The following is a 57,671-nucleotide window of genomic DNA, read 5'->3' on the forward strand; positions in this document are numbered from 1 at the left end:
ATCACCTCGTACGCCCAAGCATACGGACTCGGCGCAACTTCTCTGCGCTACTTCAACGTTGCGGGAGCCTACGGTAGCATCGGCGAAAACCGAGAGATCGAAACCCATCTGATCCCCATCGTTTTGCAGGTAGCCCTGGGCCACCGCGATAAGATCATGATGTTCGGCGACGATTGGGATACCCCGGACGGCACCCCAGTTCGTGACTACATCCATATCCGCGACTTGGCCGATGCCCACGTTTTGGCGCTCAAGAGCAATCAACCAGGCACCCACCGCATCTACAACCTGGGTTCCGGCGATGGATACTCCGTTAAGCAGGTTGTAGATATGTGCCGGAAAGTCACGGGTCACGAGATCCCGGCGGAGGTGGCTCCGCGCCGCGCGGGCGATCCAGCCACGCTCATCGCATCCTCTGCGAAGATCAAGCGCGAGCTTGGATGGGAACCGTCCCGCACCGATCTTGAGACCATCGTTAGGGATGCATGGGCATTCACCAGCGAACTCGGGGACCGTGCGCACTCCGCCCGGCGAAGTGGTTAGCGCCCACGGTTTTCCTAGGACGCCCTCGCTTTAAGCAGCGTTTGCGCCAGAGCGGCCGTCCCGGCTTTCACCGGCCCTTGGCGAGCCTGTCTCCCCCTCTTTCACGGCGACGCTTCCTAGCATCGACCTTTTCCGCTCTATATCGCCGAGAATCATTTCCTGCGCCGCGTGGGAGCCCTCCGTCGCGCAATCTACGATGTTGTGCAATTGGCCGGCGCTGTAGAGCTTGTAGAACAAGGAGCTAAGGCGGTGTTCAGGATACTCCTGCAGGACGCAGGTCAGGGCCAGCCCGGCGCGGTGTGATTGCCGCAGGACCACTTGGGCAGCCGCGTAAATGGATAGGGCGTTAGCCCTGATTTCTCCGCTAAAGGTTTGCGCCACCTCTAGCAGCACCGTTGCGCCGGCCGCGGGCTGTGCTAGAAACTCCGCCAGGACCAAGTCCCGCGTTGCCGTTGTAGCCAGCCATGTAGCCACAGTCAATAAGAGGTGGTCATTACTGTCCCAGGCCTCATAGGCGGAATACTCTTCTAGGAGGAGGCGGGCGTCCTGGGCAATGTCTTCGATCCCGTACGGATTGGCAGCTGAACCGAACCGCTCACCATCGGCAAGGGCGGTGGATAGTGTGCGAGCAGTAGCGGCTAGGCGCGCGGCCTCTTGGCTGCTAAACGCATTATTGCGAGTGATGTACGGGCGCACGGCTTCTTTGCGGTTTAGCTCTGGCAGTTCGCCGCGATCCACAAATTCCTCCATGGACGGCGTGGCGGTGATGGAAGGGATTGTTCCGTACTGCCAGGTATTACCGGAGGTGGCGCCAGAGGTTAAATCCCTGCCGAACCATAACTCATAGGGCTCCCCCGTCTTGATCTCGGGCGTATACCAGCACGCATCAATCGTCATGCCGTGCGAGGTTCCACTGTTAAACAGCTTGTGGGTAACCCCATCAAGGAGGCGTTCCGGGCGTTGGGAGATGATAAAGGCAAAGACCACCGTGGGTTCGAGTGGCGCGAGAGCACGCACTATATCATTCTGTAGCTTTTCAAAGTCGTCGATGTCGATGCGCAGGGTAGGCCCCAGGGTCACGTTTACGGGGTTCCCCGTGGCACGGTTATCTGTCTGAGTCTGGTTCTCCCCTTCCTCGGCGGTGGCGTTAAAGCCCATGAGGATGAGCGATTCCGTGGGATAAAATCCCAAGGAACCCGGGACGTTAGCAAGCAATTGGCCTGGAGTTAAGATGTGATGTGCTGTCATGGGATACACAGTGCGCGTTCCATGACGGGGGCGCAATGGTTCCGCACGGTTATCCACAGGCGGGATTATTGCGGCTCACTCAATGGGATTTATCCTCGAGTTATCCACAGTTTCTACCGTCCTGCACCAGCTCTGGGAACCGCACGCGGTCCAAAGTGACGCTCGTGACAGCTGAGGCCTCGGTCCAGCCATCGGTAATATTCACTCCCTTGGCAGTTCTACCCTGTTGCTTTTAATTGGGGCGGGAATAGTCGTTGCCCAATGCGCGTTGGATGCTGTAGATATCATCCAGCCCGCAACTTGGTGGGCAACGATGATGCATACAGATGATGCACACAGGCTGGCGGGGTGAAGGGCACCCCGCCACTTTGTCCCTGACACACAAGTGGGTAGACATCTTATAAAATCAACCCTCTCTGAACTTTCACGTGAACAGGTAACGCTGTAACTGCCACGTGAAGGCCCAACACGCTACGGTGGGTGGAAACGCAATCTAAGGAGGTTCACCATGCAGGACAGCAACCGCCGCATGTATGAATTGGAGTACCCAGCTCCCATCGCCAGCTCGGCTAACGCCAACGAGCCTGGCCCTACCATGATTGTAGCCCTGCACGGATACGCCGACGCGGGAAATGCCGTTGAGGCCAGCTCCGATCATCTTAAAGCGGCGCTGGAAAACACGCCGGTTGCGAGTTTCAACAACGATGAACTCATCGACTACCGCGCCCGCCGCCCTGCCGTGACCATTGAGCACAATGCTGGCGTAGACATCGAGCCAATTGAATTAGGCATCCGCGCGTTACGCGATACGTCCGGAAAGTCCTTCCTCCTCCTGTCTGGTCCCGAACCGGACATGCGTTGGGAAGCTTTTACCGGGGCGGTCGCGGATATCGCGGAAAAGTTCAACGTAAAGGACACCATCTGCCTGTACGCCGCACCGATGCCGGTGCCGCACACTCGCCCGATGGTGGTCACCGCGCACGGTACCTCAAAGGCCCTCACCGAGCGCATGGTGCGCATGGATTCAACGATGCTGGTACCGGGTTCCGCATCGCTGTTTTTGGAACGTGAGTTGGCCAAGCGCGGGCGCAACGTGGCTGGATATACCGCGCATGTTCCCCACTACCTAGCCGCGTCTTCCTACCCGCTGGCCACCTTCCAGCTGCTCGAGTCCGTTTCCACAACCGCTGAGCTACAACTGCCGCTCGGCAGCCTGCGCCACGATATCGAACGTATCAAGGAGCAACTCAACGAACAGGTCAATGAATCCGGGGAAATCATGCAGGTGGTTACCGCCTTGGAAGAACAGTATGACGCATTCCTAGAGCGCTACCGCTCGGAGCATCCACAGGCCATCATGCCGGGCGAGGAAAATAGCCCGACCGGCGAAGAACTTGGTGAGGAATTCCAAAAATTCCTCCAGGAACTGAGCGAGCCCGGTCTTGGGGCTGAGGAGTTCCTATCCATGGATATTGATGACCGCGAAGATAATTTTGGCGAGAATAACTCAGGCCCCGCTGGCTCCGCAGAGTCTTCCGCGCCGGGTAAGTCCGCTAATGGTCCAACCAACGGTGGCTCGGAACCGTTCAATGGGAAGAAGGACCTAGAGGGCAAAGAAAACGCAGAGGACCGTGACTCCAAGGAAAACCCCCGTGGCCCCGGTGATTCCACGGGCCACGATGAACCAGGGGAAGACCTCTAGAAAATCGCATAGCGGAAGCGGTGCGGCCCCGCCTATCCGTGACTTGTTTCACCCTCACCATCTTTGACTAAGGTGGTGAGGGTGAACCTTTCCCAGATGTTGCCAGACCTTGCCGAAGTCCCAGAGTCCGTGGTTGATGAAGCCATATGGGACACGTTTACCTCGTGGACAAAGCAGCGCGGTATAACGCTCTACCCCGCCCAGGAGGAAGCTTCCTTGGGGATTTTGGCCGGAGACAACGTCATCCTCGCCACCCCCACCGGTTCCGGCAAATCAATGGTGGCTAACGCGGCCCACTTCATCGCCCTGGCGCGTGGCCAGCGGTCCTTTTATACGGCCCCGATTAAGGCGTTGGTCTCTGAAAAATTCTTTGCCTTATGCGAAATCTTCGGTCCTGAAAATGTGGGCATGATGACCGGCGATGCCACGGTCAACGGAGGGGCACCCATCATCGCCGCGACCGCCGAGATCGTGGCCAATATCGCGCTGCGCGACGGGGCCGAGGCGGATATCGACCAGGTGGTAATGGATGAATTCCACTACTACTCTGAGCCGGACCGCGGCTGGGCCTGGCAGGTACCGTTACTGGAATTGCCTAAGGCGCAATTCTTACTCATGTCCGCCACTCTTGGGGATACGTCGTGGCTGGAGGAAGACCTAACCCAGCGCACGGGACGCACCACCAGCTTGGTGGCGGGATCTACCCGTCCGGTACCGCTGAGCTTTTCCTATGTCTTCTCCGCCGTGCATGAGACCATCGAGGAGCTCCTAGCCAACAACAAAGCGCCCATCTACGTTGTCCACTTCTCTCAGCGGGAAGCGTCCGAGCGGGCCCAGGCGCTTACGTCTATCTCCAAGATCATCACCGATGAGGAAAAAGCGCAGATTGCGCAGGAAATGCAGGGTTTCCGTTTCTCGACTACCTTTGGCAAGGATCTCTCAAAGCTACTGCGCCGGGGAATCGGCGTTCACCATGCGGGCATGTTGCCGAAGTACCGTCGCCTCGTGGAAAAGCTGGCGCAAAAGGGGTTGCTCAAGATTATCTGCGGCACGGACACCCTGGGAGTGGGCATCAACGTACCTATCCGCACGGTGCTCATGACCGGGTTGGCGAAGTTTGACGGCCGGCGCCAGCGCATCCTCAAATCCCGCGAGTTTCACCAAATCGCCGGGCGCGCGGGCCGCGCGGGCTTCGACACTGAGGGCACCGTGGTGGTTGAGGCCCCAGAACACGAAATTGAAAATGCCAAAGCACGGCGCCGCATTGGCGATGACCCCAAGCGGTTGAAGAAGCTTAAGAAGAAATCCGCGCGTGAAGGTGACGTGTCCTGGTCAGAGAAGACCTTCCAACGCCTAACTGAGGCGGAACCCGAACAGCTCACCAGCCAGTTCCGAGTTTCTAACTCGATGCTGCTCAACGTTTTGGCTCGCCATGGCGATGGCTACGAGCACTTAAAGCACCTGCTGCGCACTAATCACGACACGCGCTCGCAGCAAAACCAACATATCCTGACCGCGCTCGACTTATTCAAGGGGTTAGTGAATTCCGGTGTTGTGCAAAAGTCCACCAAGGGTCTGGACATTTACGGCCGCCCGTACCATTTGGTGCGTGAATTGCCACGTGACTTTGCCCTCAACCAGCCCCTTTCCCCCTTCGCCCTGGCAGCCCTGTCCCTCCTGGACCCTGAGTCGGAAACCTACACCCTCGATGTGATCTCGGTCTTTGAGTCGATCCTGGATGACCCTCGTCAGGTGCTCGTTGCGCAGCAGAAGGCGCGGCGCGGTGATGAGATTGCCGCGCTGAAGGCGGACGGCGTGGACTACGTGGAACGCATGGCGATTGTTGAGGACATCACGTGGCCCAAACCCCTGGAGGAGTTGCTGGAGCAGGCCTACGAGACCTTCGCTGAAACGAACGCGTGGGTCAAGGAGTTTGAGCTCTCCCCGAAATCCGTCGTGCGCGACATGTTGGAAAACGCGATGACGTTCTCCGATCTCGTGGCCACGTATGGCCTGGCGCGGTCCGAGGGAGTCATCCTGCGTTACCTCACGGACGCATGGCGCACGCTGAAGCAGTCAGTGCCGGAGGAGTACAAGACGGAAGAATTGGAAGACATCATCGTCTGGCTCGGCGAATTGATCCGCCAGGTGGATTCCTCACTGGTGGATGAGTGGGCAGAGATGGCCGGAGAAGATTCGCCCATTTCTCAGGAGGACCTGGAGCGTGAGCTGGCCTTCGGTGTAGAGGATCCCACCGCGCTGACGTCCAATCGCCGGGCCTTTACCATCATGGTGCGCAATTACATGTTCCGTTTGGTTCAGCTTTTCGCACTGGAAAAGGAAGAGCGTTTGGAGCAGTTGCTGGATTACCTCGATGAGCTTCCGGATTTTGGCGCCGCTCTGGACGATTACTTCGATGAGTACGACGACATGGAGACTGGGCCTGAGGCTCGCGGCAAGGAGTATTTCCGATTGGATACCTCCGAAGCGCGTGAGTGGCGGGTGCGCCAGGTTATCAAGGATCCGGCCGGGGACAACTCTTACGCGTTCGTTGCCACGGTGGATCTCGATGCGTCCGACGCCGCCGGCGAGGTCCGCTTGTCCTCACTCGCGATCGACCAGTCCTAGACCCCACCGTATTTCATAAAGTGAGATTTGGATCCCAAAAATTCGGTTGCGGGTTAAGGACACGGCATTGCGCCCTACCATGCCACCCATGGACAACAACATAAACTCGCAGGGCAACGATGCCCTCTACGACAACCCGATTACAAAAGCGGAGAAAGCTCCCAATACCGCCGCGCCGGAGGCCCCCGAAAAGCTTACGCCGGGCGGGTTCACGATGAACGTGCTCAACGGCATCTCGATTGCCGTTGTAGTATCCCTGGTTCCACAGGCGTTATTGGGCGAATTAGCTAAGGCCCTGCTCCCGGTGTGGGCAGGCGCGACCACAGTCCTCAACCTCACCTCCCTAGCCTCTTCCCTGCTACCGGCCATGATTGGCGTGCTCGTGGCGATGCAGTTCAAGCTCACCCCAATCCAGACAGCGGCGGTGGGCATCGCCGCGGTATGCGGTTCCGGCGTCGCGCAGCCTAACCCGGAAGGCGGATTCCACCTGCAGGGCACAGGCTTGGTCATCAATACCGGGTTGACCGCGGCCCTAGCCGTGGGGCTTATCCTGCTCATCGGCGCGCGATTGAAGAATTACACCATCTTGCTGCTGTCCACCATCGTCACCCTGGTGGCCGGCGGCATAGGCTGGGGGATTACCTACCCAATAGTCAATAAGCTCACCATCTGGTTGGGCGATTTGGTCAACGGCGCCACAAGCCTGCAGCCGGTCCTCATGGGGGTTATCCTCGCCGTCCTCTTCGCCTTCCTGATTGTCTCCCCTGTCTCTACCGTGGGTATCGCAACGGCTATCTTCATGGAAGGTATAGCCTCTGGAACCGCGAACCTGGGAGTGGTGGCCACCGGTTTTGGCTTGCTCGTCGCCGGGTGGCGCGTCAACGGCTTCGCCACCTCCATCCTGCATGTCCTGGGCTCCCCCAAGGTGCAGATGGCAAACATGTTCTCCAAGCCCGTGACCTTCCTACCGATTTTGTCCAGCGCGGCGATTCTGGGCGGCGTCGGCGGCGCATTGGGCATATCGGGCACCCCAATTTCTGCCGGCTTCGGCATTTCCGGGCTAGTCGGGCCGCTTGCGGCCCTCAACTACGAGGGCTGGGGGTGGAGCACGGGCAACCTCATCACCATCGGTTTCGTGTTCGTGGCGCTGCCGCTGCTGCTCGCTTTGGCCACTCGCTTCATCTTTGAAAAGCTCCTCGGCTGGACCAAGGCTGAATACTACAAGCTCGAGTTCGAATAAACTCCGTTGCCTGAATTGCTTCCGCAACCGGAATCTCGCCAGTTAACTTCTTATGCCCCCTCGTAGCCCTAAGGGACCAGGGCAGAGAAAAGGCCACAACGCCGGAAATGGCATTGTGGCCTTAATGCTGAAACAGCAGCTAATTACTTAGCGGGCAGCCTCGATCTCTACCACCTGGGAGATTGCCTGAACAACGCCGGCAATCTTCACTGCCTCCCAGACCTGTTCCTTGGTGAGACCCTCTTCAGTGACGGTCTTCGCGTGCGCAACAGCGCAGTGCTCACAGCCATTGATGGCGGATACGGCCAGTGACCACAGCTCAAAGTCAGCCTTCTCCACACCGGGCTTGGAGATGATATTCATGCGAAGTCCGAACTTCACCTGGGAGTACTCAGAGCCCAGCCAGCCCTTCGCGCGGTAAGCGACGTTGTTCATCGCCATAACGGTAGCGGCACCGAACGCGGCATCGATTGCTTCCTCGGAGAGGTGCTCCTTAGCCTCTTCCACGATCTCAGAGATGACGGTGGCGTTGCGGGTAGCCGCAGCGGAGGCCACGAGGGTGCCCCACAGCTGCTGCTCGGAGAGCTCGGTAGAGCGGGTCAGGGTGCCGATGTTGAGCTTCTGGTCCTTAGCGTACGCAGGCAGGGAGGACTTCAGGTTATCGATAGACATAACTATTCTCCTTTAAACTTTCAATAAACGCTTTTTAAGCAATCGAGTTTGCAAAGCCCCGCCGAGCGCAACGGCAACTGACGGGGCTGCATAATGTGTGGATCAGGCGATCCCGACCGGGGTTACTTCAGGGAGTCCTTAACAACCTCGAGCTTGTCGATGTTCTTGGTTGGGTCATTTGCCTGCCAGTTACATGCACACACCTCTTCAGACTGGAGGGCATCCAGAACGCGGAGAACCTCATCAACGTTGCGGCCCACGGCATCCGGGGTAACGGATACGAACTGGATGATTCCATCCGGGTCGATGATGAAGGTTGCACGGTCCGCAACGCCATCAGCGTTCTCAACGCCCAGGGCGCGAATCAGGTCGTGGCGAACGTCAGCGAACATTGGGAATGGGATTTCCTTCAGCTCTGGGTGCGTTGCACGCCAGTTGAAGTGGGAGTACTCATTATCGGTGGAACCGCCCAGGACCTGGGTGTCGCGGTCCTGGAATTCCTCATCGAGTTTGCCGAATGCTGCGATCTCGGTTGGGCAAACGAAGGTGAAATCCTTTGGGTAGAAGAATACGATCTTCCACTTGCCCTCATACTTATCCAGGGAGACCTGCTCGAAGTAGTCCTCAGGAGAGTTAGCGTCAACGCTGTGCAGATCGCCGCCCTTCAGCGCAGTGAGCTGGAACTCTGGGAACTTCTCGCCAACGGTCAAGATAGACATAAAATGCTTCTCCTTATCGAAACAATGAATCTGTATGGGACCTAGTTTAACGGTATCAGCAACCGCTTGATAAGCGGTTTCGGTACCTAGTCCGGCCACATTGTGCGGGGAGCGTGTGCAGCCAGCAGTGTCCATTATGCCTAACTGGTACCTATTCCGTCAATAGCTTGTAACTTATTGTCATGATACAATGATAGGCATGCACAATAAAGAATATCGCCCGACCCTGGCACAGCTTCGCACGTTCGTGACGATCGCGGAGAATAAGCATTTCGGCACCGCGGCAAAGAAGCTGCAGATTTCGCAGCCCTCACTATCCCAGGCCCTCGTGGCCCTCGAGCAGGGGTTGGGAATCCAGCTTATCGAGCGCTCCACGCGCAAGGTGATCGTCACCTCCGCCGGCGAAAAGCTCCTCCCCTATGCTAAGTCAACACTGGAGGCTGCGGATTCTTTCTTGTCCCACGCTCGCGGCGCGCACGGGACCCTTTCCGGGCCCCTTACTATTGGCATAATTCCCACCGTCGCACCGTATATCCTTCCAGATCTGCTCAATGAGATCCGTGAACATTACAATGACCTAGAACCCCGCTTCGTTGAGGAGCAGACCTCTCACCTGCTACAGAAGCTGCGCGATGGCCAGCTGGATCTCGCCATCTTGGCGCTGCCGTCTGAGACTTCGGGAATGATTGAGGAGCCGCTCTACACCGAGCGCTTCAGCGCCGTGGTCCACCAAAGCCATGAATTAGCCGGCCGCCGGGACCTAGCACTCGCGGATCTTGACAACCTGAATCTGTTGCTGCTCGATGACGGCCATTGCCTGCGCGATCAGGTAATGGACCTGTGCCGGCAGGCTAACGTGAACCCTACGGAAGCAACGAATACGGTCACCCGCGCTTCATCCCTTACGACGATCATGCAGTTGGTCATCGGCGGCCTGGGCGCCACCTTAGTCCCCGAATCAGCCTTAGCCGCGGAGACGCGGCACCCGGATTTGTCCGTGGCCCACTTCGGGGAGGGCGTTACGGCCGAACGCACCATTGGCTTGGTCTTCCGCGGTTCCGCCGCCCGGGCGGACGAGTTCCGCGAGTTTGGCCACATTGTCACGACTTCGTTCAACAAGGCACTCGAGCGCTCGCGAACGGAGATCAGGGCCTAGCTACGGGCCTCGTTGGTAGAGCATTCCACGTGCCTGGCCTCTGGCCTCCTCGCCGTGCATCGTTGAGGCCAGCCCCTTTTGCTTCCGGATGGACAACGGCAGCCAGAGAATAAACTTAGGCCCAGCGCCATCTCGCGGTGACGCTGGGCCTAAAAGCATTTCTCTCTAGTAACGGCGGGATTCGGCCGGAATCTGACCTCCGGCTACCTGGCGGTAGAAGTGCCCCGCCGCCAGCTGCATGGCGGGTGCGGCCACCAGGAGGCCCAGCCCCAGCGTAACTACCGCGATCGCGGTAATGATGATGCTAGACAGTACGGATAAACCCAAAAGTTTCAGGTAATTATCCCGGCCTATTGCGAATGACGCCTTGAAGGCTTCGCCGACCCCGGCACGCTTGTCAGCCACTAACCAAATCAATGAAAAGAAGAACGGCCCCACCAACAACGCCAACACCATAACGACCGCGAATACCGCGAATATGGTGAGGAAGAAACTCGTCAGGTCTGCATCGCTTACCACCTGCTGCGACAAGAGCTCCCGGTTTTGCAGCACGATCAACACCGATGGGATTGCGACGGCCACCATAGAAATAAGCTGCATAATGACGTAAATTAACAGCGTAGGGCCATAATTCAGGCTTTTGCCTATATGGCCCCAGCCCGTGTCTTGATGATCCAGCTGATGCAGAATTAGGGAATAAACGACCGGCATAAACAGACAGCTGATTACTGCCGTGATTACCTGAACCGCCAGTTCAGCCCCCTCGCCACTCGTTGAAACGAGACCAGTCCCAAAGCCCAGAAGAGCGGCTACGGCGAAAAACGCCAGAGCGCCCAGGATCCACAGTGAGAAATTGCGGAAGGTCGCGGCAAAGCCCCAGCGGATGGACTCGAAAATGTCGGGGGTCGCCGCGGTGCGCGTGGCATCCCCAGGATAGAAGTCATCGATTCCGGAGCCATACCCGCCCGCGTTTCCGTAGCTTGGCAGCTCACTACCCGCGTTGTACTCCCTGTACGGATTGCCGTGTTGGGTACCAGAATATTGAGTATCCGGTGTGCCTTGGGCGCCGCGGTTCCCGTCCCCGTACCCAGGACGGTCTTCCGGATGGTCAGTAGGTTCGTAGGGCGGCCATGGCTCGCCCCGGTCGGCGCTTTCGTCCGAGCCTTGCTTATCATTTCCCCCGTAAGGCGTGCTCATCTTTTATACCTAGTGCCTTTCTACCTCTGAGTCGATACAGCCAAACTCTTTATTTCGGACCTGCAAAGCCGAGCATACTGTGTTGAAACTCATCGTCAAGACCCCTCAGCTATGGGATACTGCCGCGCCCATGCGCAGCGTCCGCGTTCACTTCAACGAAGGGAATGGGTAAACTAGCCGCTTAGTCATGACTAAAGATAATCAGCAATCCCTGGGCCCTATCCGCGCATCGCTCATACGCGAACTGGATGGCGTACCGCTTTCGTCTGTGCGCCCCTTCAAACGCAGGCTTCGCAAGGCTCGTTCTCCCAAGGCCTTATCTGCCATCGGGGCCGATATTAAAGAGGCCAAAGAGCTTGTCCAAGCAATCGACGCTGGCGTGCCGAGTATTTCCTACCCGGATTCCCTGCCGGTTTCTGCTCGTAAGGACGATATTGCAGAGGCAATCGCTAACCATCAGGTAGTGATCATCGCGGGTGAGACCGGGTCGGGCAAGACCACCCAGATTCCAAAAATTTGCCTGGAATTGGGGCGCGGCCGCCGTGGCCTCATTGGTCACACTCAGCCGCGCCGCCTAGCCGCGCGTACCGTTGCGGAACGCATCGCCGATGAACTTGGGCAAAGCATCGGCGATTCCGTGGGCTATGCTATCCGATTCGATGATCAAGTATCCAAGAATACTGCGGTCAAGCTCATGACGGACGGTATCCTGCTTGCGGAAATGCAGCGCGATAGGTTCCTCAATGCCTATGACACCATCATCATCGACGAAGCCCACGAGCGTTCCCTCAACATCGATTTCCTGCTGGGCTATCTCAAGCGCTTGCTGCCCAAGCGCCCAGATTTAAAGGTTATTATCACCTCGGCCACCATTGATCCCCAGCGTTTCGCCCGGCATTTTTCCGACGCCGCCGGCACCCCCGCCCCGGTCATCGAGGTTTCGGGCCGCACCTATCCTGTCGAGATACGGTACCGCCCGTTGGAATTTGAGGTCAACGGCAAGACGGTGGATCAGGACCCCCTGGATGGCGTGTGCGAGGCCATCGAGGAACTGATGGCCGAAGGCGATGGTGACATCCTCTGCTTCTTCGCGGGAGAGCGTGACATCCGCGACGCGATGGAGGCCATCGAGGGGCGCAAGTGGAAGGGCGTGGAGGTCACTCCCCTGTTTGGCCGCCTGTCCAACCAGGAACAGCACCGAGTCTTTAGTCCCCACTCCGGCAGGCGCATCGTCTTGTCTACCAATATCGCCGAAACGTCGCTGACCGTTCCCGGCATTCGTTACGTGGTGGACACGGGTACCGCGCGTATTTCGCGGTATTCCACCCGTACCAAGGTCCAACGGCTGCCCATCGAGCCTATTTCCCAGGCCAGCGCCAATCAGCGCTCCGGCCGTTGCGGCCGTGTGGCCGATGGCATTGCTATCCGCCTCTATTCCGAGGAAGACTTCGCATCCCGCCCCGAATTCACGGATCCGGAAATTCTCCGCACAAATTTGGCGAGCGTTATTTTGCAGATGATCTCCTTGCGCCTGGGGGACATCACGGAATTCCCCTTCGTTCAGCCCCCGGAAAGCAAGGCGATCCGTGATGGACTCCTTCTCCTCAACGAGCTTGGCGCCCTAAAGCACGAGGAAGAAAACGGGCTGCCCGTGCTCACCCGCATCGGTAAGGATATTGCGCGAATCCCGGTCGATCCTCGCATGGCCCGAATGCTGGTCGAGGGAAATTCCTCCGGTTGCCTCGACGACGTGCTCATCATCGTGGCCTCCATGACCATTCAGGATGTGCGCGAACGGCCTTTAGAGTTCCAGGCCCAAGCGGACCAGGCCCACGCCCGGTTCAAGGATAAGTCCTCCGATTTCATCGCCATGCTCAAGTTGTGGGATTACATCAAGGACTCCCGCGATGAGAAGTCCGGCAATGCGTTCCGCAAGCAGATGAAGGCCGAGTACCTCCACTACATGCGCATACGCGAGTGGTTCGATCTGGTTCGTCAGTTGCGCGATGTGGTCAAGCAGCTGGGCTGGGCGGATCGCCACCACGCGGCCAACGAGCGTGACTCGGACGCCATCCACCAGGCCCTGCTCTCCGGGCTCTTATCCAATATTGGTGTGCGAGATGGCAATTCCAAGGAATTCCATGGGGCCCGCAACACTCGCTTTATGGTGTTTCCGGGTTCCGCGCTGTCTAAGAAACCACCGGAATTCATCATGGCGGCCGAATTGGTTGAGACCTCGCGCCTGTGGGCGCGAGACGTCGCCGCGATTGATCCCGCCTGGGTGGAGAAGTTGGCGGCGAACCTGCTCAAGCACAATTATTCAGATCCCATCTGGTCACGTAAGCGTTCCTCCGCCCTGGTGACCCAGAAGTCCACGCTCTACGGCGTGACCGTCGTCGCAGACCGCCAGGTTCCGTACCATCGGGTCGATGCCGTGGCGGCCCGTGACATGTTCATCCGTGAAGCGCTTATCAATGGCGATTGGGATACGCATCATCACTTCTTCCATGACAACAAGGCGAAGCTCGAACACGCCTCCGAGTATGAAGACAAAGCACGCAAACGCGGCCTAGTGGTCGACGAGGACGTCCTCTTCGATTTCTATGATTCACGGATCCCGCAAAAGATCACCACAGGCCGCCATTTCGATTCGTGGTGGAAGAAGGCGCGTAAGCAAACCCCAGATCTGCTTGACTTCGATCCGGATAAGCTCATCAATGATGAGGACGAACAGGTAACGGAATCCGCCTTCCCGGATAGGTGGCTTAAAGGCTCCATCGACTACGACTTGAGCTATCGCTTCGAGCCCGGACACCCGATGGATGGCGTCACCATCATGGTGCCGGTACCGCTCCTGGCGGGGATGGATTCCGAGGGCTTTGATTGGTTGGTTCCCGGCCTGCGCGAGGAGCTGGTGACGGAGCTTATCCGTTCGCTCCCGAAGGCGCTGCGCCGCACGGTAGTCCCCGCCACCAATTTCGCAGAGCGTGCCCTGCCAATGCTCCTGCCGTACGAGGGCAGCATTACCCAGCAGTTGGCGGAAGTTCTCCGCGAGCTCGGCGGCGCAGGGATCAACTCGGGCGATTTTAATCCTTCCAGCCTTCCCCCTCACTTGAAGATGAACTACGCTGCCGTGGACAAACGCGGCAAGGTAATTGATTCCGACCGTGACCTCGCAGCACTGATTGAGCGCCAAGCGGGCCACATCAAGTCTTCCGTCTCCCGCGTCGGCCGCGACAAGGAATCCAAGGCCGTAAAGGAATGGACGGCGGAGAACCTGGGCGCCATCGAAGAGCAGGTGACGACCGTCGTGGATGGCCACGAGGTCGCCGCGTTCCCCGCCCTCGTTGCTACCAAAGACGGTGTTGCGCTCAAGGTCCATCCCACGAAGGCCGCCGCCGACGCCGCAATGGTCACCACCACACTGACCCTGCTGATGCGAGAGGTTTCAGTCAATTCATCGCAGATGGTAAAGGGACTCCCTCTCCAGCAGCGCGTGGCTATCGATTCCTATCCACATGGCGGCGCCGAGGGGTTAGTCAACGATGCCCGCATTGCAGCGATTCGCGATCTCATGATGGAGGCCGGTGGGCCCGTCCGAGACCCCCAGGCTTTCGAGGAACTAAAGCAAAAGGTAAAACCTGGCGTCCCGGGCGCCGTGCGCCGCGCCGTGGTGGGCATCGCCCCCGCTTTGGTGGAGTACGCCAACGTCGCCGCCGAGCTCAAGAAGTGGACCGGCCCTGCGATTGATGATATGCACAAGCAATTAGAATTTTTACTGCCTAAAAACGCCATCACTATGCACGGGATGATTCATTTGCAGCACCTGCCGCGCTACATCAAGGCGATGAATATCCGCCTTGAGGAAATGGGGATAGATCCGGATAGAGACGCTGACCGGCAGGCCGAGGTGGAAGAAGCGGAAGCTTACCTCGCCAACAAGCTGCGCAATTTGCCTGCTGGAAGGGAAAAGACGCGTGAGGTAAAGGAAATCAAATGGATGATTCAGGAACTGCGCGTGTCCCTCTTTGCCCAGCGCCTTGGGACCGCGCGGCCGGTATCCCTGCGCAGGGTACAAAAGGCGGTCGACAAGCTGCGTTGACTGGGTGCCTACGGCTCGTAGGCACCCACAGGTACCACCGTGAGCGCCTTAGAAGTCCTCACGATCCCGGCGGCGCATGAGGCGGATCTCCGATTCGAAGTCATCAGCACTTTCAAAAGACTTATACACCGAAGCGAAGCGCAGATACGCAACCTCGTCGAGGTCGCGAAGCGGTTCCAGAATGGCTAGGCCAACCTCATTCGCATTAACCTGCGAGCTGCCGTGGCTGCGGACGGTTTCCTCGACCTCCTGAGCCAGCCGCTTGAGCGCGTCATCAGGAACGTCGCGCCCCTGGCAGGCCCTGCGCACGCCGCGAATCAACTTGTCACGGCTAAACGGCTCCGCCAAGCCATTGCGCTTGACCACAAGTAACACGGCCTTTTCCACCGTGGTAAAACGCCCCGAACACGAGGTGCACTCTCGTCGACGGCGAATCGCAGTGCCCGCTTCCACCACGCGTGAATCGATAACGCGTGACTGTTCATGGTGACAAAACGGACAAAACACCGGAAACCCCTTTCTCCAGGCCATCCGCCACTGCGGATGCGGAAAGAAACCAAGCCAGTAAGCCACGAAATCAATGGCGCGACCTTTACGGCGAACTCAGTATGATATGGATTTCCAGTGTACTTCTTAACCGCACCTTGGCAGCAATGCGGCAAGGAGCATGATGGGATGCCCAGCTTAGGCGAAGGATTAACGTGCGATGACGGCCTGTACGGTTTCTGGGCTGGAGACCCCGCCGGGCACATCCGTCTCGGGGCTAATGCCACTCAGCCCAGTAAATACGGTGCCTACAAACAGCGCACATCCGAACACAGCTCCGACCAAATAATTAGCGCGATTAGCGCGGCTCTTTTCGTAGCTATCCTCTGTCCGCTCAGGAACAGACGGCGTTTCGCGGGCACCATTTAGTGAATTAAATGTTCGATTCTCAACACTCAGCGTTCGAACATGAGAGGAACGAAAGGCAGAAGGTTCACCGCAAAATTCATTGCGATGAGCATCCCACACGGCCGCAGGCTGCGCCGAGCGCGAGCGCACGCCGGGAATGACAGCGGAGCGAGAATCTACCTTGTAAGGGGTGTTGAGCGCGATAGCCATGCCAATGTCCTTTCGTAAAATCCCGAACGTTTCCGGCGGTTCCGTTCCATCTAAACCGTTGCCTGAGCCATAGTAGGAAACCCACCGGACAGGTTCGAACGTTTCTATCGTTTACTTGTTCGAATTAGTCTCTATGTTCGATTTATAGCACCCGTTCGAAAATATGTCCAGAAAATCGGTGATTTTTCTCGAACATTTGTGTTGGACATGCTAGAAAGGAATAGAGCTTAGATAGCGAAACGATCACTGAGGGGAAAACCATGGCCCGTAAGACAACTCCGAACAACGGAAAACCGGACCTTTCGTCACTATCTGCACGCCAGCGTCGCATTCTGGAGGTAATTAGGGACGCCGTGCTTCTGAGGGGTTACCCGCCTAGTATCCGCGAAATCGGCGACGCTGCGGGCCTTCAATCCACCTCGTCGGTGGCCTACCAACTCAAGCAGCTAGAGGAAAAAGGGTTCCTACGCCGCGACCCTAACAAGCCCCGTGCGGTGGACGTTCGCCACCTTGAACCGGCAGATAAACCAGCCAAGAAGAAGGCTCCACAGTCGGAACCCGAGGTTCCAGCTGAAGCCGGTTCGGTTAATTACATCCCGGTAGTCGGTCGCATCGCCGCGGGTTCCCCTATTACCGCGGAAGAAAATATTGATACCTATTATCCGCTGCCCGATGAAATTGTCGGCGGCGGAGACCTCTACATGCTCCAGGTTGTCGGCGAATCCATGAAAGACGCCGGGATTCTTGACGGGGATTGGGTGATCATCCGTTCGCAATCAGTCGCGGAAGAGGGCGAGTTTGTAGCCGCGCTTCTCGACGGCGAGGAGGCTACCGTGAAGGAGTTTCATCGTGACAGCACCGGCGTGTGGTTACTTCCCCACAACGATGCATTCGATCCAATCAAGGGAGACGATGCGGAAATTATGGGCAAGGTAGTCTCCGTTATCCGCAAGCTTTAGCCTCTAAGGGCTCGGCACGTGTAAACAGACATTGAATGTGGGATCAGGGTTTAACCTTGATCCCCTTTTTTAATCCGCAATGTTTATTTGCTGTGGTTTTCCTCCCCCTGCTAGTGGGTAACTTTACCGAGTTCCCGCACTCGACATAAGGAAAAGTATTTCCTCCTTCAACACTCTTACCTGTACGTTTAAGAATGTAATCCTCCAGATAATAAAGATGCACCGGAATACCTGCGTAGGTAATGCGTGTTTTCTGGAACAATTGAAGCCATTGAACAGTGCCTGAAAAGCAGGCATTTCAAGCAAGTTCGGGCATAAACCGGACAGACAAAGACTGGAGCATCGATGTACGCCGAAGAACGCCGCCGACAGATTGCCTCTTTAACCGCCGTCGAAGGTCGGGTTAATGTCACGGAGCTGTCTGAACGATTCGACGTAACCGCAGAAACCATTCGCCGCGACCTAGCCGTTCTTGACCGCGAGGGGGTTGTCCACCGCGTACATGGTGGCGCGGTAGCCTCACAGTCCTTCCAGACCGCGGAGTTGACTCTGGACACCCGCCTTCGATCCGCCACTAGTGCTAAGTCTGCGATTGCTCGAGCCGCTTTCGATTTCCTGCCACAGGGAAACGGAAGTATCTTCCTGGATGCTGGTTCCACCATCAACGCGCTGGCGGATCTTATCGGCAAGACCCCGTTGTCTGGTCACTTGTCAATCGTTTCTAACAGCCTGCCCATTGCCCTATCCCTAGCGAACAACGGTATCGACGATGTGCAGCTTCTTGGTGGCACGGTGCGCGCAATTACCCAGGCCGTAGTGGGAGATACTGCACTGCGGACCATGGCTTTGATGCGGGCCGACGTTGCCTTCATCGGCACCAATGCGCTGACCCTCGACCACGGCTTATCGACCGCAGACGCGCAGGAGGCGGCGATCAAGTCAGCATTTGTCACTAACGCTCACAAGGTTGTGGTGTTGTGCGACTCGTCAAAGCTTGGCAACGATTACCTGGTCAGCTTCGCCTCCGTCGCCGATATCGATGTAGTCATTACGGACAGCGAAGCCCCCGAAAGTTTCCTCTCTGCCCTCCGTGAGCGTGAGGTGGACGTGGTAGTAGTAGACGGCAAGTAACCGCGCCCCGGATACATCAAAACAGCCGGGCCCAGCTAAGTGCTGCGGCCCGGCTGCAGGTGTCTAATTCCTAAAAGTTTAATACACGTTTAGGCACCACGGTAAGACTCAATGCGTTCGCGAACGGCCTCTCGGGCCTCATCCGCGCTGGCGGATTCATAGGCAACCTTCGCTACCTCCTGGCACTGTTCCAGAGTGAGCTCCGCCAGTTGGGCGCCGACTCCGGCCACGGCCGTCGCCGCGGCGGACAGAGAATTTACACCCATGCCGACCAAAACGCAGGCCAGCAGCGGATCGGCGGCAGCCTCGCCACACACGCCTACCGGTACGTTGTGATCCCGGCTAACCACACAGGTGTGCTGGATCAGGCGCAAAACCGCTGGCTGCCACGGGTCCGTCAGGTAGGCCAGCTGTGGGGAAAGCCTGTCCGCAGCCATGGTGTACTGGGTGAGATCATTCGTGCCAATGGAGACAAAATCCAAGAACGGCATGATGGTGTCAGCCATCAGCGCGGCCGCGGGGACCTCAATCATTGCGCCAGGGGTTAAGCCTCGGGAACGGCACATCTCAGCAAACCATGACGCCTCCGTCGCGGTGGCCACCATAGGGGCCATGACCCAAGTTGCAGCCGCGCCCTCGCGCCCCTCGGAGGCCTGGGCGATAGCGTCGAGCTGGCGGGTCAACAGTTCCTTATTGTTGCGTGCGATACGCAGTCCACGGACTCCTAGCGCAGGATTTTCCTCATCTTCCAGCGTCGCGTAGGAAATAGGCTTATCCGAACCGGCATCGAGCGTGCGGACCACGACCTTAGATTCCGGAAAGGCCTTGAAAACCTTCGAATATACCGCGGCCTGGTCATCTACTGAAGGCTCCTCACTCGCGGAGAGGAAGGATAGTTCCGTGCGGTACAAGCCCACTCCCTCCGCCTGGGAGTCGGCGGCAATCCGGGCCGCATTGCCGTCTGCGACGTTAGCCAGCAGCTGAACACGGTGGCCGTCCTTGGTCTGGGCCGGGCCCTTCCACTGAGCGACAATCTCGGCGCGTTCGCGGTACTGGTCAACGGCAGCACGGGCTTCGGCTTCTTCCACGCCAGTGGTCACAGTTCCCACTGAGCCATCAACGAAAACAACGTCGCCGGCCTGAATATCCTTCAGGCCAGAACCTGCAGCAACGATGCAGGGGATATCTAGCTGACGAGCGATGATGGCGGTGTGGCTCGTCGGTCCGCCAAGCTCCGTTACGAGAGCTTTAATCCTCTTGACGTTCAGTGTCGCGGTGTCAGCGGGCGCGAGATCATCGGCAAAAAGAATCGCTTCGCCTTCTACCTGCGGAAGGCCAGGTTCAGCTTCGCCCCGCAATTCCGCAATAACGCGATCCCGCACGTCCTTCAAGTCTGTGGTGCGCTCAGCCATGACCCCGCCCGCGGACTCAAACATCGCCACGAACTTGTCCGTCGCGGCCACAACGGCGTATTCGGCGGAATGCCCACCACGGATTCCTTTGCGCACCGCCTTATGCCACCCTCGGTCTTTAACCATGCCAGCGGTGGCGGTCAAAACCTCCGCCGCCTGCCCCTCGGCACCGGCGGCACGGAGTTCAAGCCGGTCCGCAACCGTGCCGGCGGCTGCTTCGAAACGCTCAAACTCTGCATCCCGAGCATCTTCGGCTACTACTTCCCCACCCTGCGGTAGTTCGGGGCGCGGACGTACCCACACCGCCTCAGCGAACGCCACACCGGCGACCACACCGGTGCCCTTGACGGTGACCTTAGGCGACTCTGTCATGTTGCCTTTCCTCCTTCATGCATTCCTGCATCATCCATGTGCGCTTCTTTACGGGACTATCATCTCGCACTGCGCCGGTTGTCTGCCAATCCAATGGCTCGGGTCTTCTAGCCAATCTACGCCGTGAACGCGTGTGCATACATCTCATCTGCTTAGGCGGGCGAGAAGGCCATCTACGAGCTTTCGGCTTGCCAGACGGACTCCCGCTGTGGAGCCGCCCGCCCGTGACAATCCGTTAAATCAACAAAATCGGACTAAAACTCACACCAATAGTCTGAATTCTATTGACACTCGGACAAAACCAAACAATAATCATCGCTAACAAGCAGTGATTAAAATCGCTAGGACCGTGCTCTGATTCCAATGTCACACAACGGACCGCGACGCTGCAGCTACAGAAGCTAACCACAAGAGAATCGTAGATAAGCATCGGCAGGATTTACCCGTATGATCATAACCCTTACCCCGAACCCAAGCATTGATGCGACCTTAGAGCTGGAGGAACCTTTAGGGATAGGCGCCGTCAACCGCGCCAGCACGGTGTCCCAATTTGCTGGCGGTAAGGGAGTCAACGTGAGCCACGCGCTGCGCCTGGCCGGCGATGAAACCGTGGCGGTTTTTCCCGCAAATAAACATGACGCCTTCATCACCATCACAGCTGCATCCGATATTCCCTTCGAGGCCGTACCAATGGACGCGCACGTCCGCATGAACACCACGATCACCGATGACAGCGGCGTGACCACCAAGGTTAACGGCCCTGGCCCAATGGTCAGCGAGGAGGTCCAAAGCCAGCTTATAGAGTCGGTTATAGCCCTTGCCGCTCGAGCCGAATGGGTCGTTATGGCCGGCTCGCTTCCCCAGGGCATGCCAGCGGACTGGTACTCCCAGGTAATTGCGGAGCTTCGCGCACGGGTGCCGCACGTAAAAATCGCTGTGGATACTTCCGATAAACCAATGAAAGCCCTCGGGGACAATCTCCGTACCGCGGCGCCTGATTTGATAAAGCCCAATAGCCTAGAGCTTGGCCAGCTGACCGGAACTGACGGTTCTGCGCTGGAAACGGCGGCTGAAGCAGGAGACTTTTCCGGCGTAGTTGCGGCCGCGCGCCAGGTTAATGAGCGCGGCGTACCAATGGTCCTGGTTACTTTGGGTTCAGCGGGAGCGGCGCTGGTCACTAAAGATGGCGCCTGGATCGCAAGCCCGCCCCCGGTCGAGGTGCGCTCCACCGTTGGGGCCGGGGACAGCTCATTGGCCGGTTTCATCATGGGAGTCTCGCGCGGTTTAGACCTGCCCGGTTCTTTGGCCAATGCGGTTGCCTACGGAACCGCCGCGGCCGGCCTACCCGGCACCACCATGCCTAACCCCGAAGACGTTGATATCGCTCATACCTCCGTCGCCGCTATCGAAGGAATCCCTCTTCCTTAAATTCTTTTTGAATTCTTTTGCCTCTAGACCTAATTTTTTATCTCTCCCAAAGAAAGGGCCTAAATCATGGCCACGCGAATTATTACCCCACAGCTAGTGGGACTCGACGTTGACTACGGATCGTCTGTAGAAGAAGTCATCCTCAACCTCGCCACGCTTGTCAGCGATGCGGGGCGCGCAAGGGACGCATCGAAGCTTGCAGCCGCTGCCACCGAGCGCGAGCGCAAGGCAGGTACCGGCGTACCCGGCAAGGTCGCCATCCCCCACTGCCGTAGCGGCGAAGTGAGCGAACCAACGCTAGCCTTCGCCCGTCTGGCGAAACCGGTGGATTTCTCCGGCCCAGACGGAGACGCGGAACTGGTATTCCTGATTGCTGCGCCCGAAGGCGGCGGCAAAGCGCACCTGAAGATCCTGTCTAAGCTGGCCCGGTCCCTAGTCAAAGAGGATTTCCTAGAGGCTCTGCGCCAGGCCGGCTCGAAAGAAGAGATTGTATCCCTGGTCGCGGGCGTCGTTGAGGGCGAAAAGAAACCACACAAGGCTGAGCCTGCAGCGCCGCAGGCCGATAACGCCGGTGCCAGCGCCGTCGCCGGCGCGCACGGAAACTCGGCAGCCAGCACCGCGCCGATGCGGATTGTTGCCATCACCGCATGCCCAACCGGAATCGCACACACTTACATGGCGGCCGATGCGCTTAGCCAAGCGGCCGGCAGGCGCGATGACGTGGAGCTTACGGTGGAAACCCAAGGTTCGTCCAACGATGCGCCCATCAAGCAGTCAGTAATCGATAGCGCTGACGCAGTGATCTTTGCCACCGACGTCGGGGTGCGCGACAAGGAACGATTCGCTGGAAAACCGGTCATCGAATCCGGCGTAAAGCGCGCCATCAATGAACCAGATGTGATGCTCGATGAGGCCATTGCTGCTACTCAGAATCCTCGCGCCCGCAAGGTGGCCGGCGTGGCGCCGGGTGAGCATAAAGCGGATGATGAGGGTCAGGGCTTGTCCCTAGGCAAGAAACTGCAACAGGCGATTATGACCGGCGTTTCCTACATGGTCCCGTTCGTCGCCGCGGGCGGCCTCCTGCTGGCTCTGGGTTTCCTGTTCGGTGGTTACGATATGGCCAACGGCTGGCAACACATTGCTACCAATTACTCCTTGACCAACCTGCCGGGCAATACCATGGAAATCGACGGCGCAACCATTACCTTCGATCGCTCCGGCTTGGCCCTGTACATCGGCTCGGTTCTTTTCGCCACCGGCCAAGCGGCGATGGGATTCATCGTCGCCGCACTTTCTGGCTTTATCGCCTACGCGCTCGCCGGGCGCCCCGGCATCGCCCCGGGCTTTGTGGGCGGAGCCGTATCCGTCACCGTCGGCGCGGGCTTTATTGGCGGCCTCATCACAGGTCTCATCGCTGGCTTCATTGCAATGTGGATCGGCTCATGGAAGACCCCTCGTTGGCTATCTTCCCTGATGCCAGTGGTTATCATCCCACTTTTGACTTCCCTTATCGTTGGCCTCCTGATGTTCCTGCTGCTAGGCGCACCTCTAGCGTTGGCGATGACCGGCCTGCAAGACTGGCTGGCATCACTTACGGGTTCCTCGGCCGTTCTACTGGGTATCATTCTGGGCCTCATGATGTGCTTCGATCTGGGCGGTCCGGTCAATAAGGCGGCATACCTGTTTGCAACCGCGGGACTTTCCACCGGAGACGAGGCATCCATGCAAATCATGGCCGCGGTTATGGCGGCCGGCATGGTGCCACCAATCGCCTTGTCCATTGCGACCTTCATGCGCGCCAAGCTGTTCACCCCGGCCGAACAGGAAAATGGCAAATCCGCCTGGTTGCTGGGGCTGTCCTTTGTCTCCGAGGGCGCCATTCCTTTCGCCGCGGCTGACCCATTCCGCGTTATCCCGGCGATGATGGCAGGTGGCGCGGTAACCGGCGCTTTGTCCATGGCCCTCGGCGTGGGTTCGCGCGCTCCGCACGGCGGCATCTTCGTCTTCTTCGCCATCGACCCAGTATGGGGCTACTTCATCGCTATCGCCGCGGGCGTTGTGGTCTCCGCTCTAGTGGTCATCGCGCTCAAGCAGTTCTGGCCTAACGAAACGATTGAGAAGGCGGCCGCCGATAAGGCGGCAGCGGACGCTTCCACGGGCGCTCCGGTTTAGGTTCGCGCGACTGCCAAAGCAACGGCCTGCAGTAGCCGTAGCGCTATGGCAGCGTGAACTAAAGCTTCGTACAATGGATGAGAAAAGCAACACCACAGAAAGGAACTTTCACTATGGCTTCCAAGACCGTCAAGGTTGGCTCCGCAGTAGGCCTACACGCCCGCCCAGCATCAATCATTGCTGACGCAGCTGCAGAATACGATGAGGACATTTTCCTCAACCTCGCGGGTGAGGAAGAAGATGAGGAAACCGATGCGGCATCCTCACTCATGATTATGGCCCTCGGCGCCGAGCAGGGTGACGAGGTTACCGTTACCTCTGACAATGCTGAGGCCGTAGAGAAGATTGCGGCGCTAATCGAACAGGATTTGGACGCTTAATCCTCCGCTCTACCGTAAAAGGCGCGCCCTGTCTGGAGGGGATTCCTACGAATCCTTGGCCCGACAGGGCGCGTCTTTGCTTTCACGAGAATTAAAAGCCCACGGACCAAGCCACTTTGGTTCAGCACCGAGGTACAAGTAAATGCTGAGACTTTAAGGCTAGGTGACTTGGCCCGTGGGATTGACGGCGGCCTGTGGGGGATCCGCCGAGTCTACGATGGGCAGCCCCCGCGCGGCCTTCGCACGGGGCCGCTCCGAGCATCTATGCGCTAAGGAGGCCGGTCTCCACAAGCACATCCCGAATGGCGTCCTGTTCCGCCCCAGTGAGTTGCGGAACCGGCGCCGGCATGGCCGCCGACTCGAAGACGCCCAGGTGTTTCAGCGCGACCTTGAAGCCGCCTACTCCGGCGCCGAATCCGAACACGGATGTAGCGAGGCGTGCCACGGCCATGACGCGGGCAAGGCGATCCTGCTCCTTGCGAACCGTCTCCCAGTCCCCTGCCTTAAACGCGTTCCACTGGCGGACGTAGCCCTCCGGATCCACGTTTCCTAGCCCCGGGACGGAACCGTCCGCGCCGGATAGGTAGGCCCCGTCCACCACTACCTCGTGGCCGGTAAACAGAGCCAGTGGGCTACCGGCCTCACGGTTTGCGATAACAAGGTTGCGGAAGGACACGTCATCACCAGAAGAATCCTTGACTCCGTGAAGAACGCCTTCCAGCCCCAGTTGTACTAGGAGGGCAACCGGCAGCTTCACGTGCACACAGACTGGAATGTCATACGCAAGCACCGGCAACGAAGTGGCGTTGGCAACCTGACGGAAATGCTCTTCTACCTGGTCCAGACCGCCGAGCGCATAGAACGGAGCGGTGACCACCACTCCATCCACGCCGTGAGCCTCGGCCGCCTTGACTTGCTCGATTACCTTGGCGGTCTGGGTTTCGATACACCCGACGAGAACAGGAACCCTGCCTTTCACCGCCTCCATGGTGTCGGCGATTATCTGTTCCCTTTCCGAGGCGGTGCAAAATACGCCCTCACCGGAAGAGCCCAGGATGAAAAGGCCATGGACGCCCGCATCAATCAGGCGGTTGATGTTCCTGACGTATGACACTTGGTCGAGGCTGCCGTCCTCATGTCGAGCCACGACAACGGGTGGTACAACGCCTTCAACAGGAATTGACATAGTGAAAATCCTTTCAACGAATTATTGTTTCTGGCGCTGATTAAAGCGTCGGGTGAAGCAGCGACGGTGCCGCTCCAAGGAGCTTCTTGGTGTACGGGTCCCGCGGATTCTGGAACACCTCGGCGGCCGGGCCGTCTTCCTGGACTACGCCCTTATACATGACGGTGATTCGGTCAGAGATGTAGCGCACCGTCTGAATATCGTGGGAGATAAAGACCATGGACAGGCCGAGTTTGCTCTTCAAATCCGTCAGCAGGTTCAGGATCTGAGCGCGCACGGAAACATCCAACGCTGAGGTTGGTTCATCCGCGATGATGACGTCAGGATTCAAAGACAACGCGCGGGCGATGGCCACGCGCTGGCGCTGACCGCCGGATAGCTGGCCGGGCAATGCATCCAATGCGGAGGACGGAAGGCCAACCAAACCAATGAGTTCTTCAACCCTCTCGTCGCGCTCCTTGGGGGTACCGACCTTGTGCACGTTGAGTGGGTCTCGCAGCTGGTCCCTGATTATCATGCGCGAATTCAGCGCGGTGGAAGGATCCTGGAAGACCACGGACACAACGCGCCCCATAGCCTTGCGGTCCGCAGACGTTCGATTAGTGACGTCGCGACCCTTGAAAAATACCTGGCCAGAGGTTGGGGACTGAAGACCGCACATTACGTTCGCGGTGGTGGATTTGCCACAGCCGGACTCGCCCACCAGGCCGATGGTCTCACCTGGCATGAGTTTAAGGTTCACGCCGTCAACCGCCTTTACCCAATTGGGTTTAAACAGTGGTCCCGTACGGGACTTGAAGTGCACCTTGACGTCACGCAGCTCGATGATGGGCTCAGTGGACTGTGGTGCGGTGGATGGCTGATGCGAACCGGGACGGGGTTCGTAGGAATTAGAGTGTGCAGTAGTCATGGTTAGAGTTCCTTCCCTTCGCCCATGGCTGCGTACTCTGCGTCGGTAAGCTGTGCACCGGTGAGTTCACCGGATGCCTCCTTAGCCGCTGCATACTGCAGTTCGTCCGGCAGGTCCGCATAGACGTGGTACGTGCCAGGAACGGTGCGCATAACTGGGCGGGTCTCAAGACCCACGGATGGGTGAGATGAACGAGGGGCAAAGCGGTCACCATCAGGGAAATCTGCCGGTGACGGCACGGCACCTGGCACCTGATGCAGGCGACCATGCCCGGATTCGATGGACAGTACAGCGCCCAGCAGACCGCGGGTGTATTCATGCTGCGGATCGGTGAGCATTTCGACCGTGGAGCCCTGCTCCACTACCTGGCCGGCGTACATGACCGTAATGGAGTGGGATACCTCTGCAACCAAGGCCAGGTCGTGGGAGACGAAGACCATAGCGAAGCCGAGCTTGTCCTGCAGGTCCTTGATTAGCTCGATAACCTGCTTCTGCACCGTCACGTCCAGCGCGGTGGTTGGCTCGTCGGCGATGATCAGCTGTGGATCGCGGGTCAGAGCCATAGCGATGAGGACTCGCTGGCGCTGACCGCCAGAAAGCTCGTGTGGGTAGGACTCGAGCGTGCGCTTGGGGTCCAAGCCCACGAGCTCCAGCAGTTCCTCAGCGGTGCGGGTGCCGCCGCGCTTGGTCAGCTGCTTCATCTGCGACTTGATCAGCATTGATGGGTTCAGCGCTGACAGTGCATCCTGGTACACCATTGCTATGTCATTTCCCAGCAGCTTATGGCGCTCGGAAGTTGGCATGGCTAGCAGGTCCTTGCCCTGGTAGATGACCTCGCCGGTGATCTTTGATTCCGGATCAAGCAGGCCCATGATAGCCAGGGAGGTAATGGACTTGCCGCAGCCGGACTCACCAACCAGACCCATTGTTTCACCCGCGGCGACGGAGAAGGACACGTGGTCCACGACGTTGACCTCACCGTGGCGAGGGAACTGGATGCACAGGTCCTTAACCTCCAGCAACGGGGTCGAGCCAGGGGCTGGGGCGAAGCGGTCCTTGCGTTGGGTCTCGACGGACCTAAGGTCGCTGAGGCGCTTCTGCAGGGATTCACGCTGAACTTCGTAGGCACGAACCGGGTCTACCAGGAGCTTATCCGCCTCGCGGGCAGCAGCCACGTCATGGTCATCGAGCTTTGGCCCCTTAGGAGCGGCGACCATGGCGTCCGTGATTCCCTCGGAAAGAATATTGAGGCTAAGCACGGTAATCATGATCATCAGGCCCGGGAACAGTGCCTGCCACCATTCGCCGCGCAGGACGCCCTGCTGGGCCGAGGACAGGATGTTACCCCAGGTTGGGATTGGTTCCTGCAGGCCCGCACCAATAAAGGTCAGGGATGCTTCAAGGATGATCGCGTCCGCGACCAGCACGGTGGCGAACACCAGGACGGGTGCCGCGCAGTTGCGAGCGACGTGCTTGATGAGGATCCATGGCGCATGGGCGCCGGAGACCACGACCGCGTTGACGTAATCCTCGCCGTACTCAGATAGCACGTTGGCGCGGACGATACGGGTCAGCTGCGGGATGTAGATGAAGGCAATCGAGCAAATGATCACGCCCAGCATCCACTCCGGATGCTTGGGGTCACGGAATACAACCACGGCGACGGCAACCAGGGCGATGCCCGGAACGGACATGATTACGTCCATGACGCGCATGACGAGCTCGGATACCCACTTGCGGGAAACCGCCGCGATTGAGCCGATGATGGCGCCAAAGAACAGAGCGACGAACGTCGCCAGAAGGCCTACGGCCAATGAGTACCGGCCACCGTAGAGGAGGCGGGAGAATACGTCGCGGCCCAGGTTATCCGTACCGAAGAAGTATTCGGAGCTTGGCGGCTGCGACTTGATGTCAATAAACGCTGGGTCGTAAGGGGCCAGCAGCGGCGCAAACAAAGCGGACAGCGCTACAAGAACCAATACGATGAGGGAGAGCTTGGAGCCTAAGCTCATGCGCTTCCAGGCCTTGAACCTGTAGACCTTATTGGGGTCTGAAAGCTTATGTGCGAGATTGTTACGCATGATTACACCGTCCTAATACGCGGGTTAATCAGAATGTAGAGAAGGTCAACGACGATGTTGACCACGATGAAGGACACCGCAACCATGAGCGTTGCGCCCTGGACCACGGTGACCCAGTTGAACGCGATTCCGTCGATGAGAACGCGGCCCATGCCCGGCAGGGAGAAGATGATCTCAATGACCACCGCACCACCCATGAGGTAGCCAACGCGCAGACCGAGCACGGTCACCGGCGTAATCAGAGCGTTGCGCAGGACGTTTCGCGCAACCACGGTGGTCTTGGGAATACCCGCGCCCAGTGCTGTGCGCACGTAATCGCGGTCAAGCTCCTCCACCATCGAAGTACGCACCACGCGGGTGAGCTGACCGATGACCGGCACGGCCAGCGCGAGGGCCGGCAGGAACATGCGGGCCGCCCAACCGGCAAAATCTTCCGCTGGAGCGGGCAATGGACCCGCAACCGGCAGCTTGCCGAGGAAGACCAGGACCAGCAGGATAGCCAGCCAGAAGGATGGCATAGCGATGCAGACCACGGAGATGACGCGAATAATCTGGTCAACCCACTTGTCACGGTACAGTGCGGCCAGAACACCCAGGGGGAAGGCGAAGAGCACTGCGATGATAAGGCCCATGAATGTCAATTCCATGGTGACTGGGAGCGCGGCGAAGACCTTCTCCGCCACCGACGCATTGTTTTGACCGTAGGTGCCCAGGTCGCCCTGGACCATGCCCAGCAGGTAGTTGCCGAAGCGCACCAACCACGGATCATTCAGTCCATGTTCCACACGGTATGCCTCAAGCTGTTCCGGTGTTGCCGAGTCACCAAGTGCGGAATATGCGGGGTCGATTGGAGATAGGGACATCAGGACAAAGACCATAAATGTCACGCCGACTACCATGGCGGGTAGGGCTACGAGCCTTCGTCCGATGAGTCGAATCAGATTGTTCATCTGGAACGTACTCCTGACATGAATTTTAAAACTGAATTGGTTATATGGAGTTGTGTGCTACTCATCGAGTAGAAATAGGGGCGCCGGGAGGGTAGCGAAGCCACATACCTCCCGGCGCGGTGTGTTAGGGGTTCCGGGGGCTAGTTGGCCTGTGCGGTGACCGCCCACAACCCGGTGGTGCCGATGGACTTGAAGTCAGTCAGCTTGTCCGCGGAGTACGCAGTGATCATGGTGCGGTGGAACAGTGGGTACATTGGAACCTCTTCAGAGATGAGGTCCAGGGCCTCGTTCCACTTCTGCTGCTGCTCCTCGCCTTCCAGCTTGGTTGCGTCCTGGATCAGGGTCTGGAGCTGGTCGTATGCTTCTTTGTCAGATTCCTGCCAGAAGGAGCGCTTCTGGGTCCAGACGTTATCGCCGTACCACCAGTTGATCAGCAGCGCTGGGTCATTACCGAATACGGATGGGTCACCTGGGGCCAGGGCCACGTCAAACTCTGGGGAATCAACGTCGAGGTGGTTGGAGTACAAGGACGCGGATGCCTCGGACTGGAGGTTGGTGGTGATGCCCACTGCCTCAAGGTCATTCTTGATCTGAGGCGCCAGGTTCTCAATCCACGGGTGGTCGGTGTTCAGCAGCGTGATGGACAGGTCGCTCACGCCAGCCTCTTCCAGAAGGGACTTAGCCTTTTCTGGGTCGTAGGTGTAGACGTTGGATGCCTCGTTGAAGTTAGGGTGGGCCTCAGGCAGGAAGGACTTGGCCGCCTTAGCCTTGCCGTCCATGTTGTTGGAAATCAGCTTCTCGGTGTCAATGGCGTAGAAGAAGGCTTGGCGCACCTTGGCGTCATTGAACGGAGCCTTGTTGGTGTTAAAGAGGAGGAACGGGAGGTTGAAACCGTCCACCTCATCGACGGTCATGCCAGCAGCGGTCAGCATGTCTACAGACTCAGAAGGAACCGCTTCCATGATGTCGATGGTGCCGGAGGTAGCCGCGGTGGTTCGGGCGGTATCATCCTTGATCACGTCCCAGGTCAGCTTCGTTGCGCCGGCTGGGTGCGGGCCGTTGTAGTTCTCGTTTGGAACCGCGACGATCTGCGAATCGCTAATGGATTCATACTTGTATGGGCCGGAGCCGATTGGCATGTTCGTAAGGTCGTCCTCGGATGCGTTGGCCGGGATGATCTTGACGATAGCCAGGCGCTGGTTGACCAGTGAGAATGGCTCCTTCAGCGTGATGGTGACGGTCTTGTCATCCTTGGCCGTGATCGAGTCGATGAAGTCCAGCATCGTGGCGTAGAGGTTGCCCTCTGCCATGGCCGCCTCGAAGGAAGCAACCACGTCATTAGCGGTGACATCGGTGCCGTCGGAGAACTTTGCGCCGTCTCGGAGCGCGATTTCGAGTTCAGTGTCGGAAACGGTGGTTGGCTCCCCCGCCGCGAGCGCTGGGTAGGTGCTGTAATCGTTCATGTTGAACTCATACAGACCCTCAACTACGTGCCAGTTGGTTCCCATCGCGAGTGCGGAGGACGTGTTGGTTGGGTTGTAGTTAGTGGTCTCATACGCAACGCCGAGATTAATCTCACCGTTGCCCGATTCGGTGGTGGAACTATCCGAACCACCGGAACATGCAGTAAGGGTGAGCGCCATTGCAACTACGGCCGCTGTAATGCCGCGCTTCTTGCTGAACATAGCTGTACCTCTCTTTTTCTAAAGTCGTGGGACTCTACGCCCCGCGAGTTAGGGATTTATGAAGTTTTGTCCCGGGAGCTTGAGCCGAACGCGTCAACCATCGACTCAAGTTCCCCGAGAAAGTCATCGAGAAATTCCGGCACCATTGCATGCGTGCCGCCCGGAAGCAGGCGGGCCGATACGCACGGGTTGCCTAGTTCCTGCACCGCCCGGACCCCACTGTCCGCAACGATGCAATCCTCACCATCGCTGGTCAGAGCAAGGACGGGAACGGCGATCCGGCGAAGGACGCTAAGCCAGTCCTCGGAAAAGCTGACTATTCCGGTCGAAACTAACTCAAGATCCACGAGGGACTGACCCCACAACCAGCCCACGTGCTCCACCGGCGCCCACTGGGGACGCTTCTCGGCATTTTCTGCAATAGCTTGCGCGGGAGATTGCGACCAGTCCTTGGTACGCTGCCGCGCCTCAGGGGCATTGCGCTTGAAGGTTTGCTTCCATTCGTCATTAAGCCACGCCGGATCGGCCAACAGGGCAGCGCCCACGAGGTCTGGGCGGGATTCAGCAATCTTGGTTGCTACGGCCCCACCCATGGAGTGGCCCACGAGTACCGGCACCTGGTTGGCCGCGTTCGCCACAAATTCAATGGTCGCTATGGCTTCTGCCACCGTCGCTCCGAAGGGATCCTCTAATTCCTGAGGGGTAAACCTCCGGGATTGCCCATGGCCTAGGGCATCGATGGCAACGACTAGATACTCGGCACCTAAACGCTTGGTCAGCGGAGCCCACCACAAGCCGGAGTTACTCACGCCATGAAGCAAAATCACCAACGGTTTACCCGGTTGGCCGCTAACGGAGAAATGCAACATTGCTGTTTCCTCCCTCTTCGCCGTTATTCAGATCACAGCGCCTTATCTCCTGTGACCCATAAACGATTCTATAGGTATGACGTCATACGCAGGGATGGATTCAATTTTTCACCCCCGCCCCGGCCTGCGGCCACTTGCCCGATCCCAAGCCGTGGAAGACCACTCAAGCCGCCGGGCATTTAGGGAGCCCCGTCAACGCGACGACATGTTCGGCGTTCCCCGGCGCGGAGGCAGTGACCCCCACCGCTAGCCGCCTAAGGGCAAACGGCCCTTAACATCAGACATCATATGTGTTACCCAGCCATGTTGCGGTTCACCCCTCATGAGGCGGGCATGGTGCCCCTAAATTTCTTAGACCGAGCGGCCAAGAAGCCCATGCGTAAGGCGTGGTCAGGGCCACATTTTTCAGCGAGTATCCCGCGTGCCCGTTCCCACACAATCAAACAGAAGCGGAAAACTGCGATTTCGCCCCGCCGCTACCCCCGCTTGCTGAAAAACCGTTTAATCGAGCAGTTCATCTCATGCCAGGAGGCAACCGGATATCCCAGCGATCCGTGGAAGGTACCTTCCCACATATGCAGTTGCGCCTCTACTCCGGCATCCACCAAGTCACAGGCGAAGCGAATTCCTTCATCCCGCAGCGGGTCGACGGGATTGACCACTACGAAGGATGCCGGCAGGCACCGGTCCGCGTCGGCCAGCCGTACCGCGGCCGCTTGTACGTCCGGCATCACCTCCGCGGGATTAGCGCCAGCGCAGTACGCCGCCCATGCGTGCCGGGCCGCCTTAAGCGTCCAAATAGGACCATCTGCGCACGTTTGCATGGAGCGTTCCTGCAGCAACGGATCGATGCAGGGTTCGAGGTACACGCAGGCCGAAACCTGCGCACCTCCTTGGAGCAGATATTCCACCACGGCGGAGTATAGAAGCCCCGAGCCCGCGGAGTCCCCGAAACCTAGAAGCGGCGCCGAGGGATAGGCCTGCTGCGCCCACTCAAAAGCCGCAACAACGTCATCGCGGCCGGCCGGAAAAGGATGCTCCGGGGCTAACCGATACTCCGGGGAGACCACTCGAACCCCTAGTTCCCAGGCCAGCATGGCGTTGCGCTCATCGTCGAAGTGGGCGCGTCCGGCCACGTATCCCCCGCCGTGCGGGGCAACCATAATGGGAGTATTAGCCCCGCTCGTTTCAGGGCTTGTGGGAGAAAGCACCCTGAGGGCTAACTCAGCCTCACCGTAAACGCGGGCAATCCGTACCACCTGTATATCGACGGACGGTCCCGGTTCACCGCCGCTTCGGCCCGTGCGGGACGCGTTACCCCGTCTCGCAGCCTGTTGCTGCAGCGCATCTCCACCGGCGCGCATGGCCTTCACGTCCCACGTAGTTTGTTCTGGGGCCGTGACGTTATCACGCAATTCTGGTTGGATAAACACCGAGTACCTACCATCCTTCGATAGACCAGCCTCGCAAGGCGCGCTTTGGCCCAACAACGGGCTCTGGTGTGTTTTTCACGAGGCGCCGGGCGGTTTTTAGCGCTAGAGTTATCCCCAGAATACAGACATATGAAGTATGATGTTTATAGAAATCTAGCCCCTCGGTTCAGGAGAGCATGCCGCGAATGCTGCGTGCGCCGCCGCGCCCCCAAAGCTATACACAACAAGCGCCCGATCCACGGACTCGCGGTGGCTAGACCGCTTACGGGGCGGCGTTAACCCAATCACCACCCCACATCCCTCAGAAGAATTTGGAGCTCAGCACCAATGCCCCGCGGAACTAGCGCTGCAACCCAGGCCCAGGAAGGCATCATCAATTACATCAGGGTTAACCGACTCGGCCCTGGCGATATTCTTCCTAGTGAGACATTTCTGTGCGAGGAGCTTGGTTTCTCCCGCACCTCGGTCCGGGAGGCTATCCGCACGCTCAGTTCTCTCGATATCGTTGAAGTTCGCCACGGGCACGGTACCTACGTGTCCAATATGTCCCTAGCCCCAATGATCCAGGGCATGATCTTACGCGTCGTCCTCGACGCCGATAAGTCACTGGCCACGCTGGATCATATTGTTGACCTCCGGAGCGCCATCGATCATTCCTTGGCGGAAGAGTTGGTAGAGATCTGGAAGGACAGGGACACCGCCCCGCTTTACGCCATCGTGGACGAGATGCGCACACGGCACGCCAACGGGCAACCCTTTATCAACGAGGATCGCGCCTTTCACCGCGCGCTTCTAGGTGAGATCTCCAACCCCCTAATCACGGAGCTTTCCGATGCCTTTTGGGAGATTCACATGGCGCTCATGCCAGAATTGGAGTTGCGCATGCCAAGCGATATTGCGCTGACCATTGAAGCCCACGCTGACATGGTCGGTGCTCTCGAAAAAGCCGATCCGGACCTTTTCAAATCCCTAGTAGATGAGCACTACGCCCCGCTGCGCCGCACCTTAAGCTCTATCGGCGGCGAAAAGTAAGGGCCTATCCCGTGGCCCGCGATGCGCCCGCGTCGGTGGTCCATCCTGAGCCTCGACGGGTCGCGTTATTCGCGGTACCGCGGTGGCCTACTTAAGCAACGAGCTGAAGTAACCAGTAATCCAGCCGGGATCGGTGATTGCGGTACCGGCGATGATTGCGTCGGCCCCGGCTAGCAGGCCGTGGGCAACGTCGGCCGGGGTGTGGAAGCGGCCCTCGCCAATCAGGAACGCGCCGTCACCAATGAGAGCACGCCCCTCGCGCAGGCAATCATAATCCGGCCCCGGGGTCTTTTCGCGGTGTTCCGTGTAGCCCGCCAACGTGGTGGAAATGATGTCCGCGCCGGCCTCGTACGCGGCCTTAATCTCCTCTGGCGTGGCGCAATCCGCCATGATCAGCGCGCCTTCCTCGTGCGCTACCGGAACCAGGTCGGCAAACTCGGACCCGTCCGGGCGCGAGCGGAAAGTTGCGTCCGCGCACACGACGGCCGCCCCGGCCCGGGCTACCGCCGCAACGGATTTCTTGCTCGGGGTGATATAGACGCCGGTGGTTCCCTCCTTCGTGAGGCCAAACACAGGCACGTCGCATGCTTCGGCGATGGAACGAATGTCTTCCAGCCCACCGTAACCGCCGCAGCGAATGGCTGGGGTCCCACCATCCACGCACGCCTTGGCCACATGCGTCAGGGTGTGGGTATCCCGCATCGCGTGGCCGTCCGGCGCCTGGCATGAGACTATGAGCTGCCCGCGAACCAAATCGATGATTTCCTTGCGGCGTTCCTCCAGGTTCGAGGCTTTGAATGCAAATGTCACGATCTTCTCCTTCAGATCACAGATATCCGTTACCAGCCTAGTGGCGCGGCAGCCTAGGCCTGTGCGCGCGCATAAGCCGCGGCCGCCACCAGGGGCGCATTCCCGCGCAGCGCACTGGTCAAGACCGGTATGTCCTTGTTAGGGCGCAATGCCCGTTCGCGGATTCCCCGCTTGATGGGTTCGGTGATGACGGACCCAATCCCGCTCACCCCTCCACCGAGGACGATTCCCGATACGTCAAAAGCAGACGCCAGCGGCCCCAGCATCGCGCCCAGGCCGAAGAGGTTTCCTTCGATGACGGTGCGGGCGAGCTCATCACCGGCCTCGTAGCAAGCGAGCACCTCGCGCAGTTCGATTGCCGCCTCCGATGGGTCGGTCCACGGAATCCTTCCCGCATCCGGGTTGGCTGAGAGCACCTCGTAGTAGCGGGCTAGCGATGGCCCCGATGCAATATTTTCCACCCGGTCCGCCAGCCCCCGGCAATCCGCCGCTACCAAATCAGAGAATTCTCCGGCGCTGCCGGTGGGACCGTCAATTAGCTCGCCATCATCAATCACGGCGCCGCCAATTCCGGTACCCAGGGAAACGTACAAAACCCGCCCCGTCAGCCGCTGACCGGCACCCAGGTGATGCTCGCCCCAGGCCCAAATGCGAACGTCGTTGTGACACGCGACAGGCGCCTTAATATGCCGGTGGACTATCTCCGTGAGGTTAGTGCCTGACCACCCCGGAATTGTTGCGCCGTTATAAACAATCTCCCCTTGCGGGGCTAGGACCACACCCGGGGCTCCGATCCCTACCCGAGTCGGGGGCTCCGAAGCTCGAGCCAAGGCCTCCTTAACCGCAAGCTCACACTGATCCGCGATGGTGGAGCCCGGGGGCTGCGACGGAACCCTGCCTTCCGCCTCAATCTCAAAGGGGTTGTCATCCGGGATTATGCCGTAGGCAATCTTCGTGCCGCCGATATCCAGTGCCAGGGTGGAAGCCACGGTAAGCCCCTCTTTCAGTGCGCAAGCAGTATTTACCTAAACATCATACATCATATGTATGCCGCCGAAGTGCCAAATTGCTCGCGGAAACCCGCTCTCCTAGGCCCCAAACGCAAAGGCCGCGGCACGCCTTTGGGAAGCAAAGCATTCCCGAGGCGGACCGCGGCGGGGCCGCGACGCCAATCCCGGAGTCCACCGGGTTGCGCAGCGTTATCCGTTGCCGCGCACTATCGCCGCGGCACCATGAAACGGCCCTCCCCCAGGCCTTCGTAGAGAGCCTTGAGGATTGGGTACAAGATGATAACCCCAAGAGAGCCCCACGCAATGCCCTCGAGCTGCACGCCAAACACGCTCAGCGTCAGGTTACCGATGCCCGCAACGAGGCCAATGGCGGCGATGGTGAGGTTGACCGGATTGTTGAAATTGACGTTGTTTTCCTGCCAAATGCGGATGCCCAGCATGCCAATCAGTCCGTAGAGCACCAAGCAGGCCCCGCCGAGGACGCCGGTTGGAATAGTGAAGATCAACGCACCAAACTTCGGGATGAAAGCCAGCGCCACCGCGGTCAACGCGGCCACCCAATACGCCGCGGTGGAATACACGCGGGTTGCCGCCATCACGCCGATGTTCTCCGCGTAGGTGGTGGTGCCGGATCCGCCAAAACCACCGGCCAGGGAGGTTGCCAGGCCGTCCGCGATCAACGCGTCGCCGGCCAAATCATCCAGGTTGGTACGGGTCATTTCGGACACGGACTTCACATGTCCCACATTCTCGGCGATCAGCACGACCAGCACCGGAAGCGCCACCAAGATCGCCGAGATATTGAACTCGGGTGCATGGAATTGCGGCAGACCGACCCAGGGGGCGGCGGCGATGGTCTCCGAGGCACCCTCCGCAAGGTTGCCGGTCACGGCCGCAACAACCCAGCCCACCACAACGCCGAGCAGAATGCCCAAGCGTGAGACCATTCCGCGCCCGGCCACGGTGAAGAACAAGATGGAAAGCAGGGTCACCGTCGCGACCATGGGCTGCGATTGGAAATTAGCGGCTGCGGTCGGAGCCAAGTTGAAGCCGATCAACGCCACGATTGCGCCCGTGACCGCCGGCGGCATGACGGCATCAATGACCCTGCGGCCAGCCATTTTGACCACGACGCCTACCGCTACTAAGACCAAACCGGTGACCAGAACGGAACCGGCCTGCGCGCCGATACCGTACTGCTGGGAGGCGGTCAGCGGGGCGATGAATGCAAAAGAAGAGCCCAGATAGGACGGAAGCCTATTCCGGGTCATCAGGAGGAAGAGCATGGTGCCAATGCCGGAGAACAGCAAGGTTGTGTTCACCGGGAAGCCGGTTAGCGTCGGCACCAGCAGGGTTGCGCCGAACATAGCCACCACATGCTGCATGCCGATGCCGACTGTGCGGCCCCAGCTCAAGCGTTCTTTCGGCGCCACTACGGCGCCGGGTTCAATTTTCTTACCGTCGCCGTGGACGGTCCAGCCAAAAGTACTCACGAACAGTCATTATGACCCAATACCTAGGGAAAATGTCAATCCTTTGCTCGCTAATACTCCCCCGTTAAGACTGCTCCCGCGTGCCTAGATTGCCCTTCTAGCAAATATTCGCGGGCCGGCTGGAGGCTCCCAAACTCCTTACCTAGGAAAGTCTAGGAAAGCAGGCGCCCCACATGCAGCGTCACGTAGGCCGTCTCTGATTCGCCCAACCGAAAGCCCGCCTCCCGTTCAAACAGGCCGGCTATCTCTAGGGCGATCTCCCAGGAGCCAGCGAGAGATTCCTTGACCGCATCAATCACCGCGGGAGGGCTAGGCTGCGATTTTACGCCGTCTTCAAGGCGGCGGTAGAGATACCTCATGTGGGTAATGAAGCGTGCCGGCGCCGCACCGCTTAAGTCAATTGTCCTGCCGCTTCGCCGCGCGATGATCTCCAGCGCCGCGTCGATAACCCGGGTCATGGTTACCACCGCCGGCAGGGTTTCCGAGCCGCGGGAGAACTGATCGTTGACCGCGTGGAGCGCTATCGCTCCGGCTTCATCTTTCGGGAGGGCAACCCCGGTACGCGCTCGAACCGCCTCTACAACGGCCCTCCCGAACTCCACCTCGCGGGGATACAGCTGCGCCAGATCGGAAAGGATAGGCAACTCAATGCGGTAGCCCTGCTCCGCCCTGCGCATGGCGCTTGCAAGGTGATCCGCCAAGGCCAATTCAAAACTTATCTTGCCGGACAGGCCCCACTCATCCCGCCCCAGGATGGTCGCGTAGCGCGCAATCACCAGGACCTGATCCGGGATGTCGGCAAGCGTCGCGGAGATGCGCGCAATCTCGGAGGAATTCTCCGGGATGTAGCGCAGTGAGACCTTATCAGCATCGATAGCGTCTCCCTTGTGGAGGCCAAAGCCAATGCCTTTGCCGGAGAGAACCACGTGCCGCCCGGCCCCCTCGGTCGCCTCAACAACGTTGTTATTGAAGTGGCGGACGAGGCGGTAGTCCTTCGACCCCACGGGATCTATCCCCTACTTGCTTTCTAGGGTGAGAACCGGCTGGCCGTAGGCCGCCGCGGTATCTACGTCGCTTGGAGCGTAGTCACCGCCGTTTGTGACCGCGACTATGACGTCCATGGACGCCACCTTTGGATTCTCCGCGACGGAAGGCTCAAACTCAATGATGGGCTGGCCGGCCTTCACGGTGGCGCCCTTTTCCACCAAGGAGGAGAACCCCTCACCCTTGAGACCCACGGTGTCTACACCAATGTGGACCAGGATTTCCGCGCCGTTTGCCGCTCGCACAGCAAATGCGTGCTTGGTTTTGAACAGCATGATGAGCTCACCGTCAATCGGGGACACTACCGTGTTATTAGTCGGCTCAACGGCGAAGCCGTATCCCATGGTGCCCTTCGAGAAGACCGGATCTGGAACCGCGGCCAGTTCAATCACGTTTCCCTCAGCCGGCGCCACTACGGCGACCCGATTCTTCTTTTTCCCGAAACCGAACATAGTACAAACACTCCTTATTGACTATCGCCAAAGGTTTTCACGCCGTGCCGACGCACTCTTTGGCTAAAGATTTTCCAACTTTTAAGGCTAGTCGCGGTTAATCCTCAATGCCCATAATGTCATTGATTGCGTTCTTGTAGAGCACGGCCTTGGCGCCGTAGACCGCTTGAACACCACCGGAAACATCAAGGACATCCGCGGCTCCCAGGGATTTCAACGCGGCGCGGTCAACCTTGCCAGAATCATGAACAGAGACGCGCAGCCTGGTGATGCAGGCATCAACGTCTTCGATATTTGATTCCCCACCCAAGGCGGCCAAAATATCACGGCTTTCGGCATAGAGGGAATCCTGCTTAGTCCCTCCTGATTGGCCGGAATCTTCACCCTCACCTTCCGCCTCGGTATCTGAGAGATGGCCCGGGGTAGCGACTTGGAAATGCTTGATGTACCAGCGAAATACCGCGTAGTACAGGACAAACCACACAATGCCAACCGGAATGACGTACATCCAGTGGGTCCGCTCGTGGCCCTGGAAGACTCCAAAGAGGAGATAATCAATCAAACCACCGGAGAAGGTGTTGCCGATGCGGATCTGAAGCAGATCGGCGATGAGGAAGGAAACCCCATCGAAGAGGGCATGAATCACGTAGAGCGCCGGTGCAACGAACAGGAACATGAACTCCAAGGGCTCGGTAATGCCGGTGATAAATGAGGTGAGAGCCACGCCAAGAAACAGTCCCGCATACCTCCTACGGCGCTCCTTCGGAACGCAGTGATACATGGCCAAGGCCGCCCCTGGTAAGCCGAACATCATGGTCCCGAAGCGTCCCGCGAAGTACTTAGTCCCCTCGGTGTAAAGCCCCACGTGGCCAGGATCCGCGAGCTGCGCAAAAAATATCTTTTGCGCGCCCACTACGGTCTCTCCCGCTACGGATTCCACTCCGCCCAGCTCGGTGTACCAGAACATTGGGTAGATAGTGTGGTGCAAACCAACCGCCCCGGACAGGCGCAGCAAGAACCCGTAGAGAAACGTCCCAAACGCGCCCAGCTTCGCCATGCCTTCACCCGCGTCCACAAGCCACTGCTGGAACGTTGGCCAGGTGAGGAAGAAGAGCCCGCCAATGAGGATTGCCGCACCCGCTGTGACAATGGGGACAAAGCGCGAGCCTCCAAAGAATCCCAGCACCGGCGGTAGCTGAATGTTGTGGAAGCGGTTATGCAGGTACACCGCGGCGGACCCCACCGCGAGCGCGCCTATGATGCCGGTATCGATGGTTTGTTCCTCGTGGCCAAACACGCCAATCAGGGCGGTGATGGTGCCCGTCATCAGAAGGTAACCCACCACGCCGGCCAGAGCCGCCGTGCCCTTATCCCGCTTGGCCAAGCCGATGGCGAGGCCGATGGTCAGCAGCAACGCAAGATTATCGAAGACCGTAGACCCCGCCGCCGACATGACGGTGAAGATGCCCTGGGCTACCTCGTTGCCCAAAACGGGATACGTTGACGCGGTGTTGGGATTTGAAAGCGCGCCGCCTATTCCCAGCAAAAGACCCGCGGCCGGAAGAATTGCGATAGGTAGCATGAAGGCCTTGCCGACCTTCTGCATGGTCTTAAACCACGCGCCATTACGCTTCGCCGAATCCGTGGGCCCGTGCGCTCCTGCCCTCACCGATGCGGCGGTCCCGGTTGGGGTTTGTGATGTGGTCATAACTCTAAACTCCGTTCTGGAGCCGAGTGCCGTAACTGCGGTTATGCCCTGCCGATATAGGGCCAATTAAGGCCCAGCGGGAGGTAACAATTCGCAATTGGAATACATTGCAAACTCTAGACCTAGTTCCCCTCCGCTTCAAGCGTTTACCAATGGTTGTCATCGATAAGAACTATCCCAAGGCGCCGCCCCGCACCCGTCTAGGGCCCGCCGCTATCGCCGCGCATCGGCAAAACACTCAAAATCGGGAGCAAACGGGCAGCGCCGTAAAAATTAAATGGCCAGCTCACAGAGCCGAGATCCCGCCGGTGCGATAATTTTGCCCCGCCCGTTGGACGTATGATGACCGGACGGGCATAGTATGAAAGTAAGTTACTTGGGGACCCCTCGGGTTCCCTTGAAGCACAAGCGGAAACCATTTCGTGCATACGAAAGGACCAGCTGTCATGAGCAGCACTGAACAACCAAGCGTGATTCGCGGTCGCATTGTCACGCCCACCTCTGACTTCCTTGGCACCATCACCATCGAAGATGGCGCAATTGCATCCGTTACCGAGGATGCCTCTGCCCCGGCTGACCTCATGTGGGTCCCGGGCTTCGTGGACCTCCACAACCACGGCGGCAATCGCGGCGCGTTTCCCACAGGAACCTATGACGAGTGCGTACGCGCCGCGCAGTTTCACCGCGCGCACGGCACCACCACGCTACTTGCCAGCATGGTTTCCGGCAGCCGGGATGAGCTATGCGCGCAGGCGGAGACCTTAGCCAGGCTCACCGAAGCGGGCTACGTGGCAGGCATCCACATGGAGGGCCCCTTTATCAACGCCTGCAAGTGCGGGGCCCAAGACCCGTCACGCATCACCCCCGGCGATCCGGATTTCCTCGCGGCGGTTATTGAGGCCTCCCAGGGCCATCTGCGGTCTATTACATTCGCCCCGGAGACCGCGCATACCGCGGAGATTCTGGATTTGTGTGCCCAGCACAACGTGATCGCCAGCCTCGGCCACACCGAGGCCGATTATGACACCACTGCCAGGGTGATCAGCGATGCAATCGAGCGCGGCGTGACCGTGACGGCTACCCATTTATTCAACGCAATGCCACCGGTCCACCATCGCGAGCCGGGTGCGGTGGCCGCACTTCTCAACGCCGCTCGGCGTAACCAGGCAGCGGTGGAACTCGTCGCCGATGGCGTACACCTGGCCGACGGAACGGTCGACATGGCCCACTCGGCGCACGCTTTTGCCATCACCGATTCGATGGAGGCGGCCGGCATGCCCGATGGCGACTACCGCCTGGGCCAGCTCCATGTCACCGTGGCCGACGGCGTTGCGCGGGTTGACTCCGGAGCCATTGCCGGCGGCACGTCCACCCTGGCCGAGCAGTTCACCCGCTTCCTCGCCCGCCACAGCGCGTCCGAGGCCGTGGCGTTTACGTCCACCACTGCGGCCGCAGTCCTGGCGGATTCCGGCTTTGCGCCCGCGCAACGACTCGGCGACATTGCCCCCGGCCAGGCCGCTAATCTTGTTGGCCTCGGCAAGGACGGCACCCCGGCAAAGGTCATTGCCAACGGGCGCCTTCTTGCGACCCACTAGACACTAACCCTTAAACATTCTTCGACCAAAGTTACAAGGAGCACCGTCTCATGGAAATTCTCATTCGGCCAGACGCCCAAGCCGTAGCCACCCAGGCCGCGGACATCCTCGAGTACTACGTACGTCGCAACGCAACCCTGGGCCTTGCCACCGGCTCTACCCCGAACCCCACCTACCAGGAACTCATTCGCCGGCACAGGGAGGAGGGCCTATCATTTTCCCAGTGCCGCGCCTTCCTGCTGGATGAGTATTACGGCCTGCCGCGTGACCACGAGCAGTCTTACTACACCACTATCCGTAGGGAGTTTACCTCCCATATCGACATCGAAGACAGCGCAGTCAAGTCCCCAGACGGTACAAACGAGGACTTCCAGGCCGCGGTGGAAAGCTACGACCAGGCCATCACCGACGCCGGCGGCGTTGACATCCAGATCCTGGGCGTAGGCACTAATGGCCACATCGGCTTTAATGAACCTTCCAGTTCCCTTAACTCCGTCACCCGCATCAAGACCCTGCACCCGCAGACCGTGGCGGACAACGCTCGCTTCTTCGATTCCAAGGATGACGTCCCGCACCACGTGCTCACCCAGGGGCTGGGCACCATTCAGCGCGCACGCCACCTATTGCTGTTAGCCACCGGCGAGGGCAAGGCCGATGCGGTCCAGGCCCTGGCGGAAGGCCCGCTGTCTGCGATGTGCCCCGCTTCCATCCTGCAGTGGCATCCACACGCCACGGTGATCGTCGATGAAGCCGCCGCCTCCAAGCTGGCCAACACCGACTACTACCGCTACACCGACGCACACAAGCCGGAAGGCCAGCCCCACTAAGGTTAGATGGCCCTTAAGCCCTGAGCTCTCGCTGACAAACGCCCCTAACAGGGGCGTTTGTCATACCCCCACTCGGCGTTGCCCTCCCCCGCTCACTTGGGTTGGCCCAAGGGCAATATCGCACGCCACTTTTAGGCGCCTGGGGCTTTACCACCCTGATCCTCGATGATGAATTCCTTGAGCTCATCGGCCACCTGGGCTGGAATACGCACGTCGAGGTAGGTTCCGTCCTCCGTGTACTTCTCATCGCGCACGGTGCCTTCCGAGTGAACCCGAGAGACCACATCGCCACGGGTGAATGGGACAAGCAGCTGCACATGGGAGTCTAGGGAATTGAGGAATAACTCAACGCGGGCGGTGAGCTCATCGATCCCCTCGCGGGTGTGAGCGGAGACAAAGACCAGGTTGTCGCGGTCTAGCACATGGCGAATCTCGGCCAACACCAGCGGATCCGCCTGGTCGATCTTGTTAATCACGACGATTTCCGGCGGAGCGTCCTGCCCCGTTTCCTTCACGATGTCATAGATGACCTTGTTGACCGCCTCGATCTGCTTGAGCGGAAACGGATCGGATCCATCCACCACGTGCAGCATTAAATCGGCGGCGAGGACTTCTTCCAGCGTCGATTTAAACGCCTCAATCAACTGCGTGGGCAGGTGGCGCACGAACCCAACCGTATCGGTAAACACCACGGACCGCCCGTCACCCAGCTTGGCGCGCCGGGTAGTTGGATCGAGCGTCGCGAAAAGCGCATCTTCCACCAGCACGCCCGCGCCGGTCATTGCATTAATCAGGGAAGACTTGCCGGCGTTCGTGTACCCAGCAATGGCGATTTGCGGGATGGTTGAGGATTGGCGCTGGGAGCGTTTTACCTCACGGGCCGTCTTCATGCCTCGCAATTCTTTGCGCAGCCGCGCCATCTCCGTGCGGATCCGGCGTCGATCAGACTCAATCTTGGTCTCACCGGGGCCACGCAGACCAACGCCTCCGTTGGAGCCGGCCCGGCCACCGGCCTGGCGCGAGAGGTTGCCGCCCCAACCGCGGGTGTGCGTGTAGAGGTACTCCAGCTGGGCCAGGGAGACTTGAGCTTTACCCTCTTTGGACTTCGCGTGCTGGGCGAAAATGTCCAGAATCAGCATGGTACGGTCGATGACCTTGGTGTTGAGCTCGCGCTCGAGCGCGGAGAGCTGGCCCGGGTTAAGCTCGCCGTCGCAAATGACGGTATCGGCACCCGTGGCCTCGACTATATCGCGCAATTCCTTAACCTTGCCGGACCCGATGAAGGTACCCGAATCAGGCTTATCGCGCTTCTGGTAGAGCATCTCCACTACCTCGGCGCCTGCGGTTTCCGTAAGCGCGGCTAACTCATCCATGTTGGCTTCGACTTCGGCGATGCTGCCTTCGGTCCACACGCCAACCAGGATCACCTGTTCAAGTCGCAGCTTGCGATACTCGACCTCGTAGCCATCCGTTGTATCTTCCGCGCGGATGGAGGTATCACGGGTTATGCGGCGAAACGCGTTACGCTCGGCAAGATCCAATTCACCGGTTGTGGGGTCACCCGCGCTTGCGCCGGCCGCGGGAGCCCCCTCGCGCTGGCGCTGCGGGGCGTTGTCTTTGAATGCCTGGGCAAGCAACTTGTCACGCTCTCGCTCCACCGAGGAGGCGTTATCACCCGTGGCGGCCTCGAACGAGGATAAATCGAGAAGGTTGGAATCAGAAGTGTTCGGTTTGTCAGTCATTGACAACCATTCTTCCACGAAAACCGCCTGAAGTTGAGATCCTGCCCATCTGCTTGTAGAGAACACGAACCCGTCCTCAGACAGTGCCCCACCCGCATCCTCGCGCGCACTCCCGGCTCCTTCCCACCGCCCGCGCGCCAAGCTTCGCGGTCCCACCGGGGACCTTTTACCCAATGCGCAATCTTCACTGAGCAATTAGTGCCCATTTCCCTCCTCGATTAGAATGGTCTCCCATGAGCGAAGCACAAGCAGCAAGCACTAATTCCAAGCACGCTGAGATGCAGGCTATCGGCCTTAACTTTTCTACATGGCAGGAAGCCGTAGAGGCGGCCATCTCCACTAATCTGCTGACCGTCACCGGCGAGATTCGCGACGGCCAACTCATCCAGTTCGCTGACCCGTCTGGGGCGCAAATCAACATTCTTGCGGTGGAACCTTTCGCTACCTACATCGGCTTCGAGTCACTCACCCAGAATTTTGCCCACGTCACCATGGTTAATGACGTCCTCGCACTGCTGGAAATCGTTGATGCCAACGGCCGCGATATTGCTCAGGTCACCGCCAATTTGGCCCAGGGACCGCTCCTTGCGGATCTAGATACCCAACAGTGGCAGCAGATTGGCATTACCGCCATGGGCTTGAATGTCGCCTCCTACGACTCGGCTGAGGCCTACGAGGCGGAGTTCGGCACGGCCCCTACCAGCATTCAATCCGCCGGCGCTGACATCGTTAAGTCCGGCTCCGGCTCCGCAGCGCCTAACCCTGGCATCAAGTTTGCCGCGCGCGTCCTCGAAGCCGACTGGCGCCATAACCAGCTCACCGGCGCACGGTTCATGCACGTGGTAGTGGACGGCCCGTTCCCGTTCGACCTGTGCCTGCCCGAATCCTTCGGTGAGCTCCCCGCCAAGGACTCCATCCTGGCCGGCTCCGCTATGCTCACCGCGTCCGTGCTCGTTCCTATGGGCGGTGGCTGCGGCGGCTCTGGCGGCTGCGGGTGCGGCTCAGGCGGCTGCGGCTGCCATTAACCCGAAGCCGGGCACACGCGGGTAAAAAGGCTAGGCCGCCGGCGGCTACGTCTAGCAGTGCCCGCCCGAACACGAACCAATTCAACGTCCGCGGTTCACAGGTCGCCAGCCGGGCCCAGTAACCTGGGGTGCCGCGGAAGTAGACAACCAAGCAGAAGACACGGAAAGGATGCGCCACCATGAACCCTCCTTTTCCCGATTCCCCACAGCAGCGCAAGGCTATAGCCTATGCCCTGGTGGTTCTAGCCGCGGTTATCTTGATTGCGGTGCTGAAGACTTCTGGATTCATCATCGCTCTCATTCTTGCCGGCGTTGCCTGGTTGATGGTTAATTCCCGCCCCGATGCCTCGGAGCATAAGGCACTGCGTTCGTCCATCCGCCTGTCGGCGGAGGATATCGCGGATGTGATGCAGCAGTATGAGGATTTTAGGGAAAGCGCAGACATTGATTCCGTTACTGATCGCACCCTTCACCGCCCGGCCTTGATGGATACAGATTGCGACCATCCTGCAGTCGAGGCGTTTCACTACCAGTATTCCTCAGCCAGGCGTTACCTTCGCCGCCTTGAGGCAAAGCTTAATAATCCCCAGCTAGACACCAATGAGCTGGAGAATTTGCTTAAGACTACGGATCACCGCGCCGCGGAGATCCGCGAATGCTGGGTTGAGGCCCGCCGCGCGGCCTACCGCCTAGGCCCCAATTACAAGGATGACAGCGGCGAGCGCTAAGCCTATCCGCCGTCCAAGCCCTCCTCCCGCACCCTACCGGGGCTACCCACCGTCCCCGGCTCCCTAAATTAGTGAGGTCTCCCCCAACGCCACGATCGCGGAGGGCCCCGTGAGAGTGGAACCGTTGTCCGTTAGCTCCACGTTTACCGTGCCGCCTGGAATGTGTACCGTCACCATGCCCGTACCATGGCCGGAATCGGCAAGGGCGGCGCGCGCAGCCGCGACGGTACCGGTGCCACAGGAGCGAGTCTCCCCCACGCCGCGTTCAAAGACGCGCATGTGCACCTCGCCGTCATCCAGTGGGGTAAGCACTTCAACGTTGACCCCTTGAGGGAAGAATTCCTTATCGTATTCAGGCTGCTCAAAGGCCATGGACGCGAGCTTGTCGGCGGTGAGCCCCGGGATGACCGCCGCCAGATGGGGATTGCCCATGTCCACGCCCAGCCCGGCAAACCTTTCCCCAGCCATCGAGGCGGTGGACAGGCCCAGGACTTCCGCGGGACCCATTTCCACGGTAACCTGGGCTTTTTCATCATCGAAGCTGTGGACGGTCACCGGCTTAGCGCCGCCGCGGGTGCCGATGGTGAAAGTGTCCGAATCCACTAATCGACGAGAACGTACCCAATGAGCGAAGACGCGGGTGCCGTTGCCGCACATCTCCGCGATGGAACCATCCGCGTTGCGGTAGTCCATAAACCAGTCATCTTCAGCCACACCTTTCGCTAAAGCGTCGATCTCGCCGTTGCGCACCATAGCCCCGGCGCGCACAACGCGCAGTAGCCCGTCCCCACCAATGCCGGCGCGGCGGTCGCATAGCAGTCTCACCTGCTCGGGGCTTAAGGGGGTGTTCGCCTCGTGGTCTTCGATGATCACGAAGTCATTTTCGGTGCCATGTCCTTTTGCAAACTTCATGGCTCCCAAGTCTAGCGACCGGGCCGCTCAATGGCGGACATTGCTTGGCTGGCGGTATCCCCCGCAGCATCCAGCCAGGTAATGCGCTTGTCGCGGTTGAACCAGGCGCGTTGGCGGCGCACGTAGCGCCGCGTGCCGGTAATGGTGCGCTCTACCGCCTCATCCCAGGTCAACTGCCCCGCCTGTGCCTGGAATACCTGCGCGTAGCCTATAGCCCGCCCGGCTGTGGATTCCGCGGTAAGTCCCTGCGATTGGAGACGTTCTACTTCATCCACCAGCCCGCGCTCAAACATTTGCTGGGTGCGTAATTCGATGCGTGGGTTGAGCCATTCGGACTCGGTACGCAGCCCGAGCAGGCGGGTCCCCCAGCGCGGCGGCGCGTCCTTGGGCGGTTGGGAGGCCTTGAAGGGTTGGCCCGTGAGCGTGATGACCTCGAGCGCGCGGACGGTGCGGCGCGGATCTTTGTCCTCAATGATGGCGGCCGCATCCGGGTCTACCGCAGCCAATTCAGCGTGTAGCGCATCTACGCCAATCTCTTTCAGGCGGGATTCAAATTCAGCGCGCACCGAGGGGTCTGTGGGCGGGAATTGCCAATCGTCGATGAGGGACTGCACATAAAGCATGGAGCCGCCAACCAGGATGGGCACGTTGCCGCGTTCCATGATTGCCTCCACGTCCGCGATGGCGCTCTGCTGGTACCGCGCGACCGACGCCGTCTCCGTTACCTCCCATACATCCAATTGATGGTGAGGGATCCCTTCGCGTTCGTCGACGCTGAGCTTGGCGGTGCCGATGTCCATCCCGCGGTAGAGCTGCATCGAGTCAACGTTGACTACCTCGCCGTCGAGCCGGTGGGCTAGCGCAATGCCCAGGGCCGATTTGCCTGAGGCCGTGGGCCCAACTATCGCAATGGGACGCAACTTGGGAGTGCTCATATTTTAGTTCTCCTCCATAGACGGGCGGAAGGTCCAGTGCGCGACGTAGCGGCCCACGCCCAAGCCACCGTCTGATTCTAGAAGCTCACGTGAGGTGGCGTGGCGGGCGAGCTCGGCCAGCTCGGCCCACGGCGTGGGGTCCAAGACGCCGGCCTCATGCAGGCGCTGATGGTCAAACGGTTCCCGGTTTGTGCCGCCCAGCAGATTCTGGCACCAGGCGTGTGCCCACGCGCCGGTGGAAACCAAGGTCAAGGGCGCGCGCATCGTCAGGCCCGCGGATCCATCGGCCACGACGATGCATAGGGTATCGGCTTCCTCCGGGGCCCTACCCAATCCGGTTTCCCCCAGTACTGAGCGTGCTGAGTTCGCGACGCGGACGCAGCTGGATTCAAGGCCGAGTTCTGCAAGGACGGGATCTATCACGTAACGCGCCACGAGCTCCGGCAGGTAATTTCCCCCGGATACCGCCGTGCGCTTGGCGCCCCAGGCGCGAAAGCTGCCCGTATGGGCCGTGTAATCCTTCCTGTTGGGTCGGTAAATTATATGCACCTTGTTAGCCCCTCCCGCCAGAGCCTCAAAAACGGCGCGGCGCGCGGCAGCCACCATCGATTGGCCCGCGCTATCCTGCGGGACCAATTCTTCTACTAAGGCCGGGGAACCGGGAATAACTACAAGATGTTTCATCGGGGTCCTATCTTAGTGCTCCGAACCGAAATCAATGAACGTAGATATCACGCGCGCTCGAGGAAAACTGTAGAGTTAATGGGAAGAGTGTGACTCGCCACACGTACCCCGGTGTATCCCCGGCGGCGGTTATATTCCGATGACTAAGGCAGCCGTGTCGCGCGGCGAATGTTTTCCTCGAAAGGAACGGTGAACCCCACCATGACCCCTTCCACCCCTACCCCTGGCAACATGCCGAAGCCGGGTCCTCGCCCGGGCCCTCGCCCCCAGGCCACGACCGGAGCGCCTACCCCATCCCCTGTACCGGTGGCCCATGGTGCTAAGAGCGACCCATCCAAGTGGGGCCGCGTAGATGAGGATGGCACCGTCTACGTCAAGACCGCCGACGGCGAGCGTGCGATTGGCTCGTGGCAGGCCGGCACGCCTGAGGAAGGCCTCGCCCACTACGGCCAGCGTTATGATGACCTGTCCACCGAAATTGAACTGCTCGAGGCGCGGCTTACCGCACATTCCGGGGACGCGGCGCAGATTAAGAAAACGGCCGAAGAGCTCCGTGGGTCCCTTCCCACCGCCTCCGTCATAGGGGATATCGACGCGCTCGATAAGCGCCTCGAAAAAGTAATCGAACACTCCGAAACCGCCGGTGAAGAAGAAAAGCAGAACAAGGCTCGCCGCCGCGAGCAGGCAGTTGCGGCCAAGGAAAAGCTCGCCGCGGAGGCGGAAGATTTAGCCGAGAATTCCACCGAGTGGAAGGCCGCGGGTGACCGCATCCGCGCCATTTTGGAAGAGTGGAAGCAGATCAAAGGAATCGATCGCAAAACTGACGATGCCCTGTGGAAACGCTACTCCCATGCGCGCGACGCGTTTAACCGCCGCCGCGGCTCCCACTTTGCCGAGCTGGATCGGGGACGTGCGGCGGCCCGCAGGAAGAAGGAAGAGCTCGTAGAGCGCGCCGTGGCGCTGCAGGATTCCACCGACTGGGGCAATACCGCGCGTGCGTATCGTGAACTCATGGCCGAATGGAAGGCCGCCGGCCGCGCCCAGCGAGAGATTGATGACAAGCTGTGGGCGCAATTCCGCGGCGCCCAGGACCACTTCTTTGCGGCACGCAACGCGGTCAACGATGAGCGGGACCGCGAATTTGAGGCCAACGCCCAGGCCAAGGATGCGCTGCTCGCCGAGTACGACCCCCAAATTGACCCGTCCAAGTCCATAGAGGCGGCCAAGGCCAAGCTTCGCGAATTGCAGGAAAAGTGGGAAGAAATTGGCTATGTTCCGCGCAATAAGGTCCGCGAGTATGAGGACAAGATCGCCGCGGTAGAAAAGCGCGTCGCCGACGCGGAAGAATCCGAGTGGCGCAAGACCGATCCAGAGGCCCAGGCCCGCGTGGCCCAATTCACCGCCAAGGTCGAGGAGTTCAACGCCCAGGCTGAGGCCGCCGAGGCTAAGGGCAACGCCAAGAAGGCCGCGCAGTTGCGCGAGCAGGCCGCCCAGTGGCAAGAGTGGGCCAACACCGCAGCCGCGGCACTAGAAAGCTAATCATTTCGGCGTTAGAGAGTTGAGTATCAGTCAACCGCACCTCGTTCAGTTCGAATCCCCCTCCCCAGGCGTGGTCAACGCCGGGGGCTGGGAGCCCTCGGACGCGGTGCGGACCTTCGTTTTCATGGCAAACCTCGCGGCCCAGGAGGCCAGCGGGGATCCCGCCGCGTCCTCATCCCCTGAGCGAGTGGTCCACCGGCTGAAGGGCTCTACCGAGTCACGCACGCTCCTTTTCGGGGTAGTTGACGGCCCCGCGCCATTGGGTGAAGTTAGCGAGTTAGGCCTACCGCTCATCGCCACGATCAACAGTGAGCATGCCTATGATTTTGTCTCCTTTATCCACCTAAGCCTTCCGCTCATCGAGGAAAAGGAGAATGCGGATATAGAATGCGTCCTCGACGTGGACTACCTGCCCATGCCTGGCGAGGCACTCGACGCTGAGGGGCTTGAGGTAGCCCGCTGGACAGTGGCCGCCGCCGAGCGCCTTGCCGTGCAATTGGGCCGCAGCATTCTTCAGACCGGCATCCTCCACCCCGCGGGCACGCCGGCGACCCACGACCCGCTCGCCGCCGTCTTCGCCGAGGCCGGATACGAACACAAGCACACCGAGCATCAACTGCAGCTCAAAATCCCGGACTCCCCCGCAGTCCCCATGCTCACCAACGACTTGAGCATAGAAGTCTGGCCGGACTATGACATCCCCGATTCATACATCGACCAGGTCCTTGAGCTGCTTACCGTGGCCTCCGTCGATTCCATCCAGGGGGAGCTATCCACCGAACCCATCTGCTGGACCCGCCAGCGCCTGAACGAAGCCCACGGAAGGCTACGGGACCGCAAGGCCCACACGCTCATGGTGGCGCTGATAAACCGAGCTAACGACACTGTCTTGTCACTCACCGAATTGGGCCGCCACGCGGTTGCGGATCCTCAGGTGAGCGAGTGGACGATTACCGTCACGCGCCGGGACAGCCGGAAAAGGGGGTTCGCCACGCTCGCTAAACTGGGCGCGCTTGCCGCCGTACCTCGATACTGGCCAAACGTGACGAAGAGCTACTGCTCCGTGGCAGAAAAAGAGCCCGCCATGAACGCCATCTATAGGCATCTGGGGGCTTGTGGGATTTCTACATCGTCCGCGTGGGAGAAACGAATTAATCAGTGTTAGAGTTGCGGTGGCGTTCGGCCGCGCGCTTGCGGCGGTCGTCGATGAGCAGTGGGTTCTCCCCTTGCTGGGCGGCCGAGCCATAGCTGGATTGGATGATTCCCACCTCATCGAGCTGAGGACCCGCTTCACGCACTCGTTGTTCTACCGCAATCTGATCCGGGTTGCGCCGCAACGCGACCAACGAGTATGTCACGGTGGCAATAAGCGCCGAGGCCATGCCCAGGTACAGGCCGAATTGGACCGAGTACGGTGAGGTTTCGCGCATCCAATACACGAACACGCTGCTGACAAAGGCTACGGTCACCATCATCCACGCTGCCAAACCGAATGCGGCTCGGCGGGTGATGAGCACGAGCGAAGTCAGAATGCCCATGCCCACCAGCATCAGGAGCATGTAGATGGTTTCCGGCAACGTGATACCCGCCTCTCGCGCCGGAGAGGTGCGGAACAAAAACTGCCACGCGGCAAGGCCCGCGGCGTGCGGGAGAAGCAAGGAAATCACATACAGGCCCAAGGCTACCGCTAACGCGATGGCGGATCCGCCAAGCTGCATGCTCTTGGCCGCGTCGCGGACCTCATCGCGAGGCTTTGAACGATGGACCGGTGGGGTACCGGCCGGATTATCTTCTGGATTGGATGTGCTTTTAGAAGTGCTCACGCAAGCTCACACTACCCTTTCTCACCGATGAGCAACGGTAACAATCGAGTCCCTAACAGCAACCACCGGTGCCGCAAGACTGCGCACCCGCAGACTTATCCTCTCGCGGCGCCCCGATCTGCGGCAGGCCCAGCCCCACGCCAACCGGCGCGGTTGTAGGGGTTTTACCTTCGGCGGACATGTCGCCCGCCTTGGTTTGGCGGTGGTTGGTGACGCCACCATCGGCCACCAGGAAGAAGGATCCCGCCGAGGTCACCGTGGTGGTAACCACATCGCCGGGGCGAATCGCCTCTGAGATGTCCTTGCCGGAAGCGTCCGCCGGGGAGAAATGCACCAGGCGGCCATCGCGTGCGCGGCCGGTCAGGCGGTGGGTCTGGCCATTCTTGCGGCCGCCTTCGGCCTGAACCAAAAGCTCAACCTCGGCGCCGACTTGTTTGGCGTTCTCCTCCGCGGAAATGCGGTCCTGCAGGGCGACGAGGCGCTCAAACCTGTCCTGTACCACGTGCTTTGGAATTTGCTGTTCCATCTCCGCGGCCGGGGTCCCCGGCCGCGGGGAGTATTGGAAGGTAAAGGCGGAGGCGAACCGGGCGCGTTCGACCACATCCATCGTGGCTTGAAAGTCCTCCTCGGTCTCTCCAGGGAAGCCGACGATTATGTCAGTGGTGATAGCCGCGTGCGGAATCTTCTCCCGCACCTCATCCAGAATGGCCAGGAACTTCTTGGAACGGTAGGACCGGCGCATATCTTTTAGCACCTTGTCAGAACCTGACTGCAATGGCATATGCAACTGAGGGCAAACGGCCGGGGTCTGCGCCATTGCGTCAATGACATCGGAGGTAAATTCCGCGGGGTGCGGAGAAGTAAAGCGCAGCCGCTCGAGCCCCTCTATCTTTCCTACCTCGCGCAGGAGTTTGGAGAAAGCAAACTTGTCACGCGGCAACTCAGGATCTGCGAAATGCACACCGTAGGAATTAACGTTTTGCCCCAGCAGCGTAATTTCAGTAACGCCCTGCTCCACAAGGGCTTCCACCTCAGCCAAGATGTCACCCGGGCGGCGGTCTTCTTCCTTACCGCGTAGAGAGGGGACGATGCAGAACGTGCAGGTGTTGTTGCAGCCCACGGAGATGGAAACCCATCCGGAATATGCGGATTCACGCTTTGCGGGAAGAACAGAGGGAAAGGCCTCAAGCGCGTCAACGATTTCGATTTGTGCCTTGCCGTTGTGGCGGGCCCGTTCAAGGAGCGCCGGCAGTGCCCCCATGTTGTGCGTGCCAAAGACGGCATCCACCCACGGCGCGTTGGTTAAGACGGCCTCCTTGTCTTTTTGAGCCAAGCAGCCACCCACAGCGATCTGCATGCCGGGGTGATTCTCTTTGGTCTTTTTCAAGGAGCCCAGCGTGCCATACAGGCGCTTGTCCGCATTGTCACGAACTGCGCAGGTGTTAAATACCACAAGGTCAGGCTCAGCACCATCGGCCGCAGCGGCATATCCAGCCTCCTCCAGGAGGCCAGAAATCCGCTCAGAATCATGCACATTCATCTGGCAACCGAAGGTACGGACCTCAAACGTCCGAGGCCTCTCCCCATTGCCGGTGACCGAGTCTGCGCCCGCCGTCCCCTCCGCGGACATCGGGCCGGCGGAGTTATGCGGATTCGTAACTAGCTGGTTTCGTTCTTCATGCACGGGTAGGTAGTTTATCTACCCCCGTCGACTAATGCGAACCAGGAAAATCGGGGTTTGCGCGGCACGTGACGTGGGAGTACCTGCCTGTGGGCCGTCTAAGGGATGTTCGTTACCAACTCGTTACATTGTTTAAATTCAAGTGCAGCCTTAAGACATTATTATCTCCTTCATGATCCAAACCACAAGCAAAGGGGTGATGTGAATTGAGTAACGACTCGATGATTAGCATCAGCAATGTTGAGAAGTACTTCGGTGACTTCCACGCTCTCAAAAACATCAACCTCGAGGTCGCTCGTGGCGAAGTAGTGGTAGTCCTGGGCCCGTCCGGTTCAGGTAAGTCCACCATGTGCCGCACCATTAACCGCCTTGAAACCATCGAGCAAGGCACCATCGCCATTGACGGCAAGAAGCTACCTGAGGAAGGAGCCGAGCTAGCGAAACTACGCGCTGACGTGGGGATGGTATTCCAACAGTTCAACCTGTTTCCCCACCTGACCATTCTGGACAACGTCACTTTGGGCCCTATCAAGGTGCGCAAGATAAAGAAAAAGGAAGCGGAGGAAAAAGCCCTACAGCTTCTGGATCGCGTCGGCATCGCACACCAAGCGGAGAAGTATCCCGCTCAGCTCTCCGGCGGTCAACAGCAGCGCGTGGCAATTGCCCGAGCGCTGGCGATGGGGCCGAAGGTCATGCTTTTTGATGAGCCAACCTCTGCCCTGGATCCCGAAATGGTCAATGAAGTCTTGGACGTCATGACCGATCTAGCCAAGGAAGGCATGACCATGGTCGTGGTCACGCATGAGATGGGCTTCGCCCGTCGCGCCGCTGACCGCATCGTGTTCATGGCCGATGGAGAAATTCTCGAGGACACGGACCCCGAGTCCTTCTTCACTAATCCTCAGTCCGAACGCGCTAAGGATTTTCTCGGCAAGATCCTGTCCCACTAAACCACCCACCCGTAATTTCCAGAGATTGTCCTCTGTACCTCACATCAGGAGAAACCCCATGACCCGTTCCATTACCCGTATCGCTGCTTCCGTAGCCGCCCTGGCCGCATCCGGCTCCCTGCTTGTCGCGTGTGGCGGCGGCGAAGAGTCCGCTTCCGAATCCCTGCTGGGCGCTATCGAATCCGGCAACGTTACGCTTGGCACCAAGTTCGACCAGCCAGGCCTTGGCCTCCGAGGCCCAGACGGCGAGCTCTCCGGCCTCGACGTTGACGTGGCCGAGTACGTTGTCAACCACATTGCCGAGGCTAACGGCTGGGAGGCCCCAACCATCGAATGGAAGGAAGCGCCTTCCGCTCAGCGCGAAACCCTCATTCAAAATGGCGAGGTAGACGCGATTGCGGCGACCTACTCCATTAACCCGGGGCGTTCCGAGTCCGTAAACTTTGGTGGCCCTTACTTGCTTACCCACCAGGCACTGCTCGTGGGCGCTGACAATTCTGACATCACCGGCCTTGACGGCCTGGATGGCAAGGTTTTGTGCTCGGTGACCGGCTCCACCCCCGCCCAGAAGGTTAAAGAAGCCCTGCCGTCCGTGCAGCTCCAGGAGTTTGACACCTACTCCTCCTGCACCGACGCGCTGGCTAACGGAACCGTTGACGCCATGACCACTGATGCAACCATCCTCAACGGTTACGCCGCTCAGTACGAGGGCGAGTTCAAGGTAGTCAAGCTTGAGCAGGATGGCGAACCATTCACCAACGAGTACTACGGCATTGGCCTTGCCAAGGATGACACGGAGGGAACCGACGCCATCAACGCCGCCCTGGATGAGATGCACTCCTCAGGAAAGTTCGATGAATTTGTTTCCGCCAACCTGGGCTCCGGCGATGAGATCCAGCCCGGTACCGCAGGAGACCTCTCCTTCCTCGAGTCCTAAAGCCGGCCGGCGCTCGTAAGGAGCGCAAACACCCGGCCTTAAAGGTCTCTTGCCGAGTACTTGACCCGCTCTTACCTCACGCGCGGTTACGGTGCTCCCGTGCCCCGGTACCGCGGTTCAGTGGACCGGGGCACGTGACATTTATTCTTAAAAAGTTTTACTGGAAGTGGGTTACATCTCATGAACTCCATGTGGGAATCGCTGGGCCCCGAACTCTGGCCCGCATTCTGGCTGACCATTAAGCTGACCTTCTGGTCCGCGATTGGTTCTTTGATCCTTGGCACAATCCTTACAGCCATGAGGGTCTCCCCCGTTGGCATCTTGCGCCGCATCGCCACCTTCTACATCACCACGGTGCGAAACACCCCGCTGACGTTGGTGCTGCTGCTGTGCTCCTTCGGCCTCTACCAGAACTTAGGCCTGATGCTAGCCTCCCGCGAATCCGATACGTGGCTGGCCGATAATAACTACCGCCTGGCAATTTTGGGCTTCGTCCTTTACACCTCATGCTTTGTGGCGGAATCACTGCGTTCTGGAATCAACACCGTCGACTTTGGGCAAGCCGAAGCAGCACGCTCTTTAGGACTCAACTTCGGCCAGACATTCTCCGCAATCATTTTCCCTCAAGCAGTTCGCGCGGCAATCGTGCCATTGGGCAATACCCTGATTGCACTGACGAAGAACACCACGGTTGCATCCGTTATCGGCGTTGCCGAGGCGTCCTTGCTGATGAAGTCCACCATTGAGTTCCACGCTAACCAACTGTTCCTCATCTTTGGAATTTTCGCGCTGGGATTCCTCATCCTGACCTTGCCCATGGGCGTGGGACTCGGCGCACTGGCTAATAAACTGGCGGTGAAGAAATAATGAGCGTACGCGCAACTGTTTTATATGACACCCCCGGCCCGAAGGGTCGCCGCAACAACCGCATCTACACCGTCATCACCGCGGTGGTTCTCCTAGCGCTCATCGCCTGGGTACTGAAAACCCTGAATGACAAGGAGCAGCTGCGAGCCGAGCTGTGGACCCCATTCCTTGATGGCCGCACATGGACCACCTACCTGCTTCCCGGCCTGCGCGGAACGCTATTATCGGCCGCCTTGTCTATTGTCCTCGCCTTTATCTTCGGCGTGGTCATGGGCCTGGGGCGCCTATCCCAGTTCAAGTTCGTGCGCATTATTTGCGGCGTAATCGTGGAATTCTTCCGCGCGATCCCAGTTCTGCTGCTGATGATCTTCGCTTACCAGCTCTTCGCCGTCTACGATGTAGTTCCCTCCCGCCAACTGGCATTTTCCGCAGTAGTCTTCGCGCTAACCCTTTATAACGGATCCGTTATCGCCGAAATCCTGCGTTCTGGCATTCAGTCTCTTCCCAAGGGCCAGACTGAAGCCTCCAAGGCTCTGGGACTTTCCCACAACCAGACCATGTACAAGATTCTCTTGCCCCAGGCAATCGCCTCCATGCT

The 57,671-nt window shown here is 59.2% G+C and carries 48 protein-coding genes (2 of these 48 running past the window's edge); 22 read left to right on the forward strand and 26 right to left on the reverse strand.

What is annotated here, in order from left to right:
• Positions 1 to 543, forward strand: partial view of a UDP-glucose 4-epimerase GalE gene (galE, locus tag CENDO_RS06505; RefSeq protein ID WP_136141308.1) — the 3' portion only. The gene continues 447 nt to the left of window position 1, outside the view; the window shows 543 of its 990 coding nt (coding positions 448–990); the start codon falls outside the window, past its left edge; its stop codon occupies positions 541 to 543.
• A 30-nt stretch (positions 544 to 573) separates the two neighbouring features.
• Here galE and CENDO_RS06510 read toward each other — a convergent pair whose 3' ends face one another.
• Positions 574 to 1,791: a DUF4192 domain-containing protein gene (locus CENDO_RS06510; RefSeq protein ID WP_136141309.1), complete on the reverse strand. Its 1,218-nt coding sequence runs from the start codon at positions 1,789 to 1,791 to the stop codon at positions 574 to 576.
• Between the two features lie 508 nt (positions 1,792 to 2,299).
• On the opposite strand from CENDO_RS06510, the gene CENDO_RS06515 reads away from it, so the two are divergent.
• The 3 genes from CENDO_RS06515 to CENDO_RS06525 all read left to right on the forward strand — a co-directional run bounded on the left by CENDO_RS06515 (position 2,300) and on the right by CENDO_RS06525 (position 7,361).
• On the forward strand, positions 2,300 to 3,493 hold the full coding sequence (locus CENDO_RS06515; RefSeq protein WP_136141310.1) for a PAC2 family protein: 1,194 nt from the start codon (positions 2,300 to 2,302) through the stop codon (positions 3,491 to 3,493).
• 81 nt (positions 3,494 to 3,574) lie between these two features.
• Positions 3,575 to 6,121, forward strand: a complete 2,547-nt coding sequence (locus CENDO_RS06520; RefSeq protein WP_136141311.1) for a DEAD/DEAH box helicase — start codon at positions 3,575 to 3,577, stop codon at positions 6,119 to 6,121.
• Positions 6,122 to 6,335: 214 nt separating this feature from the next.
• Positions 6,336 to 7,361 (forward strand): PTS sugar transporter subunit IIC, encoded by a 1,026-nt coding sequence (locus CENDO_RS06525; protein WP_136142185.1) that lies wholly within the window; start codon positions 6,336 to 6,338, stop codon positions 7,359 to 7,361.
• 147 nt (positions 7,362 to 7,508) lie between these two features.
• On the opposite strand, the gene ahpD is transcribed toward CENDO_RS06525, so the two are convergent.
• Both ahpD and CENDO_RS06535 read right to left on the reverse strand, forming a co-directional pair.
• Positions 7,509 to 8,033, reverse strand: coding sequence for an alkylhydroperoxidase, AhpD family (gene ahpD, locus CENDO_RS06530; protein WP_136141312.1), 525 nt, complete (start codon positions 8,031 to 8,033; stop codon positions 7,509 to 7,511).
• A 122-nt stretch (positions 8,034 to 8,155) separates the two neighbouring features.
• Positions 8,156 to 8,752 (reverse strand): peroxiredoxin, encoded by a 597-nt coding sequence (locus tag CENDO_RS06535; protein ID WP_136141313.1) that lies wholly within the window; start codon positions 8,750 to 8,752, stop codon positions 8,156 to 8,158.
• A gap of 199 nt (positions 8,753 to 8,951) precedes the next feature.
• Here CENDO_RS06535 and CENDO_RS06540 point away from each other — a divergent pair, with 199 nt between their 5' ends.
• Positions 8,952 to 9,908 (forward strand): hydrogen peroxide-inducible genes activator, encoded by a 957-nt coding sequence (locus CENDO_RS06540; RefSeq protein ID WP_136141314.1) that lies wholly within the window; start codon positions 8,952 to 8,954, stop codon positions 9,906 to 9,908.
• 165 nt (positions 9,909 to 10,073) lie between these two features.
• Here the strand turns inward: CENDO_RS06540 and CENDO_RS06545 are convergent, their stop codons facing one another.
• Positions 10,074 to 11,105, reverse strand: coding sequence for a DUF975 family protein (locus CENDO_RS06545; protein ID WP_136141315.1), 1,032 nt, complete (start codon positions 11,103 to 11,105; stop codon positions 10,074 to 10,076).
• A gap of 187 nt (positions 11,106 to 11,292) precedes the next feature.
• Here CENDO_RS06545 and hrpA point away from each other — a divergent pair, with 187 nt between their 5' ends.
• Positions 11,293 to 15,207, forward strand: a complete 3,915-nt coding sequence (gene hrpA, locus CENDO_RS06550; protein WP_136141316.1) for an ATP-dependent RNA helicase HrpA — start codon at positions 11,293 to 11,295, stop codon at positions 15,205 to 15,207.
• A gap of 48 nt (positions 15,208 to 15,255) precedes the next feature.
• Here the strand turns inward: hrpA and nrdR are convergent, their stop codons facing one another.
• Both nrdR and CENDO_RS06560 read right to left on the reverse strand, forming a co-directional pair.
• Entirely contained in the window at positions 15,256 to 15,714 is a 459-nt protein-coding gene (gene nrdR / locus CENDO_RS06555) for a transcriptional regulator NrdR (RefSeq protein WP_136141317.1), read from the reverse strand.
• 189 nt (positions 15,715 to 15,903) lie between these two features.
• Positions 15,904 to 16,311 (reverse strand): hypothetical protein, encoded by a 408-nt coding sequence (locus CENDO_RS06560; protein WP_136141318.1) that lies wholly within the window; start codon positions 16,309 to 16,311, stop codon positions 15,904 to 15,906.
• A 260-nt stretch (positions 16,312 to 16,571) separates the two neighbouring features.
• Between CENDO_RS06560 and lexA the strand changes: the two genes are divergently transcribed.
• Both lexA and CENDO_RS06570 read left to right on the forward strand, forming a co-directional pair.
• Positions 16,572 to 17,270: a transcriptional repressor LexA gene (gene lexA / locus CENDO_RS06565; RefSeq protein WP_136141319.1), complete on the forward strand. Its 699-nt coding sequence runs from the start codon at positions 16,572 to 16,574 to the stop codon at positions 17,268 to 17,270.
• 345 nt (positions 17,271 to 17,615) lie between these two features.
• Positions 17,616 to 18,401: a DeoR/GlpR family DNA-binding transcription regulator gene (locus CENDO_RS06570; RefSeq protein ID WP_136141320.1), complete on the forward strand. Its 786-nt coding sequence runs from the start codon at positions 17,616 to 17,618 to the stop codon at positions 18,399 to 18,401.
• A gap of 89 nt (positions 18,402 to 18,490) precedes the next feature.
• Here CENDO_RS06570 and ptsP read toward each other — a convergent pair whose 3' ends face one another.
• Positions 18,491 to 20,185: a phosphoenolpyruvate--protein phosphotransferase gene (ptsP, locus tag CENDO_RS06575; RefSeq protein ID WP_136141321.1), complete on the reverse strand. Its 1,695-nt coding sequence runs from the start codon at positions 20,183 to 20,185 to the stop codon at positions 18,491 to 18,493.
• Between the two features lie 447 nt (positions 20,186 to 20,632).
• Between ptsP and CENDO_RS06580 the strand changes: the two genes are divergently transcribed.
• The 3 genes from CENDO_RS06580 (at position 20,633) to CENDO_RS06590 (ending at position 24,165) form a co-directional block, all read left to right on the forward strand.
• Positions 20,633 to 21,613, forward strand: coding sequence for a 1-phosphofructokinase family hexose kinase (locus tag CENDO_RS06580; RefSeq protein WP_136141322.1), 981 nt, complete (start codon positions 20,633 to 20,635; stop codon positions 21,611 to 21,613).
• A 66-nt stretch (positions 21,614 to 21,679) separates the two neighbouring features.
• Entirely contained in the window at positions 21,680 to 23,785 is a 2,106-nt protein-coding gene (locus CENDO_RS06585) for a PTS fructose transporter subunit IIABC (RefSeq protein WP_136141323.1), read from the forward strand.
• A 113-nt stretch (positions 23,786 to 23,898) separates the two neighbouring features.
• Positions 23,899 to 24,165 carry an HPr family phosphocarrier protein gene (locus tag CENDO_RS06590; RefSeq protein WP_136141324.1) on the forward strand — a complete coding sequence of 89 codons (267 nt, stop codon included), beginning with the start codon at positions 23,899 to 23,901 and terminating at the stop codon, positions 24,163 to 24,165.
• A gap of 262 nt (positions 24,166 to 24,427) precedes the next feature.
• Here the strand turns inward: CENDO_RS06590 and CENDO_RS06595 are convergent, their stop codons facing one another.
• The 7 genes from CENDO_RS06595 to CENDO_RS06625 all read right to left on the reverse strand — a co-directional run bounded on the left by CENDO_RS06595 (position 24,428) and on the right by CENDO_RS06625 (position 33,279).
• Positions 24,428 to 25,351 (reverse strand): dihydrodipicolinate synthase family protein, encoded by a 924-nt coding sequence (locus tag CENDO_RS06595; protein ID WP_136141325.1) that lies wholly within the window; start codon positions 25,349 to 25,351, stop codon positions 24,428 to 24,430.
• A gap of 40 nt (positions 25,352 to 25,391) precedes the next feature.
• Positions 25,392 to 26,261: an ABC transporter ATP-binding protein gene (locus tag CENDO_RS06600; RefSeq protein WP_136141326.1), complete on the reverse strand. Its 870-nt coding sequence runs from the start codon at positions 26,259 to 26,261 to the stop codon at positions 25,392 to 25,394.
• Between the two features lie 2 nt (positions 26,262 to 26,263).
• Positions 26,264 to 28,342, reverse strand: a complete 2,079-nt coding sequence (locus CENDO_RS06605; protein WP_136141327.1) for a dipeptide/oligopeptide/nickel ABC transporter permease/ATP-binding protein — start codon at positions 28,340 to 28,342, stop codon at positions 26,264 to 26,266.
• A 2-nt stretch (positions 28,343 to 28,344) separates the two neighbouring features.
• Positions 28,345 to 29,292, reverse strand: a complete 948-nt coding sequence (locus CENDO_RS06610) for an ABC transporter permease (protein ID WP_136141328.1) — start codon at positions 29,290 to 29,292, stop codon at positions 28,345 to 28,347.
• Between the two features lie 140 nt (positions 29,293 to 29,432).
• A complete protein-coding gene (locus CENDO_RS06615; RefSeq protein WP_136141329.1) occupies positions 29,433 to 30,977 on the reverse strand; it encodes an ABC transporter substrate-binding protein in 1,545 nt (514 codons plus the stop codon).
• 56 nt (positions 30,978 to 31,033) lie between these two features.
• Complete coding sequence (locus CENDO_RS06620; protein WP_136141330.1) at positions 31,034 to 31,846, reverse strand: alpha/beta hydrolase; 813 nt, start codon at positions 31,844 to 31,846, stop codon at positions 31,034 to 31,036.
• A 476-nt stretch (positions 31,847 to 32,322) separates the two neighbouring features.
• Positions 32,323 to 33,279, reverse strand: a complete 957-nt coding sequence (locus CENDO_RS06625; RefSeq protein ID WP_136141331.1) for an alpha/beta hydrolase fold domain-containing protein — start codon at positions 33,277 to 33,279, stop codon at positions 32,323 to 32,325.
• A gap of 327 nt (positions 33,280 to 33,606) precedes the next feature.
• Between CENDO_RS06625 and CENDO_RS06630 the strand changes: the two genes are divergently transcribed.
• Entirely contained in the window at positions 33,607 to 34,311 is a 705-nt protein-coding gene (locus CENDO_RS06630) for a FadR/GntR family transcriptional regulator (protein ID WP_136141332.1), read from the forward strand.
• 87 nt (positions 34,312 to 34,398) lie between these two features.
• On the opposite strand, the gene CENDO_RS06635 is transcribed toward CENDO_RS06630, so the two are convergent.
• From CENDO_RS06635 to CENDO_RS06660, 6 genes are all read right to left on the reverse strand, one after another.
• Positions 34,399 to 35,094, reverse strand: coding sequence for an N-acetylmannosamine-6-phosphate 2-epimerase (locus CENDO_RS06635; RefSeq protein ID WP_246014441.1), 696 nt, complete (start codon positions 35,092 to 35,094; stop codon positions 34,399 to 34,401).
• A gap of 80 nt (positions 35,095 to 35,174) precedes the next feature.
• Positions 35,175 to 36,110: an ROK family protein gene (locus CENDO_RS06640; protein ID WP_136141334.1), complete on the reverse strand. Its 936-nt coding sequence runs from the start codon at positions 36,108 to 36,110 to the stop codon at positions 35,175 to 35,177.
• Between the two features lie 227 nt (positions 36,111 to 36,337).
• Entirely contained in the window at positions 36,338 to 37,624 is a 1,287-nt protein-coding gene (locus CENDO_RS06645) for a uracil-xanthine permease family protein (RefSeq protein ID WP_136141335.1), read from the reverse strand.
• 152 nt (positions 37,625 to 37,776) lie between these two features.
• Positions 37,777 to 38,628 carry a PRD domain-containing protein gene (locus CENDO_RS06650; RefSeq protein WP_136141336.1) on the reverse strand — a complete coding sequence of 284 codons (852 nt, stop codon included), beginning with the start codon at positions 38,626 to 38,628 and terminating at the stop codon, positions 37,777 to 37,779.
• Positions 38,629 to 38,640: 12 nt separating this feature from the next.
• A complete protein-coding gene (locus CENDO_RS06655; protein ID WP_136141337.1) occupies positions 38,641 to 39,120 on the reverse strand; it encodes a PTS sugar transporter subunit IIA in 480 nt (159 codons plus the stop codon).
• Positions 39,121 to 39,217: 97 nt separating this feature from the next.
• A complete protein-coding gene (locus CENDO_RS06660; protein WP_136141338.1) occupies positions 39,218 to 40,828 on the reverse strand; it encodes a PTS transporter subunit EIIC in 1,611 nt (536 codons plus the stop codon).
• 446 nt (positions 40,829 to 41,274) lie between these two features.
• On the opposite strand from CENDO_RS06660, the gene CENDO_RS06665 reads away from it, so the two are divergent.
• Together CENDO_RS06665 and nagB are read left to right on the forward strand one after the other, a co-directional pair.
• Positions 41,275 to 42,423 (forward strand): N-acetylglucosamine-6-phosphate deacetylase, encoded by a 1,149-nt coding sequence (locus CENDO_RS06665; RefSeq protein ID WP_136141339.1) that lies wholly within the window; start codon positions 41,275 to 41,277, stop codon positions 42,421 to 42,423.
• Positions 42,424 to 42,473: 50 nt separating this feature from the next.
• Entirely contained in the window at positions 42,474 to 43,250 is a 777-nt protein-coding gene (gene nagB / locus CENDO_RS06670) for a glucosamine-6-phosphate deaminase (protein WP_136141340.1), read from the forward strand.
• Positions 43,251 to 43,381: 131 nt separating this feature from the next.
• Here nagB and hflX read toward each other — a convergent pair whose 3' ends face one another.
• Positions 43,382 to 44,992, reverse strand: a complete 1,611-nt coding sequence (gene hflX, locus CENDO_RS06675; protein WP_168707180.1) for a GTPase HflX — start codon at positions 44,990 to 44,992, stop codon at positions 43,382 to 43,384.
• 233 nt (positions 44,993 to 45,225) lie between these two features.
• Here hflX and CENDO_RS06680 point away from each other — a divergent pair, with 233 nt between their 5' ends.
• Positions 45,226 to 46,017, forward strand: coding sequence for a hypothetical protein (locus CENDO_RS06680; RefSeq protein WP_136141341.1), 792 nt, complete (start codon positions 45,226 to 45,228; stop codon positions 46,015 to 46,017).
• 179 nt (positions 46,018 to 46,196) lie between these two features.
• Entirely contained in the window at positions 46,197 to 46,745 is a 549-nt protein-coding gene (locus CENDO_RS06685) for a DMT family transporter (RefSeq protein ID WP_136141342.1), read from the forward strand.
• Between the two features lie 63 nt (positions 46,746 to 46,808).
• Here the strand turns inward: CENDO_RS06685 and dapF are convergent, their stop codons facing one another.
• Genes dapF through CENDO_RS06700 form a run of 3 tightly spaced genes read right to left on the reverse strand, consistent with a single transcriptional unit; the run spans position 46,809 to position 49,276 of the window.
• Complete coding sequence (dapF, locus tag CENDO_RS06690; protein ID WP_136141343.1) at positions 46,809 to 47,657, reverse strand: diaminopimelate epimerase; 849 nt, start codon at positions 47,655 to 47,657, stop codon at positions 46,809 to 46,811.
• A gap of 11 nt (positions 47,658 to 47,668) precedes the next feature.
• Complete coding sequence (miaA, locus tag CENDO_RS06695) at positions 47,669 to 48,592, reverse strand: tRNA (adenosine(37)-N6)-dimethylallyltransferase MiaA (RefSeq protein ID WP_136141344.1); 924 nt, start codon at positions 48,590 to 48,592, stop codon at positions 47,669 to 47,671.
• Between the two features lie 3 nt (positions 48,593 to 48,595).
• Positions 48,596 to 49,276 (reverse strand): hypothetical protein, encoded by a 681-nt coding sequence (locus tag CENDO_RS06700; protein ID WP_136141345.1) that lies wholly within the window; start codon positions 49,274 to 49,276, stop codon positions 48,596 to 48,598.
• A 201-nt stretch (positions 49,277 to 49,477) separates the two neighbouring features.
• Between CENDO_RS06700 and CENDO_RS06705 the strand changes: the two genes are divergently transcribed.
• A complete protein-coding gene (locus CENDO_RS06705; RefSeq protein WP_136141346.1) occupies positions 49,478 to 50,815 on the forward strand; it encodes a DUF349 domain-containing protein in 1,338 nt (445 codons plus the stop codon).
• 19 nt (positions 50,816 to 50,834) lie between these two features.
• On the forward strand, positions 50,835 to 51,980 hold the full coding sequence (locus CENDO_RS06710) for a GNAT family acetyltransferase (RefSeq protein WP_246014198.1): 1,146 nt from the start codon (positions 50,835 to 50,837) through the stop codon (positions 51,978 to 51,980).
• On the opposite strand, the gene CENDO_RS06715 is transcribed toward CENDO_RS06710, so the two are convergent.
• Positions 51,967 to 52,638 (reverse strand): Rv2732c family membrane protein, encoded by a 672-nt coding sequence (locus CENDO_RS06715; RefSeq protein ID WP_136141347.1) that lies wholly within the window; start codon positions 52,636 to 52,638, stop codon positions 51,967 to 51,969. The two genes, CENDO_RS06710 and CENDO_RS06715, sit on opposite strands and share 14 nt — an antisense overlap.
• Before the next feature lie 52 nt (positions 52,639 to 52,690).
• Complete coding sequence (gene miaB / locus CENDO_RS06720) at positions 52,691 to 54,268, reverse strand: tRNA (N6-isopentenyl adenosine(37)-C2)-methylthiotransferase MiaB (protein WP_136142188.1); 1,578 nt, start codon at positions 54,266 to 54,268, stop codon at positions 52,691 to 52,693.
• Positions 54,269 to 54,540: 272 nt separating this feature from the next.
• Between miaB and gluA the strand changes: the two genes are divergently transcribed.
• From gluA to CENDO_RS06740, 4 genes are all read left to right on the forward strand, one after another.
• Positions 54,541 to 55,269 carry a glutamate ABC transporter ATP-binding protein GluA gene (gene gluA / locus CENDO_RS06725; RefSeq protein WP_136141348.1) on the forward strand — a complete coding sequence of 243 codons (729 nt, stop codon included), beginning with the start codon at positions 54,541 to 54,543 and terminating at the stop codon, positions 55,267 to 55,269.
• A 58-nt stretch (positions 55,270 to 55,327) separates the two neighbouring features.
• Complete coding sequence (locus CENDO_RS06730; RefSeq protein ID WP_136141349.1) at positions 55,328 to 56,206, forward strand: glutamate ABC transporter substrate-binding protein; 879 nt, start codon at positions 55,328 to 55,330, stop codon at positions 56,204 to 56,206.
• Between the two features lie 180 nt (positions 56,207 to 56,386).
• Positions 56,387 to 57,073: an amino acid ABC transporter permease gene (locus CENDO_RS06735; protein ID WP_136141350.1), complete on the forward strand. Its 687-nt coding sequence runs from the start codon at positions 56,387 to 56,389 to the stop codon at positions 57,071 to 57,073.
• Positions 57,073 to 57,671, forward strand: partial view of an amino acid ABC transporter permease gene (locus tag CENDO_RS06740; RefSeq protein WP_136141351.1) — the 5' portion only. 340 nt of this gene lie beyond the right edge of the window; the window shows 599 of its 939 coding nt (coding positions 1–599); it begins with the start codon at positions 57,073 to 57,075; the stop codon falls past the right edge of the window. The genes CENDO_RS06735 and CENDO_RS06740 overlap by 1 nt, the downstream gene beginning before the upstream one ends.

It is taken from the genome of Corynebacterium endometrii, from assembly GCF_004795735.1.
GTDB classification, from domain to species: domain Bacteria; phylum Actinomycetota; class Actinomycetes; order Mycobacteriales; family Mycobacteriaceae; genus Corynebacterium; species Corynebacterium endometrii.

Excerpts from the sequence above, each read along its gene's own strand:
- CENDO_RS06510 (WP_136141309.1), bottom strand. The coding sequence starts at position 1,791 with ATGACAGCACATCACATCTTAACTCCAGGCCAATTGCTTGCTAACGTC.
- CENDO_RS06515 (WP_136141310.1), top strand. The coding sequence starts at position 2,300 with ATGCAGGACAGCAACCGCCGCATGTATGAATTGGAGTACCCAGCTCCC.
- CENDO_RS06525 (WP_136142185.1), top strand. The coding sequence starts at position 6,336 with ATGAACGTGCTCAACGGCATCTCGATTGCCGTTGTAGTATCCCTGGTT.
- ahpD (WP_136141312.1), bottom strand. The coding sequence starts at position 8,033 with ATGTCTATCGATAACCTGAAGTCCTCCCTGCCTGCGTACGCTAAGGAC.
- CENDO_RS06535 (WP_136141313.1), bottom strand. The coding sequence starts at position 8,752 with ATGTCTATCTTGACCGTTGGCGAGAAGTTCCCAGAGTTCCAGCTCACT.
- CENDO_RS06540 (WP_136141314.1), top strand. The coding sequence starts at position 8,952 with ATGCACAATAAAGAATATCGCCCGACCCTGGCACAGCTTCGCACGTTC.
- CENDO_RS06545 (WP_136141315.1), bottom strand. The coding sequence starts at position 11,105 with ATGAGCACGCCTTACGGGGGAAATGATAAGCAAGGCTCGGACGAAAGC.
- hrpA (WP_136141316.1), top strand. The coding sequence starts at position 11,293 with ATGACTAAAGATAATCAGCAATCCCTGGGCCCTATCCGCGCATCGCTC.
- CENDO_RS06560 (WP_136141318.1), bottom strand. The coding sequence starts at position 16,311 with ATGGCTATCGCGCTCAACACCCCTTACAAGGTAGATTCTCGCTCCGCT.
- lexA (WP_136141319.1), top strand. The coding sequence starts at position 16,572 with ATGGCCCGTAAGACAACTCCGAACAACGGAAAACCGGACCTTTCGTCA.
- CENDO_RS06570 (WP_136141320.1), top strand. The coding sequence starts at position 17,616 with ATGTACGCCGAAGAACGCCGCCGACAGATTGCCTCTTTAACCGCCGTC.
- ptsP (WP_136141321.1), bottom strand. The coding sequence starts at position 20,185 with ATGACAGAGTCGCCTAAGGTCACCGTCAAGGGCACCGGTGTGGTCGCC.
- CENDO_RS06580 (WP_136141322.1), top strand. The coding sequence starts at position 20,633 with ATGATCATAACCCTTACCCCGAACCCAAGCATTGATGCGACCTTAGAG.
- CENDO_RS06585 (WP_136141323.1), top strand. The coding sequence starts at position 21,680 with ATGGCCACGCGAATTATTACCCCACAGCTAGTGGGACTCGACGTTGAC.
- CENDO_RS06590 (WP_136141324.1), top strand. The coding sequence starts at position 23,899 with ATGGCTTCCAAGACCGTCAAGGTTGGCTCCGCAGTAGGCCTACACGCC.
- CENDO_RS06595 (WP_136141325.1), bottom strand. The coding sequence starts at position 25,351 with ATGTCAATTCCTGTTGAAGGCGTTGTACCACCCGTTGTCGTGGCTCGA.
- CENDO_RS06600 (WP_136141326.1), bottom strand. The coding sequence starts at position 26,261 with ATGACTACTGCACACTCTAATTCCTACGAACCCCGTCCCGGTTCGCAT.
- CENDO_RS06605 (WP_136141327.1), bottom strand. The coding sequence starts at position 28,342 with ATGCGTAACAATCTCGCACATAAGCTTTCAGACCCCAATAAGGTCTAC.
- CENDO_RS06610 (WP_136141328.1), bottom strand. The coding sequence starts at position 29,292 with ATGAACAATCTGATTCGACTCATCGGACGAAGGCTCGTAGCCCTACCC.
- CENDO_RS06615 (WP_136141329.1), bottom strand. The coding sequence starts at position 30,977 with ATGTTCAGCAAGAAGCGCGGCATTACAGCGGCCGTAGTTGCAATGGCG.
- CENDO_RS06620 (WP_136141330.1), bottom strand. The coding sequence starts at position 31,846 with ATGTTGCATTTCTCCGTTAGCGGCCAACCGGGTAAACCGTTGGTGATT.
- CENDO_RS06630 (WP_136141332.1), top strand. The coding sequence starts at position 33,607 with ATGCCCCGCGGAACTAGCGCTGCAACCCAGGCCCAGGAAGGCATCATC.
- CENDO_RS06655 (WP_136141337.1), bottom strand. The coding sequence starts at position 39,120 with ATGTTCGGTTTCGGGAAAAAGAAGAATCGGGTCGCCGTAGTGGCGCCG.
- CENDO_RS06660 (WP_136141338.1), bottom strand. The coding sequence starts at position 40,828 with ATGACCACATCACAAACCCCAACCGGGACCGCCGCATCGGTGAGGGCA.
- CENDO_RS06665 (WP_136141339.1), top strand. The coding sequence starts at position 41,275 with ATGAGCAGCACTGAACAACCAAGCGTGATTCGCGGTCGCATTGTCACG.
- nagB (WP_136141340.1), top strand. The coding sequence starts at position 42,474 with ATGGAAATTCTCATTCGGCCAGACGCCCAAGCCGTAGCCACCCAGGCC.
- hflX (WP_168707180.1), bottom strand. The coding sequence starts at position 44,992 with ATGACTGACAAACCGAACACTTCTGATTCCAACCTTCTCGATTTATCC.
- CENDO_RS06680 (WP_136141341.1), top strand. The coding sequence starts at position 45,226 with ATGAGCGAAGCACAAGCAGCAAGCACTAATTCCAAGCACGCTGAGATG.
- CENDO_RS06685 (WP_136141342.1), top strand. The coding sequence starts at position 46,197 with ATGAACCCTCCTTTTCCCGATTCCCCACAGCAGCGCAAGGCTATAGCC.
- dapF (WP_136141343.1), bottom strand. The coding sequence starts at position 47,657 with ATGAAGTTTGCAAAAGGACATGGCACCGAAAATGACTTCGTGATCATC.
- miaA (WP_136141344.1), bottom strand. The coding sequence starts at position 48,592 with ATGAGCACTCCCAAGTTGCGTCCCATTGCGATAGTTGGGCCCACGGCC.
- CENDO_RS06700 (WP_136141345.1), bottom strand. The coding sequence starts at position 49,276 with ATGAAACATCTTGTAGTTATTCCCGGTTCCCCGGCCTTAGTAGAAGAA.
- CENDO_RS06705 (WP_136141346.1), top strand. The coding sequence starts at position 49,478 with ATGACCCCTTCCACCCCTACCCCTGGCAACATGCCGAAGCCGGGTCCT.
- miaB (WP_136142188.1), bottom strand. The coding sequence starts at position 54,268 with ATGTCCGCGGAGGGGACGGCGGGCGCAGACTCGGTCACCGGCAATGGG.
- gluA (WP_136141348.1), top strand. The coding sequence starts at position 54,541 with ATGATTAGCATCAGCAATGTTGAGAAGTACTTCGGTGACTTCCACGCT.
- CENDO_RS06730 (WP_136141349.1), top strand. The coding sequence starts at position 55,328 with ATGACCCGTTCCATTACCCGTATCGCTGCTTCCGTAGCCGCCCTGGCC.
- CENDO_RS06735 (WP_136141350.1), top strand. The coding sequence starts at position 56,387 with ATGAACTCCATGTGGGAATCGCTGGGCCCCGAACTCTGGCCCGCATTC.